Here is a 53,183-nt window from a genome sequence, read left to right as displayed (position 1 = left end):
TGCCTTCGGCAGAGTGCCCGGAGGTTGGTGCCGTTGGTCGGACCGTCAGGTCTGGGAATCTCGTGGTCGAGGTCTGACTCCATCGACGGTCTGGAGCAGGTCGCGAATCTGCAGGTGCCGTCTCGAGCTTGGATCGATGTGCGGAGTGCATCTGAGGGGAATGGTCTGGGTTCAGTGGTGTCAAGGATCCGTCCGAGTGGGTCGGTGAGGATCCGGAACCACAGGGTCCCTGGTTGTTCGGTCATCTCGCGGACCATCTGAGCGGGGAGGGCAAACGATCTGTCGAAGGATTCGCTGGGAAGATCGTCGAGTCCGGCCAACGAGGTGACCGGGACGGTGATGCCGATGACGGCACGGGTGCTGGTGGTCTGACCGTCGGTGGTGCCGCGCATCTGCTCGACAAACAGGTCAGCCCGACGCTGATCGAGCGTCCGGTCGTCGGAGACCGCCTTGGCGCGCTCGGTGAGTATCGCGTCGATCAACAGTGCGTCTGGGGTGGGGATGTAGGCGGTGAGGAAGGACATGCCGTCGTCCTGGTGGTTGACCCACACGGAGCGCTTCGCGCGTTCTTCCTTGACGGCCGCATCGCTGGCCTCCCAAGTGGCGACGAACCGGTTGAGCTTGGCCTTCAACTGAGCGGTGGTGTGTGTGGCGGCGTAGTCGCCGATGGTCCCGTCCAGGTGGATCAGGTTCTCTTGAGTCGTCAGCTTCGCAGTCGCTGAAGCGATCAGGCTGACCCGAAAGCCGTCGATCCGGCCTTCGCGGTAGGCGGTCCAGATCAGTGGCATCAGGTTGCGGATGCGTCGGGAGTCGGCCAGACGAACCTGCACCGTCCGAGTTGGCTGATGAAGAACAACGCCGAGCTCGTCCGCCGCGAAGCTGATCTCCATGTCACGTACACGCGGGTCGTCGTGGCGCTCGGCTTCGTTCCTTCGGAGGTCGGAGAACTCGAGCATCAGCGCAGCTGTCTTGGCTTCGATCTGAGCGCGCTGCAGCTCAAGGTCGGCGATCCTGTCGAGGATCTCCTGGCCGGTGTCGAGTGCTGTGCGCATACGTCAAAACTAGTACCCTCTACCGACAACAGAAATGCTCGAAATCGGCTCTGTGGACAGCAAAAAACAGAGATCAGATTGTGGATTGCAGCAGCTCGTCGCGAGCGGTGAGCATCGAGGGTCCATACCAAGTCAGGGCGCGCCCTGACACCAGCTTGGTCGGCACCTGGGTGAATGCTTCCGGACCATCATCGGCAGTGAACACGTATGGCTCGTCGGGCAGCAGTATGAGATCGATGCCGGCCCGATCGATCTCGCTGAGTTCGACGTGCGGATAGCGATCGGGCAAGTCGCCGAAGGCGTTCACCAGACCAAGCCGCGCGAGAACATCGCCGGTGAACGTACGGGAGCCGACCACCATCCACGGATCCCGCCAGATCGGTACGGCAACGCGACGGCCAGAAGCTACGGCCGGGACATCCCACACCGCCTGAGCCTCCGCGAGCCAGCCCGGCGATTCCCACCCCAGACCCGTGAACATACGGGCCATCGAGGCGAAGGCCTCGTCGACTGTCTCGATCTTGGTCACCCACACGCTGATGCCCGCATCGCGGAGCCGCTGAACGTCGAGCTCCCGGCTCTCCTCGCGATTGGCCAGCACGATGTCGGGCTGGAGAGCTGCGATCGCTGCTCGGTCGGGGTTCTTGGTGCCGCGCACCCGCGGGACATCGAGGTCGGCGGGATGTGTGCACCAGTCGGTGGCGCCGACCAGCGCCTCCGGACGGGTGGCGGCGATCGCCTCGGTCAACGACGGTACGAGCGAGACCACGCGGCGAGCCGGAGCAGTCAGGTCGACCGGATGGCCGAGGTCATCCTTCATCGCTTGCGGAGGCCCATCGCACCGCATACGGGAGCGTCCCAACCCAGGGCATCGCCGGCGTCGATCTGGAGGTCGAGCGCTTCGCCGATCGCCAACGGCAAGTCGACCGACGATCGCGACGCTGTGCTCACGTGGACGAGCGTGGCTTCCTGGGTGCAGGCCAGCGTGCGGTTCTCCTGGTCGACGACGAACGACATGCCGTGCAGGACCCGCGACGAGCGCTCGAGCAATCGTGTGTGCACCGTGAAGTGCTGGCCGAGCCGGAGCTCACCGTAGTAGCGCATGTGCTGCTCCACGGTAAACATGCTCTTCTCGTGCTTCTCGATGTACTCCTCGCCAAGACCTGCCGTGATCGTGGCCTTCCAGAGCGCGTGGGAGCAGATCCGGAAGTAGTCGCCGATGTTCATGTGGCCGTTCTCGTCGATGAACTCATCGGGAACGGTCCGGTCAAACAGGGCCGGAAGCTGGACGATCTGCTCGTATGTGGGGAGGCTGCTCACGCTGAGACGATACTGGCCGCAGGTCAGACGTTGCGGCGGTACTGGCCGCCGACCTCGAAGAACGCCTCGGTGACCTGCTGCAGCGAGCAGACCCGAGCAGCATCCATCAGCGCAGCGAACACGTTCTCGTGGTTGATCGCTGCGTGCTTGAGCTTGTCGATCGCCGCGGCTGCCTCGACGCTGTGCGTGGCGTGGAACTCCTGCACGCGGCGCAGCTGGGACGACTTCTCGTCCTCGGTCGCGCGAGCCAGTTCGACGGGATGCGCTTCGCGCTCGGGGTGCGGGTTGAGGAACGTGTTGACGCCGACGATCGGCAGCGAACCGTCGTGCTTGCGCTGTTCGTAGAGCATCGACTCGTCCTGGATGCGCCCACGCTGGTAGCCGGTCTCCATCGCGCCGAGCACGCCACCGCGCTCGTTGATGCGGTCGAACTCAAGCAGCACGGCTTCCTCGAGCAGGTCGGTCAGCTCGTCGATGATGAACGCGCCCTGTGTCGGGTTCTCGTTCATCGCCAGGCCCCACTCGCGGTTGATGACGAGCTGGATCGCGAGTGCGCGACGTACGGATTCTTCCGACGGGGTCGTGACGGCCTCGTCGTACGCGTTGGTGTGCAGGCTGTTGGCGTTGTCATAGATCGCGATGAGCGCCTGCAGCGTCGTACGGATGTCGTTGAAGCTCATCTCCTGCGCGTGCAGGGAGCGTCCGGATGTCTGTACGTGGTACTTCAGCTTTTGCGATCGCTCATTGGCGCCGTACTTGTCGCGCATCGTGATGGCCCAGATGCGGCGGGCGACGCGGCCGAGCACGGAGTACTCGACGTCCATGCCGTTGGAGAAGAAGAACGACAGGTTGGGCGCGAAGTCGTTGATGTCCATGCCGCGCGCGAGGTAGGCCTCGACGTACGTGAACCCGTTGGCCAGCGTGAAAGCGAGCTGGCTGATGGGGTTAGCCCCAGCCTCGGCGATGTGATAGCCGGAGATGCTGACCGAGTAGAAGTTGCGGACCTGGTTCGCGATGAACCACTCCTGAATGTCGGCCATCATCCGCAGGCTGAACTCGGTGGAGAACAGACAGGTGTTCTGGCCCTGGTCCTCCTTGAGGATGTCGGCCTGAACCGTGCCTCGTACGTTCTGCATCGCATGGCGCATGAGGATGCTGTGCTCGTCCTCGGTCGGCTCGCGATCGTGCTCGGAGCGGAACAAGTCGACCTGCTGGTCGATGGCGGTGTTGAGGAAGAACGCCAGGACGGTCGGAGCCGGACCGTTGATGGTCATCGAGACGGATGTCGTCGGTGAGACCAGGTCGAATCCGTCGTACAGGGCCTTCATGTCGTCGAGTGTCGCGACCGAGACGCCGGAGGTGCCGACCTTGCCGTAGATGTCGGGGCGCAGATCGGGATCGCGGCCGTACAGAGTCACGGAGTCGAAGGCCGTGGACAGTCGCGTCGCCGAACCGTCCTCCGAGAGCAGCTTGAAGCGTCGGTTCGTACGGAACGGGTCGCCCTCGCCGGCGAACATACGCGCCGGGTCTTCGCCGTCGCGCTTGAACGGGAACACGCCAACGGTGAACGGGAAATAGCCCGGCAGGTTCTCTTTGCGCCAGTATGTGACGAGGTCACCGTGGTCGGTGTACTTCGGCAGGCTGACGCGGCGCACCTTGGTGCCGGACAGTGACTCGCGCGTCAGCGCCGTACGGTTTTCGGTGTCGCGGATGTTGACGACCATCTCGTCGCCCTCGTACGACTCGACGACCGCGGGCCAGCCCTCGATCTGAGCCGTGACGTCGGCGGGCAGCTCCTTGCGAGCATCGTCCAGCAAGCCGGCCAATTCGTCCGAGGTCAGTTCCTGCGACACGGCCTCCAGGCGCTGTACGCGTCGCGCCTGCTCGGCGAGCTTGTCGGTTGTCGCGTGATAGCTGCGGATGGCCTCGGTGATCTCCGAGAGGTAGCGGGTGCGCTCGGGCGGTACGACCTGGTCGATGCCACTGGAGTGGCGTACGTCCGCGATCGGCAGGATGCCTGGTGCCAGCTCGAGCCCAGCGGGGCCGAGCAGCGAGATCAAGTGTTGGTAGAGCGCCGTCACGCCGTCGTCGTTGAACGTCGCGGCCGAGGTCCCGAACACCGGCATGTCTTCGGGCTTCTTGCCGAAGGCCTCGCGGTTGCGTACGAGCTGGCGGCCGACGTCGCGGAGTGCGTCCTTGGCGCCGCGGCGCTCGAACTTGTTGATCGCGACGATGTCGGCGAAGTCGAGCATGTCGATCTTCTCGAGCTGTGATGCAGCGCCGAACTCCGGCGTCATGACGTACATCGAGCAGTCGACGAACGGCACGATCGCGGCGTCGCCCTGGCCGATACCGGGAGTTTCGACGATCACCAGGTCATAGCCCGAGGCCTTGAACAGGTCGATGACAACGGGCAGGCACTCGGGGACCTCGTGGTTGCCGCGGGTCGCGAGCGAGCGGAAGTAGATCTGGTCGCCGTCGAGGGAGTTCATCCGGATGCGGTCACCGAGCAGGGCGCCGCCACCGCGGCGGCGGGTCGGGTCGATCGCGATGACACCGATGCGGAGCTTGTCCTGCTGATCGAGGCGGAAGCGACGAACGATCTCGTCGGTCAGCGATGACTTGCCCGAGCCTCCCGTACCGGTGATGCCAAGCACTGGTGTACCGGAAGCGGCTGAGGCCTCGCGGATCTTGGTGAGGAACGCATCGTCGAGCTGCCCAAGCTCGGCGCCTGTCACGGCTCGCGAGAGCGCGCCGCGGTCGCCGGAGCGTACGGCGTCGGCTGAGGGCTGGGATTCCTGCCACAGATCGGTGTCGCAGGCCTCGATCATCGTGTTGATCATGCCGACGAGGCCGAGGCGCTGGCCGTCCTCGGGGGAGAAGATCGTGACGCCGGCTTTGCGAAGGCGCTCGATCTCTTCGGGCACGATGACGCCACCGCCACCGCCGTAGACCTTGATGTGGCCGGCGCCGCGTTCGCGCAGCGATTCGGTGAGGTATTCGAAGTACTCGACGTGTCCGCCCTGGTACGAGCTGACCGCCACGCCCTGGACGTCTTCGTCGACTGCCGCGTCAACGACCTCGGCAACCGAGCGGTTGTGACCGAGGTGAATGACCTCTGCGCCCTGCGACTGGAGGATGCGGCGCATGATGTTGATCGATGCGTCGTGGCCGTCGAACAGTGCGGAGGCGGTGACGAAACGTACGGGATGCTTCGGCTGGTGCAAAACCATAGGTATTAAAATAGTCGGTCGTCCTACTAAATGCGAACCTGACCTAGTATGGACATGTGAGCACGGACCCGAAGCTGCCTTTCGACCCGATCGAGCGGGCCGGTGACATCTGGACCGATCGCATCGGTGAGTCCCGGTCCATGAAGCTCGCGACCTCCATCATGCGGGTGCAGCAGCTGATCCTCGCGGAGCTCGACGGGGCCCTCAAGCCGTACGACATCACATTCGCTCGCTACGAGGTGCTGGTGCTGATCTCGTTCAGCGCCGAGGGTTCGCTCCCGCTCAGCAAGATTGGTGAGCGCCTCATGGTGCACCCGACTTCCGTGACCAACGCGATCGATCGCCTCGAGGCCCAAGGCCTGGTCAAGCGCCTGCCGGACGCGGCGGATCGTCGCCGTACGCTCGCCGAGCTGACCGCCAAGGGCAAAGACGTACTGGAGCAGTCCACCAAGGCCCTGATGGCGATCGACTTCGCGATCGACGGGCTCAGCGACAAGGACCAGGACAAGACATACGCGCTGCTGCGCACACTCCGTTCGTCCGCTGGCGACTTCTAACTCAGAGCAAAGCGAAGCCCCCGCCTCAACAGAGGCGGGGGCTTGCGCGTTCAGACCTAGATCTTCGGGAACGTTTTCTTGAACCCGACCCAGGTCGAGGTCTTGCCCGAGATAATTCGGTAGTAGTACTTCGTGCTCTTGGTGAACGTGTAGCTGCCGAAGCCGTCATCGTCGATGGTGATCGTCTTCTTGGTCTTCCATTCGCCGCCAGTCTTGTACTGCAGCTTGATGGAGCTAAGAGCCCTAAAGTTGTGAATCGTCGGAGAGTAGATCCCCATGTCCTCGACGTAGAACTCCTTGGTGTTGTCAAAAGGTTCGTAGCCAGCAGTCGCCTCGAAGTAGATATCGCGACGGACATAGAAGTAGTTGCTGTCGGTCGAGTCCCACGTGGGCAACTTGCCGGTCTCGGGCGTGTAGTAGACCTTCGTACCGTAGAACTTGGCCCTGCCCAGTCCCACGGCGTCGTTGACGACGACGAATGTGTGCTCCCCGTCGAAGAAGATCTCGTACGGGCCGGACTTCTCGCCGTCGACGCTGAGGGACAGCGTCAGATACGCGATGTTGGAAGGGTCGCTGACGGCGACGTCGACGTAGATGAAGTTCTCGTCAGGGTGGTTCAACACGGCCGAGTGGGCCTTGAGCTCGGTGACGTTGACGGTCGGAGTTACGGAGATGGCTGCCCCGCCGGACGAACGGGCCGCGCCGGCTTGGGCGAGATCGGCTCCGGTCGCGAGACGCGCATTCGGTCGATCTTCGAGGACGTTGGACTTGGAGCTGAATGGTTCAGGGGACTCGTCGGCCGAGGACGGCACGGTCCCGAGGCTCAGTGCGAGCGCTAATACAGAAATGGCCGCGCCAAGGCGCCTAACGATGGTGGAACGCATGTGGGTTTCCCCCTTGTGGAAGCTTTCTGGATCGAAAAAGTCTGTCACGGGGAAGTCTCACCTGTGGTGTGTTCGAGAAAGTTGTGGGCCAGGTAGGAAGCACGAGACCCCGCCTCCTTCCGGAGACGGGGTCATCGCGAAGCGGACGCTTAGATCTTCGAGAACGACTGCTTGAACCCGATCCACGTCGAAGTCTGCCCCGAGATGATTCGGTAGTAGTACTTCGTGGTCTTCGTGAAGGTGTAGGTGCCGTAGCCCTCGTTATTGAGGGTGATCGTCTTCTTTGTGTGCCACTCGCCGCCACTCTTGTACTGCAGCTTGATCGAGCCAAGAGTCTTGTACTGGTCAATCGTGGGCGAGTAGATGCCCATGCCCCCGACGATGAACTTCTTCGTCTTGCCCTCGTTCGAAACCTCGACCTCGGCGCCGGCTTCACTGAAGACGTCGCGGCGGATGTAGAACGAGTTGCTGTCGGTCGAGTCCCAGGTGGGCGACTTTTCCGATTCAGGCGTGTAGTAGACCTTCGAACCGTAGAACCTGGCCTTGCCCAGTCCCGTGGTGTCCGGGACGACGATGAACGTGACCTCGAGGACCTCGTCGAAGTAGACGTCGTACGGGCCAGTCTTCTTGTCGCCGACGATGAGGGAGAGCGCGATGTTGTCGATCGATGCGTAGTCGACACCTTCGTTCAGCCAGACGTCGACGTCGATGTAGTTCTCTTCAGGGTGGTTCATGACCGCTGAGAAGGCGTCAATCTCGACGACGTTGACGGTCGGAGTCGCGGTGATCGCTGCCGAGCCGGCTGCGCGGTCGGCACTTGCCTTCTTGAGGTCGGCGCCAGTAGCGAGACGTGCGTTCGGTCGATCTTCGAGGACGCTGGACTTGGAGCTGAATGGTGCTGGGGACTCGTCGGCCGAGGACGGTACGGTCCCGAGGGTCAGTGCGAGCGCTGACACGGAAATAGCCGCGCCGAGGCGCCTGACAATGGTGGAACTCATGTGGGATTCTCCCCCGATAGGTACTGGTGACCGGGGAAGTCTTTCACGGGTAGGGCTCGCCCGAAGGGCGTTCTAGAAAAGTTGCGGCCTTCAACTATTCAACATCTCAGCACCGAGGGATTCCTCGGGGACTCCGAAGCCCTCGATGAGCGTCAGAGTGTGCGGGCGGAGCTTGACCAGAAGTTCGTTGACCAGCGATGTCACGGTCTTCGCGCGGGTGTCGGCGAGGCGGTTGTGCCCCATGAACCAGGCGAGGTCTTCCTCGATCGTCGTCAGCGCATACAGCGAGCACACATCGCGAAGCAGATCCTGCGCTTCTTCGTTCTCGCAGCGAGCGATGCCGGCAGTGAACGCTTCGAGCACGATGCGATCGATGTGTACGCGACCGGCGCGGATGACGTGATCCTGCGCAGCATTGAACACCGCGAAGGCTGCCGCTGGGTCGTTCTTGTCGGCTCGACGTAGTCGACGGGCAGCAGTCTCGAGCACGTGCTGCTCGCGGTCCTCGAACAGCGACAGCTGTGCACCGCGATCGAGTAGGTCGTGGTCGTCGTCGCTCTTGCCGGGCCGCGCATCGATGAGCCGTTGGATGAGCTGGGATGCCGCCGTACGTTCCTTGACCACGTCGGCGACTGTTCCCGCAGCAAACCGTACGAGGCCAACCGGGTCGAGTCCGCCGACCTCCTGCGCATACGACGTGAGCAGCTCCTTGGCGACCAACTGGAACAGGACGTGGTTGTCGCCTTCGAATGTGGTGAAGACGTCGGTGTCGCCCTTGAGAGTGGTGAGCCGGTTCTCGGCAAGGTAGCCGGCACCGCCACAGGCCTCGCGGGCCTCCTGGATTGCCTTCGTTGCGTGCCAGGTCTGAGCCGCCTTGAGTCCGGCAGCGCGACCTTCGAGCTCGCGCGACTCCTGGGCATCGGGAGCGTCGGTTGTCTGGAGCCGATGCATACGTGCGGTCAGCTGGTTCTGGGCGAAGCGGTACGCGTACGACTTGGCGATCAATGGGAGCAACCGACGCTGGTGCATCCGGTAGTCCATCAGCAGCACTTCTTCTTCCGGCGATGCGCCGAACTGTCGGCGCTCGAGCGCGTACCGACCGGCAATGCTCAGAGCGACTTCGCAGGCGGCGCTCGCCGAGCCGCCGACACTGACGCGGCCGCGTACGAGCGTGCCCAACATCGTGAAGAAGCGCCGGTTGATGTTGTCGACCGGCGATGAGTAGGTGCCGCCCTCGTCGACCTGGCCGTACTTGTTGAGCAGGTTGTCGCGGGGGATCCGCACGTTGTCGAACATGATGCGTCCGTTGTCGACGCCGCCGAGTCCGCCCTTGTGACCGCAGTCCGAGGTGGTGACGCCGGGAAGGTCCTTGCCCTTCTTGTCACGCAGCGGCACGACAAAGCAGTGCACGCCGTGGTTCTCACCCTTGGTGATGAGCTGCGCGAAGACAGCGCCAACTTCGGCGTGCAGCGCGGCGCCACCGATGTAGTCCTTGCGAGATGACGGCGTGGGGGAGTTGATCACGAACTCCTGGGTCGCGAGGTCGTATGTCGCAGTGGTCTCGATGCTCTGTACGTCGCTGCCGTGGCCGGTCTCGGTCATCGCGAAGCAGCCGATGAGGTCGAGGTTGATCAGGTCGCGGACGTAGAGGTCGTGGTGCTTCTTGGTGCCAAGGTTCTCGATCGCACCGCCGAACAGGCCCCACTGCACGCCAGCCTTGACCATCAGCGACAGATCGAACTGCGCCAGCATGCCGATTCCGGTGACTGCCATACCTGGGTCTCCGGTCCCGCCGTTTTCGGGCCTGAAACCTGCCGCCGGAATGCCAGTCGGCACGAGCTTGCGCATCTGTTCGAGGCCCCTCATGCGAGCCTGCTCGAGCGTGAGGCTGTGGTCGTACGCGAGGTCGAGCGCCGGGAGCTCCTTGCGTGACTGCTCGCGCACGTGGCGCCACTTGCCGTCGAGGGCGATGCGTACTTCGTCGCTGAGGGTCATGACCAAACGGTACTGCGATCGGGTGATGGGGGCATGGTGATGCGCCAGTCCTACGCTGGTGCCATGACCGGACCGGTGACTGTCTCCATCACGCGTCAGGTCGACCCCGCCCAGGAAGACCAGATGTTGGCGTGGCTGCGCGCTGGAACCGAGCTCGCGACGCGATTCGACGGGTTCCTTGGTTCGGGCTGGATTCGCCCGCAGGAGGAGTCGCGCGACTGGCACATGCTCTATCGCTTCTCCACGCAGGAAGCGCTCGAAGCATGGGAGCAATCAGCGCAGCGTCGCTGGTGGCTCGACTCCGGTGAGGGCTTCATCGATGAGTCCAGTCGCGAGCGTCGGACCGGAATCGAAGGGTGGTTCGACGAGCCGTCGAGCATCGACGTGCAGGACCTGCGTACGGCCACGCCGCCTCCGCCGCGATGGAAGCAGATGTGTGCGATCTTCCTCGTCTTCTTCCCGCTGAGTGTCGCGACCAACTACCTCGCCAAGGATTTCGCCGCCGACTGGTGGCTGCCGCTGCGGGTACTGGTGACGGTGGGCGTGATGACTCCGGTCATGACGTACCTCGCGCTGCCCTGGATCACGACGTTGCTGCGGGGTTGGCTCAACGCGGAGCGCGACAAGTGACCGCCTCGTTGCTGGTCGCAGGTACGACCTCCGATGCCGGCAAGAGTGTTGTCACCACGGGACTGTGCCAGGCCTTCGCGCGTCGAGGCATCAAGGTTGCGCCGTTCAAGGCGCAGAACATGTCCAACAACTCGATGGTCTGCGCCGGCCCGGACGGTGGCTTCGCCGAGATCGGCCGAGCCCAGTGGATCCAGGCGCTCGCGGCCCGCGCCGTGCCCGAAGCCGCGATGAACCCCATCCTTCTCAAGCCTGGCGGTGACCAGCGCAGCCACGTCGTCGTCATGGGCAAGCCAGCTGGCGAGATCTCGTCGGCCGAGTTCATCGGCGGACGTACGCACCTGGCCGAGGCAGCCCACAACGCGTACGACGACTTGGCCAGTCGCTATGACCTCGTTGTGTCCGAGGGCGCGGGCAGCCCGGCCGAGATCAACCTGCGCGCCGGCGACTACGTCAACATGGGTCTGGCGCGGCACGCCGACATCCCCACGATCGTCGTCGGCGACATCGATCGAGGTGGAGTGTTCGCAGCGATGTACGGGACCGTTGCACTGTTGTCGGCTGAGGACCAGCGGCTCATTGCCGGCTTCGTGGTCAACAAGTTCCGCGGCGACGAGACGCTCCTGAAGCCCGGCTTGGATCAGCTGGAGAGGCTGACCGGTCGACGGGTGTTCGGCGTACTCCCGTGGAGCCCCGACGTATGGCTCGACTCCGAGGATGCGCTCGACCTCGCCGGTCGCAGGTCGGCTGGCGGCCAGGCTCTCAAGGTTGCCGTCGTACGACTGCCTCGCATCAGCAACTTCACCGACGTCGACGCACTCGGTCTGGAACCGGGAGTCGACGTCGTCTTCGCCTCGGATGCACGTGCGATCACCGATGCCGATCTGGTGGTGCTGCCCGGTACGCGCGCGACGATCTCTGACCTAGATTGGCTGCGATCGCGTGGACTCGATCGGGCGATTGCCGACCACGCTGCTGCCGGTCGCCCGGTGCTCGGCATCTGCGGCGGCTTCCAGATGCTTGGGCGGAGCGTTGTTGATCCTGACGGAGTCGAGGGATCGGCGGGTGCCCTGGTCGACGGGCTCGGCCTGCTCGACGTCGAGACGACGTTCGCAGCCGAAAAGGTGCTGCGACTCCCGAGCGGCTCTGCCCTCGGAGCCGTGGCCTCCGGCTACGAAATCCACCATGGACGGATCACGCGCGGAGACGCCGAGGAGTTCCTCGGCGGCGCACGCTCCGGCAACGTCTTCGGGACCATGTGGCACGGCAGCCTGGAGTCGGATGAGTTCCGCCGAGCGTTCCTGGCGGAAGCGGCAGCCCTCGCAGGGCGTAAGTACGAGCCGTCGAGCGTGAGTTTCCCTGAACGTCGTGAATCGCGTCTGGATCTGCTGGGTGACCTGGTCGAGGAACGCCTCGACGTTGATGCACTGCTGGGCATTGCGATGACTGGTGCTCCGTCGGTACCGACGCTGTCCCCGGGCGCATGACGATCCTGCTGCTCGGTGGCACGGGCGAGGCGCGTGAGCTCGCCGTATTGCTGCAAGACGCTGGCGCGAAGTTCGTCTCCTCGCTGGCTGGCCGGGTCGTGCGACCGCGGTTGCCGGTCGGGGACGTGAAGATCGGCGGGTACGGCGGAGTCGACGGGCTGCGGACCTATCTCGTCGACAACCAGATCTCAGCGGTTGTCGATGCGACGCACCCGTTCGCAACGGGTATGAGCGCCAACGCCTTGGCTGCCTGCTCGGAAGAGCATGTGCCGCTGCTGCGACTTGAACGACCGGGCTGGTCAGAGGCTCCCGGCGCTGATCGCTGGCATTGGGTCGACGACCACGACGAGGCCGCAGGGTTGGCAGCGACGCTCGGCGACCGACCCTTCCTGACCGTAGGCCGCCAGTCGCTCCACCGCTTCGTCGACGCGCTCACCGGCAAGGCCGCGCTCGTCAGGGTCGTGGATGAGCCGGACATCGCTTTGCCGGAGCTCTGGACGTTGTTGCTGAGTCGTGGACCGTACGCACTTGAGGACGAGCGAGCGCTGATGGCCGATGTCGACGTACTGGTGACGAAGGACTCCGGAGGCAGCTTCACCTGGTCCAAGATGCAGGTCGCCAATGAGCGCGACATCCAGGTCGTGATCGTCCGGCGTGCCGCTGTCCCGGCCGAGGTAGAGGTGGTCAGCGACGCTGACGCGGCCGCCGCCTGGGTCGCAGCACTACCGCAACGCTGACTGCGAGGGCTGCGAGACCGACGGCATCCGCGAGGCGTACCGACCGGTCGATGTCCTCCACCGATGCGCCAGGACCGTCACCCATGGTCGGTCGATGCTCGACACGATCGCCGTATGTATTGGTGCCGCCGAGCTGAACTCCCAACGCGCCGGCGAATGCCGCTTCGACCGGACCGGCATTGGGGCTGGGGTGGCCGCTGGCGTCGTTGGCCCACGCCGCAAACGCCAACTGCGGGTTGCCACCGACGATGGGCGCGAGGACTGCCGCGAGGAACGCTGCGACTCTGGCAGGCACCAGATTGAGGACATCGTCGAGACGAGCGGAGGCCCAGCCAAAGTCGCGATAGCGCGGACTCAAGTGCCCCACCATCGCGTCGAGGGTGTTGGCAGCGCGGTATCCGACGAGCCCGCCCACTCCGCCGACAGCACCGGCAAGCAGGGGAGCCACGACGGCGTCGGAGGTGTTCTCGGCTACGGACTCGACCGTGGCCCGCGAGATCTCGTGCGCATCGAGCGCTGACGGATCGCGCCCGACCAGATGCGTGAGCTGTTCGCGCGCGGCTGGCAGGTTGTCGGCGTCCAGCCAGGCATGAACGCGTTCGCCCTCGCGGGACAGCGATCGACCACCGAGAACAGCCCACGTCGATACGGCGGTGAGGAGCGTACGAGCGATGGGTCGCTGAGCTGTCAGACGTTCGGCCACCAGACCTGCGGCGGCGGTCCCTCCGACCAGGATCGATGTGTACGCGACGCCGGTGTTTCGGTCGTCGCGATACATCCGCTGCTCAAGTTCGCCAGCCACGTTGCCGAAGCCGGCAACCGGATGGAAGCGGCTCGGGTCGCCAAGGATTCGATCGGCGGCGAAGCCCAGAGCGAGGCCCACAGCGCGTGCGCGCATTCGGCCTCCTCAGGTCGGATTCGTCGTCGGTAAGGTGCCCTTGAGACCGAGGTGTGCCGAATGGCCCCCGCCCGGCTCGCACGGTCCCGCATCCCGCCTGACTACGTTATCGTCGGTCGACGGTCAACCCCGGACCGCCTCCCTCCTCTGCCTTGCCAGCCGGGCGCGGATTCCGCGCTCACTGATCGGGCGGGGGCCAGTCGACACACCTAGCGAGGTGCAATGAAGGTTCTGATTACGGGCGGCGTACGTTCCGGCAAGTCATTTCATGCCGAGTCGCTGCTGCTCGCCGAGCCTCACGTCACCTACGTGGCGCCCGGTCCGGAAGCCGATGTCGACTCCGACCCGGAGTGGGCCGAGCGCGTTGCCATCCACAAGAGCCGCCGTCCCGCGCACTGGTCAACGATCGAGAGCGCGGACCTGGCGGCGGCCATCCGCGCTGCTGAAGGGGCTGTGCTGATCGATTGCCTCGGCACCTGGCTCACCTCGACGATCGACGAGCTCGACGGCTGGGATGGTCTGCGCGAGGACTGGGAGCCCGTGCTGTTTGAACGCCTCGACGAAACGTTGGCCGCGATGTCAGAGCACCAAGGCAACCTGATCGCGGTGACCAACGAGGTCGGTATGAGTGTTGTCCCGGAGCACCGTTCGGGCCGGGTCTTCCGTGACCTTCTCGGGACCGTCAACCAGCGCGTTGCCCAGGAGTGCGATGACGTACTGCTGGTCGTCGCTGGGCGCGTACTGAAGCTCTAGGTCGCAGCGAGAAGCATTGCGGCGAGGGTGACCTCGATCGCTGCTCCGAACACATCACCCGTGACGCCGCCGAACCTTCGCACGCAGCGGTATGTCAGCGCAGCACCGACGGCAAGGCCGACACCGGTGACGACAAGTCCCTGCCACCACGGCCACCCGGCCCATTCGAGCACTCCAATGCACAGCACCGTGACAACGACCCACGTCAGCACCGCCGCACCACGTTCGACCGTTCCGACGTAGGTCACGGCGAGTCCATCGACTCGAGCCCCGGGAACCCCGCGTGCGCAGGTCACGGAGAGAATCGCCCGCGAGCAGCAGACAAGCAGGCCGGCAACGACAGGTCCGCGAGGCGTGCAGAGCACGGCCGCGAGCGAAGCCGCCTGGATGCCGAGCACCAGGACGAGCGCCGCAGCACCGGCAGGACCAGCAGTGCCGCCCTTCATCACCTCAAGCGAGCGTTCGCTGTCGTACGACGCTGTCAGTCCATCGGCGACGTCGGAGAGACCATCAAGGTGCAGGGCCCGGCTACCGAGTGCGAGCGCACCAACGGCCACGAAGGCGATCGCGAATGGTGCTAGCTCCAGTTCACGGCCACCCCAGCAGATCAACCCGACCAGCACGCCGAGGGGGAGTACTGCGATCGGCGCGAGCAGCATCGCCCGCCCGGCAACCTCCCGGTCGACCGCCGTCGGAGGCCGCCACCGCAGGGCGGACAGCGTGCCGACGGCGAGTCGCCAGGAGTTGATCACATCAAGTCGGCGAGGAGCGCCACGTCGGAGAGCAGCAGGGCCGCCGAGCGTACGAGCGGCACCGCGGCAACGGCGCCACTGCCCTCGCCGAGTCGCATGCCGACGTCCAGGATCGGCTCAAGGCCGAGCTTGTCGAGTGCGAACGACTGAGCAGGCTCAGTCGACCGGTGGCCGGCGGCGAACCATGCAGCCGCACCCGGAGCCAGGCGATCGGCCATGACTCCAGCCGCGACCGAGATGACGCCGTCGAGCAGTACCGGCACACCGGCACGAGCGGCGGCGGCCATGAAGCCGGCAGCGGCTGCAAGATCGGCGCTGCCCAAGGCGGTGAGCGTCTCGATCGGATCGGACGTGCGCTCGCCAGCGCGATCGAGCGCCTGCTGAACAACAGCCATCTTGTGCACGAGAGCAGCCTCATCGATGCCGGTGCCGCGCCCGGTGACTTCCATGGCGGGGAGGCCGAGCGAGGCGGCGATCAGAGCCGCGGCAGGAGTCGTGTTGCCGATGCCCATGTCGCCGCTGATCAGCAGCTGGGCTCCGGCGGCGATCTCTTCAGCGGCGATGGTCTCGCCGGCGGCGATCGCCTGAAACGTCTCTTCAGTGGTCAGCGCATCTTCGAGGTGGATCGCACCGCTACCGCGATTGACCTTGAACGCCGTGACCTCGGGAGCAACGCCCTCAAGGTCGTCGTCGACGCCGAGGTCGAGAACGCGTACGGACACTCCGTGCTGGGCTGCGAGGACCGAGACACCGGCCTTGCCGATCAGGAACGTACGAACCATCGCCGGCGTGATCGCCTTGGGGAAAGCAGAGACGCCGTGGTCCGAGACACCGTGGTCGCCCGCGAAGATCACCGCGCGGATGCGGTCGATGGGCTTCGGGGGTACGACGCCTTGAGTCGCGGCGACCCATACGGCGAGGTCGCCGAGCTGGCCGAGCGCGCCGGGAGGTGTTGCGAGACCGCCCAGACGTTCGGTTGCTTCTGCGGTGATCGCGGCAGAGGGAGGGGTGACGGGGGTGTAGGTGTTCACAGGCTGGCCGCCAGATCCTTGCGGGCCGCGGTGAGCGACTCCTGGGTGTAGAGCTTGCCGATCAGTCCGGTCAGCGCGATGCCGATGACACCCCACAGGGTGGCGAGGGTGATGAGCGAGCCGCGACGGAAGTACCAGAGCGTGTCAGCAGGGAAGTCGCCGATTTCGTTCACGGTCGGCATCAACTGGGCCGCGAGGATGACGACGGCGAGATAGGTCGCCGCACTGACGATCACGGCCGTGTAGGTACCGAGTCGTCCAACGAGCGCGCGGAACAACAGCACGACGGCGATCATCGCAATGACGGAGATCGCGAGCATCACGAAGTACTGAGTGGTGCGTGCACCGATCGTGTCGGCATCGCCGACGGCCGGTGGGGTGGCGGGGTATTTGAGGAAAGGCACGAGCGCCACGGAGACAAAGCCGAGAGCTGCGACCAGGGCCGTCGACTGGCTTGGTCGAAGTCGGCCGATGCGGCCCAGTGCGAACGCCGCGGCCAGCGCAACAATGCCGCCGAGCGCGATGCCGGTCGACACGGTTGCGGTCAGCAGACCCCAGGTCGACTGGTTCTGGCGGGACACCTCGGTGCCGCCTTCCTCCTCGTCATGCGTGTGCTCGGCGGTGGCCTCGTCGTGATGGTCACCGGAACTGGCGGATTCCACCGCGATGGCGGCGTCAACAGAAGGTTCGCCGGCGATGTACGCCACGGCGAAGGTCAAGATGCCGGCAATGAGGCCGGCGAGAAGTCCTCGTACGAGGAAATTGCGGGGAGTCATGTGAGTCCGTTCAGGTATGCCGAAAAGGCCGGACCGCGAGAGCGGATCCGGTTGGGGAGTGGTCGATCAGTGGCAGGGGAAGCCGAGCAGGTGGCGTCCATCGTGGACCCACTCGTGAATGGCTGTACCTGCAGGGATCGACACTGCACCCTGGTCGGCGCTGATGAAGAACAGAACGAAGGCTCCGATGAGACCGAAGAACAGCGCCCACGGAGCGAGCTCGCGGACGGGGATCGATGCGATCTCGATCTCGGGTGTGGCGGTGATGACCTGTGACATGGATTCTCCTGACGGGATGATTGCGTCCCATGAATGGAATTGATGTCCGAGATCTTGGGTCTGGCTTCACTCGCTGATGCGGGTGTCACAGTAGCGCTACTGCGCCGGAGTTTCACCGGCTTCCTCGACCTCGGTGAAAGTCATCCTAGGGCATGGGTGATGGATCCGTTTGCGGGCAATGTGGGAAGTTTTCCAGTGAGCAATTCGACGGCATATCCGATGACATCACCGTGGCTCACAGCGACTGTGTTGCCCGGCAATTCGAGCGCCAGAAGCTCCTGGATGCGGGCGAGAACGCTGGCTTTGTCCTCATCCAGTCCCTTCTCGAGGAGCAGCGGTTCTTCGAGAACTTCGAGGCCGAGACGTGCGGCGATGAGGTCCGCGGTCTGCCTCGCTCGTACGGCTGGCGAGCTGAGGATGCGTACGACATTGCGGTCGGCGAGCGCCTCTGCCGCAGCCGTTGCCTGCTCGCGGCCCAGGTCAGTCAGTGGAGGGCTGAGCTCGTGCCCCTGCATCCGATCCATTGCATTCCAGGTCGACTGACCGTGCCGGACCCAGAGGATCACACGCTGTACTTGTCTTTTAGGCATTCAATGTCCGCGACGTGACCGATGACCGCGACAGCGGGTGCTCCGATGTCGGCAGCTGCCTCGTCAATCGTTGAGAGCGTCGCGCGTATGACCCGTTGGCTGGGCATCGTTCCGTCGGCGATCACGGCCGCGGGAGTCTCGGGATCGAGACCGCCGTCGGCGAGAGCGGCACAGATCGCACTGAGCGTACGTACGCCCATCAGCACGACGATCGTCGTGCCTGAAGTCGCGAGAGCGGCGTAGTCGAGGGTCGAGTCTGGATGTCCCGGCGGGACGTGGCCCGAGATCACCGTGAAGCCCTGGGTCAGGCCGCGGTGTGTGACCGGTATGCCCGCTGCAGCCGGTGCCGCGATCGCTGAGCTCACGCCTGGAATGGCACGTGCGTCGATGCCCGCATGGATGCAGGCGAGGAGCTCTTCACTGCCGCGGCCGAACACGAAGTTGTCGCCGCCCTTGAACCGCACGACGTTCTTGCCTGACTTCGCGTGCTCGACCAGCAGCTGGTTGATCTCTTCTTGGCTGGTCGATCGGCCACCGGGGATCTTGGCGACATCGATGATCTCGACGTCGGGTCGGGCCCATGCGAGTGCGGCAAGTGGCGCGAGTCGGTCGGTGACAATGACGTCAGCCTGCTCGATCGCTTCGCGACCCGCGACAGTGACGAGTCCTGGGTCTCCGGGCCCGCCGCCGACCAGCGTCACGCTGCCAGTTCCGAGGATCTGATCGGACGCGGTGTGATCGGCGTTGCCGGTCAGCACAATTCCTGCCATCTGGATGTCGCTCATGGTCGCTTCGCGCGCATGCCAGGTGATCAACGCCCGGTCGGCGAGATCTTCAATTGAGGCGGTGACGGTCGGTGCGACAACGGTGACGACCGCTCCAGCTTCGAGCAATGTGGCGATCTGGCCGGCGGCTCGTCCGTCGCCGCCGATCACGAGTGCACGTGTTCCGGGGATCAGGTCCATGGCCCCTCGATTCGCAACGTCGCGAGCAGCTTGCGGGTTGTATCCGGCTTGCGTACCGCGATACGTACCCAGGTGTCGTCGAGACCGGGGAAGGTGTCGGCTCGGCGGAGTGCGTAGCCAGCCGAACGGAGCCGGTCGTGGGCTCCGATGCCGACCTTCGCGAGGACGAACGGGCCGGCGGCCGGAACGTGATGGATGCCGAGCTCAGTCAGGCCGTCGGTGAGGACGCGTCGGTGTTGGCCGATCCGAGTCGTACGCTTCGCGGCTTCGGCGAGCGCTTCGGGCGTTGCCGTCGCGATCATGGCGGCGATCGCGGCGGTCGAAACCGACCATGGGGACTGATGCGCCTTGAGCTCAGCGAGCATCTGCGGCGAACCCAGTACGTACCCGGCTCGTACGCCAGGGATCGACCAAAGCTTGGTCAGACTTCGCACGACCAGCAGGTTGGGATCGGGGATGCCAGCTAGCGAGTGCCGCTCGTCAGGCACTGAATCCATGAACGCCTCATCGACGACGACGACGCGACCTGGCCGCATGAGCCGGCGCAGGGACTGCTCGGGGTGCAGGACGCTCGTCGGGTTCGTGGGGTTGCCGATCATGACGAGGTCAGCGTCGTCGGGCACGAGGGAGGGATCGAGCACGAACCCGTTCGCCGGGTCGGTGAGTACGTGCTCGGGCTGATGGCCTGCAGCAGCGAGAGCCACGTCCGGCTCCGTGAACTGTGGGTGCACGACGACAGGACGTCGCCACGGCCGTGCGCGGGCGATCAGCGCGAATGCTTCGGCGGCGCCAGCAGTTGCGAGCACTTCGTCGGGCTGGCGGCCATGACGCTGAGCGATGGCGTGCTGCGCCGCGGTCGGATCCGGGTACGCGCCGATGGCGTCGAGGCTGATGCGGAGTGCCGTGTCGAGCCACTCTGGCCGCGAGTCATCGTGGATGTTGACCGCAAAATCGATCAACCCAGGCGACAGCTCAGCGTCCCCATGCCACCCGAGCCCCTCGCTTGAGGCCTCGACGTTCCTCCGGTCCCTAGGCGCGGAGCGCCGGGAGGGAGCGCTAGCGACCGAAGGGACGTACGCGTGAACCGCGTTGGCGAAGCGTTGGGCGATGTCGGGGTGACCGGCCCAGTGGGTGTGGAGGTACGAAGCGTGCAGAGTGGGCGAGCTGAAACCGACGGGGGTGCCGTCGACGAGCCAGGCCGCTGCGGCAGAGGCAGGCGTGACGATGGTCCGGTGGAACTCGTGGCCGGTGACTCGCGTACCGACGGTGCCGGTCAGTTGATCTGTCGGGACGATCGCCGTGCGATAGGACAGCGTGAGCTTGGGTGTCATGACCGCTTCAGCGTCGAGAGCGCCAACCATCGGCATGCCGTCGACTGAGCGGCAGAGATAGAGCAGCCCGGCGCACTCTGCGTACGTCGGCATCCCGGAGTCGACCGCTTCCCGCAACGCTTCGCGCAGCGGAGCATTGGCGGACAGTCCGGAGGCGTGGACCTCGGGGAAGCCGCCGCCCAAGTAGAGGCCGGCGGTCCCGTCCGGAAGCGCTTCGTCGTTGAGTGGGTCGAAGGTCACGACATCGCAACCAGCGGCTCGGAGCAGCTCTTCGGTCTCGGCGTAGCGGAAGGTGAACGCGCGCCCGCCCGCCATCGCGACGACTGGCCGGTGCGTTCCCGGAGAGCTGACTTCCTGCGCCGCTTCCCAAGCCTCGGCTTCGAGATCAGGTGCTGAATGGGCGAGTGCCAGGAGCTGGTCGAGGTCGATCTTCTCGGCGATCTGGTCGGCCAGTCGGTCGAGGGCGTGTGCCGCGTCGTCCCGTTCGGCAGCCGGTATGAGTCCGAGGTGGCGTGAAGGCGCGACGATGCCGTCGTCGCGCTGGAGCACGCCGAGCACCGGCAGGCCAGTCGACTCGAGTGCGCTGATGACTTCGCCAGCGTGACGAGGCGAACCAGCCTTGTTGAGGATGACGCCGACGATGCGTACGGACGGATCGAAGGCGACCATGCCCTGCACCAGTGCGGCGATCGAGCGAGAGGCGTGCGAGATGTCGACGACGAGGACCACGGGCGTACGAGTGACGGTCGCGACATGGGCGGTCGACGCGAATCCCTCGCCGCCGATCTGCCCGTCGTACAGACCCATGACGCCTTCGATGATTGCCAGATCGGCTCCGCGAGCTCCGTTCAGCAGCAGCGGGACGAGGCGGTTCTCGCCGACCAGGTGCGGGTCGAGGTTGCGACCGGGCTTGCCGGTCGCGAGCGCGTGATAGCCGGGGTCGATGTAGTCGGGGCCCACCTTGTGGCCCGAGACGTTGTGACCGGCGCGAACGAGAGCCGCCATCAGGCCGGTGGCGACCGTGGTCTTGCCGTGGCCCGAGGCAGGCGCGGCAATCACCAGTCGAGGCAGATTCACCATTCGATGCCTCGCTGGCCCTTCTGGCCATTGTCGAAGGGGTGCTTGATGTGTTGCATCTCGGTCACGAGATCGGCGATCTCCACGAGACGCGGGTCGGCGCCGCGACCGGTGATGACAACGTACTGACGGCCGGGTCGGTTAGAGAGCGTCTCGATGACATCGTCGATGTCGACCCAGCCCCACTTGATCAGGTAGGTGAACTCGTCGAGGACGTATAGGTCATGGGTCTCTTCGGCGAGACGACGCTTGACCTCGGCCCAACCTTCGGCGGCGTCGGCTGCGTGGTCTTCGTCAGAGCCTTCTTTGCGCGACCACGACCAGCCGGCGCCCATCTTGTGCCACTCGACAGGTCCGCCCTCGCCGGTCTCATCGTGCAGGGTGCCGAGGCGTTCGAGCACGGTCTGCTCGCCGATGCGCCACTTGGCGGACTTCACGAACTGGAAGACGCCGATGTTCCAACCCTGGTTCCAGGCTCGGATCGCAAGACCGAATGCGGCAGTCGACTTACCCTTGCCGTTGCCCGTATGGACCATCAGCAGTGGTCGGTTGCGGCGCTCTTTGGTGGTGAGTCCGTCATCGGGGACGGACGTTGGCTGACCCTTGACCATCAGGCGGCTCCCTTGACTGCGTCGGTGAGAGCAGCAGCGCTGACCTCAGCGAGAGGGATGTATTCGGCCATCAGGTGGTCGGCGAGCTGGTGCGCGAGTCCCATACGGAACTTGCCGGTCTCGCAGTCGATGACGAGGCTCGCGACGCCCGTGGCGCCGAGATGCTTCGCAACCTGATGTGCTCGGGCAAGCGCGTTCTCGCCGTACGTTGCCCGGCCATCGGTGATGACGACGAGCAGCGGCCGGCGACGCGGATCACGTACGCGCTCGAGTCGCAGCACGTCGGTGGTCTTGAGCAGCGCTTCGGCGAGAGGCGTGCGGCCACCGGCGGGAAGCTCGGCGAGCCGGGTCGCAGCGATGTCGATCGAGCCGGTCGGCGGCAGCGCGAGCTCAGCGTGGTCCTGGCGGAACGTGATCAGTCCGACCTTGTCGCGGCGTTGGTACGCATCCATCAGCAGCGACAGGATTGCGGTCTTGACCTGCTCCATCCGTTTGCGGGCGGCCATGGAGCCGGAGGCGTCGACGCAGAACAGGATCAGGTTGGACTCGTGACCTTCCTTGACCGCGAGTCGCAGGTCGTCGGCGCGGAACTGCAGGTTGTGGACGCGGCCGCGGGCGTACTGGTGTGGTGCAGCGGCGCGGATTGTCTCGATCAGGTGGATCGATCCGCCCTGGCCCGTACGCCGTTGGGCGCCGATGCGTCGGCCGGTCTCGGTGATCGCGCGCGATCGCTTGCCGGACTCACCTGCGCCGGTGCCGCCCACGGTGAACAACTTGGGTCGGTAGGGCTGCTGTGGTGCGGCGACAGTCACCTCGGACGATCCGGAGTGCTGAGGCTGCTCGTGCTGGGCAGTGTTGTCAGGCTGCGAGTTCTCGCCGGCTGAGTTTGTCGAGGGCTCGGCGTCGCCTGCCGCCTCGGACTTGGAACCCTGGGGCTCCTGCGTTTCTGAGTCCTCGGTGCCGTCGCCTTCGGGCTCCGGTGGCGGCTCGTCGTCATTGAGGATCTGGTCGAGCAGGTCCTCATCGATGCCAGGGGCGTCGAACGGGTTGCGCCGGCGACGGTGCGGCAGTGCGAGTCGGGCGGCGGCACGGATGTCTTCGCGGATCACGTTCGTACGGCCGTTCCAGGCGGCATGAGCGCTAGCCGCGCGAGCGGTCACGATGTCGGCGCGCATGCCGTCGACCTCGAACGCAGCACAGACTTCGGCGATCTTGAGCAACGCCCAGTCGCTGAGCTCGACCTCGTCGACGAGCTTTTGCGCAGCCTCGATGCGGCTGGTCAAAGTCGCCTCGTCTGACTCGTAGCGGGAGGCGAACTTGTCTGGGTCGGCTTCGTACGCGAGACGTCGGCGTACGACTTCTACGCGCGCTTCGGGATCCCGTGGTGCCGCGACATCGACCGTGAGGCCGAAGCGGTCGAGCAGCTGCGGGCGGAGCTCGCCTTCTTCAGGGTTCATGGTGCCGACGAGGACAAAGCGGGCGGCGTGCTCGACCGAGACGCCGTCACGCTCGACCGTCGAGCGACCCATGGCTGCGGCATCGAGCAGGAGATCGACCAGGTGGTCGTGCAGCAGGTTGACCTCGTCGACGTACAAGATGCCGCGATGCGCCCGCGCCAAGAGGCCGGGCTCGTACTCGGTGACGCCGTCCGACAGCGCCTTTTCGAGGTGCAGTGAGCCAAGGACGCGATCTTCGGTGGCGCCGACGGGCAGCTCCACTAGGCGAACGGGGCGGGTCTCGACATCAAAGTCGGCTGCGAACGGACCGTCAGGAGACAACGGGTTCGTCTCGCGGGGGTCAGTCGAGAACCGGTCGCCGGCGATGACGTCGATCTGTGGGAGCACGGAGGCGAGCGCGCGAACCATGGTCGACTTGGCTGTGCCCTTCTCGCCGCGTACGAGGACGCCGCCGATGGCGGGCGAGATCGTCGAAAGGGTCAGTGCGAGCGCCATGTCGTCGGATCCGACGACAGCGCTGAACGGATAGTGCTGTGGCATGTGGGGCTCCCGCTCGATCTGCCATCGATGACGGGCACGGTTGCGTCCGCCATTCAGCCTCGAGGCCGGTCTTCGGACTTCCTGGGTTTGACCCCAGGTCACCGCAGCGGGCCCTGTGCCGGAATCTCACCGGCTTCCCGATTCTCCCCGTGAGGGGCACCTCGAGACTGTGCTGGCAAGAGTATCCGGCGGTCTGCGGTTTGTCAGACCCGTCCGTCGGCACTGGGTCCGGCTTCGGCAGATATCGTCACCTCCATGGGTACACAGGTCACGGTCGTCGGGATCGGCGCAGACGGCTGGACCGGACTCTCGGCTGCCGCTCGCGCGCTCGTCGAGGCCGCTGACGTCGTCCTCGGTGGCAAGCGCCACCTGGCGATGCTGCCCGAGGCTGGCCAGCCCCGCGAGTCCTGGCCGTCGCCGTTGCGTGACGGACTGCCAGCGTTGCTCGAGAAGTACGACGGCCTGCAGGTCGTGGCTCTCGCCTCCGGCGATCCACTCGTTTCCGGTATCGCGACGACACTTGTCGACCTGCTCGGCAAGGACGCCGTTGAGATCGTCCCCGCACTTTCCTCGGTAGCCCTTGCTCGTGCCCGTATGCGTTGGTCGGCCGAGTCGACCGAGGTTGTGACCCTGGTGGGCCGCGATCCGAACGTGGTGGCTCGCTCTCTTGCACCGGGGCTGCGCCTCCTTGTCCTCTCGTCTGACGGATCGACGCCGGCAGAAGTCGCCAGGTTGCTCACGGCAGCGGGCTATGGAGCCAGCCCTGTGACAGTGCTCGCTGACCTCGGCTCTGAGTCCGAGTCGCGTACGGACGGGATCGCCGCGTCGTGGGGCGACCAGCGCGTATCTGATCTCAATGTGGTTGCCGTCGAGCTCATCAGTTCGGGAGCCGCGGCGCTCGGCTTTGTCGCTGGGCTGCCGGAGAGCGCGTTCGAGCACGATGGACAGATCACCAAGCGCGACGTACGCGCATCGGCCCTCGCGCGTCTCGCACCGCTTCCGGGCCAGTTGCTCTGGGACGTCGGCGCTGGCGCGGGCTCGGTCGCCATCGAGTGGCTGCGCGCTCATCCGACATGCCGGGCAATCGCAATCGAAGCCCGAGAAGACCGAGCCGAGCGCATCGCTCGCAACGCCGCAACGCTCGGCGTACCCGCTCTCAACGTCCTGACCGGGCATGCCCCTGAGGCGCTCGGCGGTCTCGACGCTCCTGACGCGATCTTCATCGGCGGCGGTGCCTCCGAGGATGGCGTCCTCGATGCGTGCTGGGCGGCACTTCGCCCAGGTGGTCGACTCGTCGTACACGGAGTCACGCTCGAGACCGACTCGGAGCTGGCGGTTCGCTACTCGCAGCTGGGCGGCGAGCTCACCCGGCTGCATGTCGAGCACGCCGCACCGATCGGCCGGTTCACCGGCTGGACCCCTGCTCGCGCCATCACTCAGTGGGCCGTCACCAAGGACGACTCGTGACGGTGCACTTTGTTGGCGCGGGTCCTGGAGCGGCCGACCTTCTGACGTTGCGCGCCGTGTCGCTGCTCAACGCCGCTGACGTGTGCGTTTACGCCGGCACCTACATCGACGAGGCCGTGCTCGGCCACTGTCCTGATGGCGTGCAACTCGTCGATACGCAGGACCTCGACCTCGACCAAATCACGGCGCGGATCGTCGACGCCCACGCCGCGGGCCTCGAGGTCGTACGGCTCTGCTCCGGCGATCCGTCGATCTACTCCGCACTCCACGAGCAGACCAAGCGGCTCGACGTTCACGGTGTGCCGTGGGACGTGACTCCAGGCGTGCCCGCGTACGCCGCGGCGGCCGCACTGCTCGGTGCTGAGCTGACCGTTCCCGAGGTCGTGCAGTCGGTGGTCCTGACTCGTACGCAGGCGCGGTCGACAGCGATGCCGTCAGGCGAAGCGCTCGCCAACTTTGCGGCAACCGGCTCGACCCTTGTCCTGCATCTCGCGATCACTCGCGCTCGCGAACTGGCCGCTGAGCTGGCCGAGGCGTACGGCGCCGACTGTCCCGTAGCGGTCGTCGCGAATGCGAGCCAACCGACCGAGGTCGTGCTGCGCGGCACCCTCGGCGACATCGCCGATCAGGTCGAAGCAGCCAGCCTACGCCAAGCCGCAGTCATCCTTGTCGGCAAGGCGCTGGCCGAAGACGTCCGCGGCGCCGAGTCGTACCTCTACGACTCGAAGCGCGACCGTTCGGCGAAGCGTGGCGTCCAGACCTGACCGGCTGAGGTCGTACGGGTGCCGCTGGCGCCGACGATCAGTAGACACTTCATGTCGATCGAATCGGGATCGAGCTTCTCCAGGGTCGTGACGGTGAGTGATTCTTCGTCACGTCCGACGTCGCGGCCCACGACAACGACGGTGTCGCCGGAGCGGTGCTCGAGCAGGATCGTCTGAGCCTCCGCAACCTGCGTCGTACGTGAGCGGGAGGCCGGGTTGTAGATCGCCAGCACGAGGTCGGCCTCGGCCACAGCGCGAAGGCGCTGCTCGATGAGCGACCACGGCTTGAGCCGGTCGGACAGGCTCATCACCGCGAAGTCGCCGCCGATCGGTGCGCCCGCGCGAGCCGCGACTGCCTGAACGGCGGAGACGCCGGGGAGTACGCGGATCGGGACATCGGCGTACGCCTCGTCCTCGGCGGCCTCGAACACGGCCGCGGCCATACCGAAGATCCCAGCGTCGCCACCCGACACGACGGCGACGCGCTCGCCCTTGAGAGCGAGGTCGAGAGCGAGTCGTGCGCGGTCGACCTCGACGGTGTTGCCGGAGGCGTGCCGGGTCAGGCCTTCGCGCTGCGGGACCCGGTTCACGTACGGCGCGTAGCCGACGACGTGATGGACGCCGGCGAGTGCTTCGGTGACCTCGGGGGTGATCCACCGGTCGGGTCCGGGGCCTAGCCCGATGACCAGGAGCTCGGCGGATCTCGATACGCCGCCCCCTTCTCGCTGCGCTCGTGGGGGTGCCCCCAGTTCCTCGGCTACTCGATCGGCTGGGTCTGGTTTTGAGTCGCCGGGGACGACGATCAGAGAGAAGTACGGAACCGAGTCTGGATCGACGTCGACGACGGGCAGCCACCGTTCCTCCGGCATCGAAGCACGCTCTACGTAGAGGGCACCGTCCAAGCGGCCAGCCTGGCGAAGTGCCGAGACCACCTTGGGGAACGTGCGGCCGAGCTTCATGATGATCGCGCCGTCGGTGTCGGCGAGGCGTCTGGCCAGCTCGGCTTCGTCGAGGGTGCCGGGCAGGATCGTGAGGACGTCGGTCTGGCGGACGAGTGGTGATGCGGTCGTTGCAGTGGCCGCGGCGAAGGCCGGTACGCCGGGTACAACCTCGGTCTCAAACCGATCGGACAGCCGGTCGTGCATGTACATGTACGACCCGTAGAACAGTGGATCGCCTTCGGCGAGTACGACGACAGTGCGGCCAGCCTCGAGGTGTACTGCGAGGCGAGCCGCAGACTCCTCGTAGAACTCGGCCATCGCACCCGCATAGCCGCCGGAGTGCGCAGTCGCGCCGGTCGTCACGGGGTAGCGGAGCTCTTCCTCGATCGCGCCGTCCGGAATGAGATCAGCAGCGATGCGGCGAGCGTTCGACTGCTTGCCGACGCCGGCGTGGAAGGCGATGACGTCAGCCGCCGCGATCAGCCGGGCAGCCTTGAGCGTGATGAGTTCGGGGTCGCCGGGACCGAGCCCTACGCCGTACAAGCGGCCGGTCACTCTCGCTCCTGAGCGATCGCGTTGAGAGCGGATGCGGCCATGGCGGAGCCGCCGCGACGGCCGTGCACCGTCAGATACGGGATGTCGAGCTCGAATGCCGCCAGCGCTTCCTTGGATTCCGCTGCACCGATGAAGCCCACCGGCGTACCGATGATCGCGGCCGGGTGCGGAGCGCCGTCGAGCAACATCTCGAGAAGGTGGAAGAGCGCGGTTGGGGCATTGCCGAACGCGACGACAGCACCCTCAAGGCGGTCCTCCCACAGCGAGACGGCGGCCGCCGAACGGGTCGTCTCCCATTCCTTCGCCAGTCCGGGCACGCGCTCATCTCGGAGGAAGCACAGCACCTCGTTGTCCTTCGGCAGTCGTGCGCGGGTCACACCAGAGGCGACCATGTTGGCGTCCGTCAGGATCGGCGCACCGGACTCCAGAGCGCCACGAGCCGCGGCGACCAGGCGGGGGTGGATGTCGAGGTCGCGGGTCAGATCGACCTGTCCGCAGGCATGCACCATGCGTACGGCGACCTTCTCGGCATCGTCCGGAATGTGCGATAGCTCGGCCTCGTCGCGAATTGTCGCGAACGAGTCGACGTAGATCGCCGGGCCGTCGGCCACGTAGTCGTAATGCCGGGTGGGACGCTTCATTCGTTCTCCAGATCGGGGATGACGACGCTCCGCCACGGCGTCACGATCACCTCGGTGCCGGCTCGATCCAGGATCGTGGCAGCGAGCTCGGGAGTGAGCAGACCGTCGGGCACCGCAACGTGATCGGCACTTCGGCCGTCGTCCTGCGCGATGATGCCGTATGGCGGGGCGAGCGCACTGACCTGGGTCCGCAGGTCGCGCGCATGGTGCTCATTGAGCAGTTCTTCGCCGCCTCGAGGCAGTTCATCGACATGCCACAGCGCGGTTTCGCCGTCACCGCGAAGCTTGAGGAACCTGCTCGCGTACGACAGCAGCGCGACGGGTGCTTCGTCGAGCGGTACGAGCGGTCCCCACAGATGCGAGCCGATCCGTAGCTGCACCGTCTCGGCATCGACTGCCATCAGGCCGAGGTCGAGGGATCGCGACTCGATGTCCCCGCGGCCGTCATCGAGCACAAACAGGAAGCGTCCGGCCAGAGCCGCGAACTCCGGATCGGCGCACAGCCGCCGGTCGAGTTCGAGCGCCATCTCGCGGAGGTCTGCCTGACCGCCGATGCGTCCCGTGAGCGGCGAGACCATGACATTGCGTACGAGCTCGTGACTGGGCGACGGCAACAGCCCCGCCTGGCCGAGGGCGTCGACCAGCGCGGCCGGTACGCAGCCGTCTGCATGGTCGATGCCGCGGAGCTGCAGGTTGGTGCGCTTGGTCAGCAGGATCGTGCCGTCGGCGTACTTGCTGGCGATGGTGACCAGATCGCGCAAGGTCGAGGTCGGCAGCACGCCGCCGATGAGTCGCAGCCGTACGAGCGCTCCGTCGTCGGCGATCCACGGACGCAGGACGCCCGGACACCGGTCGGAATAGGAGCGATTCTTCACCCCGTCATGGTGTCACGCGGGTGTTGGCGCCTCGTCCAGTACGCAGTCGCCACAGATCCCGGCACCCGGCACTCGGTAGAACAAGCAGCACGAATTGCGCTTGAACGATCCGGTGAGAACTCCGGTGTTGTGAAGGGTCCCCGCCGCGAGCAGGTCTTGGACGAGTTGTGTCGTGGCCTCCGCACGGTCGGGACGCGCGGCGGCGAGCATTCCCAGTGCACCGGCGAGGCTGGACGCGACATTGCCCCAGAGGACCTGCTCGGACAGCGCGAACGTTCGGGCGAACGCCTCAAGGACTGGAGTTACGACCGGCTGAAGGATCTGCTCATCGAGACCTAGGGCGGCCGTCGGCTCTGAGGCACTGCGAGCCAACGGCCAGGGGCCACCAACCACGGGCTTCCACCACAGGGCATCAAGCGACAGGTTGGGTATGTGGTCGGCGAGCGCTGCGCAGGCGAGCGACGGTGACACCAGTCGGGCAGCCAACCCAAGGAAGACGATCGAGGCCGTGGCCCGCTCCTCGATCTCTGTGAAAGAGACCCGCGATCGCTCGGCGAGCATCTCGCGCGCAGCCGCTACGCGTTCTCTCAGAACGTCAGGGCTGTCGACGAGCTCGCTCAGCGGACGCCACCCAGCATCAGCGGACCAGCGTTCGAGGACAAAGAACGGCCCGACCTCTGCTGCCAGGTCGAAGGCCGCGTCATCCATACGGGCCATCATCCCGCACATGGTCGAGCCGGTAGTCTGTCTGCACTTCCACGTCGCAGGAATCCGGTGCAACTCCGGAGCGGTTCCGCCACTGTGACAGCCGATGAGGCCAGCCAGACACTGAACGTGGAGCAACCGACCACACGGGGCGAGAACCCCGAGGAGGAACATGACGCGCATCGCGCTGCTGTCCACGTCCGACACTGACTTGCTGTCGGCCCGCTCGAGCGGCGCTGACTACGTGTTGGCCAACCCCTCGCGACTCGATGTCGCCACCGAGTTTCCTCCCGTGATCGAGGGAGCCGCCCTCATCGTCGTACGCATCCTCGGTACGGCGAGCTCGTGGCGCGATGGTCTCGATGCGGTGCTCGCGTCAGGTGCGCCGGTTGTCGTACTCGGTGGAGAGCAGACTCCTGATGCCGAGCTGATGAGCCACTCGACCGTGCCCGTCGGCACCGCCGCTGAGGCGCACCGCTACCTCGCTGAGGGCGGCCCCGCCAACCTCACCCAGCTGCACGCGTTCCTGTCCGACACCGTCCTGCTGACCGGCATCGGCTTTGAGCCGCCCGCAGTGTTGCCCGAATGGGGCGTCGCAGAGCGATCGATAGGCACTGATCGTCCGCGTATCGGTGTCCTCTACTACCGAGCCCACGAGGCTTCGGGCAACAGCGGTTTCGCTCACCAGCTTGCCGACGCGATCGACGCGACAGGCGAGGCGTACGGCGTACCGATCTTCAGTTCGTCCTTGCGTGCGGCCCCCGACGCGCTGTTCACCGAGCTAGCCACCCTCGACGCGCTGGTTGTCACGGTGCTCGCAGCTGGCGGTACCAAGCCCGGAACTGTCAGCGCCGGTGGCGATGACGAAGCGTGGGACGTCGAACGGATGAAGGCCCTCGACATCCCGATCCTGCAAGGCCTCTGCCTGACATCGAGTCGCGAGGACTGGGCGGCTTCTGACGACGGCGTCACTCCGCTCGACTCGGCCAGCCAAATCGCGATCCCTGAGTTCGACGGGCGCATCATCACGGCGCCGTTCTCCTTCAAGGAGATCGACGAGGATGGTCTGCCGCGCTACGTCGCCGACCCCGAGCGTTGTGCCCGCGTTGCCGGTATCGCGGTTGCTCACGCGCGCTTGCGCCACGTCGCGCCGTCCGAGCGCAAGATTGTGCTGATGCTCTCGGCGTACCCGACCAAGCACAGCCGTGTCGGCAACGCCGTTGGCCTCGATACCCCCGTCTCGACGATCCGCCTGCTGCGCGAGATGCGCGATGCGGGCTACGACCTCGGTGCGCCCGGCGAAATCCCGGGCCTGGAGCTTGAAGACCTGACCGAAGCGGGCGATGCGCTGATCCACGCGCTCATCGCAGCCGGTGGCCAGGACGAGGAGTGGCTCACCCAGGTCCACCTGACCGAGAGCCACGTACGTATCCCTGCCGCGCAGTACGAGGGCTGGTTCGAAGGCTTCCACCCCGAACTGCAGGACGCGATGCTCGAGGCGTGGGGCCCCGCGCCCGGCAAGCTCTTCGTCAACGAGCAGCAGGAGATCGTGCTGGCCACGATCCGTGCCGGCAACATCGTGCTGATGATCCAGCCGCCCCGCGGGTATGGCGAGAACCCCGTCGCGATCTATCACGATCCCGACATGGCGCCGTCGCACCACTACCTCGCTGCATACCGCTGGGTTGAACAGGCATTCGGCGCTCACGCCGTCGTCCACCTCGGCAAGCACGGCTCAATGGAGTGGCTGCCCGGCAAGAACGCCGCGCTGTCAGCGGCCTGTGGCACCGACGCCGCGATCGGCAACCTGCCGCTGATCTACCCGTTCCTCGTCAACGATCCGGGCGAGGGCGCGCAAGCCAAGCGTCGTGCGCACGCCACGATCGTTGACCACCTGATCCCGCCGATGGCGCGTGCCGAGTCGTACGGCGACATCGCCAAGCTCGAGCAGCTGCTCGACGAGTACGCCAACATCGCGGCGATGGATCCGGCCAAGCTCCCGGCGATCCGCTCGCAGATCTGGACCCACATGCGGGCCGCGGAGATGCATCGCGACCTCGGTCTCGATGACATCCCGGACGAGGACGACTTCGACGACTTCATCTTCAATGTCGACGGTTGGCTGTGCGAGATCAAGGACGCGCAGATTCGCGATGGCCTGCACGTTCTCGGTCAGGCACCGGTCGGTGAAGCACGGGTCAATCTCGTGCTCTCAATCCTGCGGGCAAGCCAGATCTGGGGCGGCGAGACCGGTGCGGTCCCCGGACTGCGCGCTGCGCTCGGCCTCAAAGATGGTGAGGCGACGGCCGCGATCGACAAGATCGAGGAACAGGCCAAGGCGCTGATTCAGGGCATGGAAGACGCCGACTGGGATGTGGCGACAGCCCGCACCCTGACGGATGCGCCCGAGGTCGTTCGCGTTCTCGAGTTCGCCGCCACCGAAGTTGTGCCGCGACTGGCCAAGACCACCGATGAGCTCGACCACGTTTTGCATGCGCTCGAGGGCGGCTTCATCCCGGCTGGCCCGTCGGGCTCGCCACTGCGTGGGCTCGTCAACGTGCTCCCCACTGGACGCAATTTCTACACCGTCGATCCCAAGGCTGTTCCCTCTCGCCTCGCCTGGGAGACCGGCCGCGCCATGGCTGACTCGTTGATCGAGCGCCACCTCGCCGACACCGGTGAGTACCCGCGCTCGGTCGGCATCTCCGTTTGGGGAACGTCAGCAATGCGTACGTCCGGCGACGACATCGCCGAGGTCCTCGCGCTGATCGGCGTCGAGCCGGAATGGGATCCCGCCTCGCGCCGGGTCAACGGCCTGCGCGTCGTTCCGCTTGAGGAACTGGGCCGTCCGCGCATCGACGTGACGGTACGCATCTCGGGCTTCTTCCGCGACGCGTTCCCGCATGTCATCGGCATCCTCGACGACGCCATCGGTCAGGTCGCGGGTCTCGACGAGCAGGACGACAAGAACTACGTACGTGCCCACGCTCAGGACGAGATGAACGACCACCGCGACTGGCGGCGTGCGACGACCCGCATCTTCGGGTCGAAGCCGGGCTCGTACGGCGCGGGCATCCTGCAGGTCATCGAGGCAGGCAACTGGCGCGATGACAAGGACCTCGCCGAGGTCTACACCGCGTGGGGCGGCTTCGCGTACGGACGCGACCTCGACGGTGCGCCGGCGGCCGATGACATGCGCGCCAATTATCGGCGTATCCAGGTCGCCGCGAAGAACATCGATACCCGCGAGCACGACATCGCCGACTCTGACGACTACTTCCAGTACCACGGCGGCATGATCGCGACCGTCCGTGCGCTGACCGGTTCGGACCCCAAGGCGTACGTCGGCGACTCGACGACACCCGATGCCGTACGTACGCGGACCCTGCAGGAAGAGACGACTCGGGTGTTCCGCGCCCGCGTCGTCAACCCGCGCTGGATCGGTGCGATGCAGCGCCATGGCTACAAGGGCGCGTTCGAGCTCGCCGCAACCGTCGACTACCTCTACGGCTTCGACGCGACGACCGGCGTCGTCCACGACTGGATGTACGAGACCCTCGCCAAGGAGTACGTGCTCGACGAGGTCAACCAGGAGTTCATGAAGAAGTCGAACCCCTGGGCGCTGCGCGGGATCATCGAGCGGCTCAACGAGGCGGCCGAGCGCGATCTCTGGGCCGATCCAGATCCTGACGTGCTCGCCGCGATGCAGCAGGTCTACCTCGACATCGAGGGCGATCTCGAGGACAAGGCCTGATGCGACGCATCCGCGTCATCGGCATCGGTCCGGGGGACCCGGACCAGGTGACGCTTGAAGCGATAGCTGCCATGCACTCGGTGGCGTACTTCGTCGTGGCCGAAAAGGCCGACGACGATCAGCTGCTCGCCGCTCGACAGGCGTTGCTGGCGCGGCACGTCCCGGACGCCAAGGTGATCGCCGTACGCGATCCCGAGCGCGACCGAGCGGATCCGGCCGACTATCAGGGCGCAGTCACTGACTGGCACGAAGCGCGTGCCGAGGCGTACGAGCGGGTGATTCTCGATCACCCCGGCGACGTCGGGTTCCTCGTATGGGGTGACCCTGCGTTCTACGACTCGACGATCCGCATCGTCGAGCGCATTCTCGCTCGCGGTCAGGTCGAGGCGGAATGGGATGTCATTCCCGGCATCTCAAGTCTTCAGTTGCTCGCCGCGCGTCACCGCATCGTGCTCCACGAGATCGGCCAGCCGATCCTCGTCACGACTGGCCGCAAGCTGCGCGAGGCCGTTGATGCGGGCGCAGACAACATCCTGGTGATGCTGAGCGCACGTCTCGATCTCGACGGGCTTGAGGACTGGCAGATCTGGTGGGGCGCCAATCTCGGTACCGAGCATGAGGCGCTGGTTGCCGGACGCATCGGCGACGTTCTGGGCGAGCTCAATGAGTCCCGCGACGCGGTGAAGCTTGCCGCCGGATGGGTCATGGACGCCTACCTGCTGCGTCGCTAGTCGCTCTCGGGTTCAGCCGGAGCTTCGACGCCGTCGCGTTCGTCGCGGTCCGCCCACTCGAGAAGTGGCGCTATGTCGAACACGGCGTCGTCGATGCCTTCGTGGAGATCGCCGAGCTTGGCGTAGCGATCAGGAACCGTGGCGATCGTGAAGTCGTGCGGGTCGACGTCATCGATCTCGTCCCAGCGGATCGGCGTCGACACTCGGCCGTCAGCGAACCCGCGTACGGAGTAGGCGGCGGCGATCGTGTGGTCTCGGGCGTTCTGGTTGTAGTCCACGAACAGCTGCGCCGGGTCTCGGTCCTTGCGCCACCACGTGGTGGTCACATCATCCGGCGCGCGCCGCTCGACCTCGCGCGCGAAGGCGAGGGCAGCGCGACGTACGTCGGCGAATCCGTGGTCTGGCGGGATCCGTACGTAGATGTGCAGTCCCGATCCGCCTGACGTCTTCGGGAACCCGATTGCGCCAAGCTCGTCGAGTACCTCATGGGAGACGTGGGCGACCCTGCGTACGGTCTCGAAATCACACTCGGGTCCTGGATCGAGATCGATGCGCCACTCGTCGGGCTTCTCGGTGTCGGCACGGCGGCTGTTCCAGGGGTGGAACTCGACGGTCGACATCTGCACCGCCCAAATCACGGTCGCCAGCTCGGTCACGCAGACCTCGTGGACGATCCGGTTGTAGCGCGGGAAGTGGATCGGCACGGTCTCGAGCCACGGAGGTGCGCCAGGCGGCACCTTCTTCTGATGCACCTTGTCGCCGGCCAGCCCCTTGGGGAACCGGTGCAGCATGCATGGTCGCTCGTACAACGCATTGACGATGCCGTCGCCGACGGCGAGGTAGTAGTCGATCAGGTCGAGCTTGGTCCACCCGTGCTCGGGGAAGTAGACGCGGTCGGGGTTGGTGACCCGTACGACCTTGTCGTCGACTTCGATCTCGATCGCGGGGGATGAGCTCGCCATGTGGCTACTCCGGAGGCTTGGAGCCGGTCGGGTTGGGGAACGCGATGGCGCCAGACTTGAGCACGCCGCGGGCCAGCGTGCGTACACCGTCTTCGACGGTGATCGCGCGACCTGTCGCTTCCTTGTCCATGCCCGCCGCGCATACGCGGTCGGTTGCGTCTTCGATCTGCTGACGAGCGGAGGCGCCTGAATCGGTGATCGTTCCGTCGGCGTTGACCCAGCCACGGCCAGCGAGCTCGGCATACCCAGCCGCCCACTCGTCCTCGGTCCAGCCGCGCATGTTGCGCTGCTCGCCAACGGCGAGCCCAGCGGCAACGGCGAGGGTGTTGGCGGAGGTGCCGTTGAGGCCGGCAGCGCCGAGGACGGCGAGGTGGCAGTCGCCGCGGTATTCGCGGATCACGGACGCGGCCCACCACAGCAGGCCGATGTCGTCTGTGGGTCGGGGGAGTGAGGCGTGAGCTGCACCCAGCGGCTTGCCGGCGAAGTCGAGTCCGTCGACGATCGCCGCAAGGTCCTTGGCGACCTTCCCCGCGTCAGCATCGGCGGCTCCGATGCCGGGAGCCAGCGCATCGCGAGCCAAGTCGAGTCGCGCCTGGAGGATCTCCTCGCGTGAGGCGAGCGACCACGCGTCGGGGAGTGCTCGGTGCACCATCTTGGGAGCGAAGCCGTGGAACGTCGCGATGACCAACTCTGGCGAGGCCGTGCCCAGCGCGGCGGAGCGAGAGGCGAAGTAGCCCATCCAGTAGCCCTTGAGCCCAAGGACCTCGTACCGCTCCTTGGTGTCAGGAGCGAAGTAGACGACGTCATGCAGCACCTCGACGGAGCGCCAGAACTTGGTATTCGACATGACGGTGAGTATGCCGCAGCGGGTAGGGTCCGAGCCGTGACCGACAACACCCGCATCCTGCTCGCTTCCCGCCCCGTCGGAGAGCCGACCCACGACAACTTCAGCATCGAGACCGCACCGGTTCCGACCCCCGGTGACGGGGAGGTGCTGCTCCGCACGATCTATCTGTCGCTCGATCCCTACATGCGCGGCCGCATGAACGACGCGAAATCGTATGCGGCGCCGCAGCCGCTGGGCGAGGTCATGCAAGGCGGCACTGTCGCCGAGGTGGTCGAGTCGAACGACCCGTCGCTGAGTCCTGGCGACTTCGTGCTCTCGTATCACGGCTGGCAGGCGTACGCGGTGCTGCCGGCGAAGTACGTACGCAAGCTCGATCCCGCTCACGCGCCCATCTCCACAGCCGTGGGCGTGCTCGGTATGCCGGGCTTCACGGCATACGCGGGGTTGCTGCAGATCGGCAAGCCGCAGCCCGGTGAGACCGTTGTGGTTGCGGCGGCAGCTGGTCCAGTCGGATCAGCCGTTGGCCAGATCGCGAAGATCAAGGGTGCCCGCGCGGTTGGTATCGCAGGTGGAGCTGAGAAAGTCGCCTGGCTCACTGAGCTCGGTTTCGATGTCGCGCTGGATCACCGCTCGCCGACGTTCAAGGCTGACCTCAAGGCGGCCGTTCCGGATGGCATCGACGTGTACTTCGAGAACGTCGGTGGTCACGTCTGGGACGCGGTGCTCCCGCGTCTCAACACGTACGCGCGGGTGCCGGTCTGCGGACTTGTCGCCAGCTACAACGCCACCGAACTTCCGGCAGGTCCTGATCGCTCGCCGTACCTGATGACCTCGATCCTCACGAAGAGCATCACGATGCGTGGGTTCATTCAGGACGAGTTCGTGAAGGCGCACTACAAGGACTTCCAGAACGATGCCGCCGGCTGGATCGCTTCAGGCGAGCTGCGGCATCGGGAGGACATCGTCGCCGGCCTGGAGAATGCTCCCGAGGCATTCTTTGGGCTGCTCACCGGTAAGAACTTCGGCAAGCTGCTCGTCCAGGTCGGCGACGACCCCAGTCGTTAGTTCAGCGACATGTTGGGCTCACCCGATGCGTTGAGCCCATTGGCGCTGCGGGTGCAGGTGCCGCCCTTGGGTGCGCCGCCGTTGTAGGCCTGGCGTACGCACGAGCGGACCGCCATCTGACCCCAGTAGTTCGGGTGCAGCGATTCCTGGATGTAGTACGGGCTGCTGCCGGCTGTCGTGACGGTACGGATCTGGTTGACCCACTCGGTCCGGTCGACTGCCGTCGACTGGGTCCACGAGCTCAGGCCGACCTCTTCGTACAGTCCCACCGTGTTCTCGCACAGGCGACGACCGTTGAACGCGGGCGACAGGTTGAGCGACTTGGTGTTTGTCAGGCCGGACTGGGTGATGGCGCCTGCCACCGTGTTGTTGATGGTCGGGAGCGCGCTGGCGTTGGCCCAGTTGGCGTCGCTGTTCCAGAACCCGCAGCCGCCGGTGTTCTGTCGGGAGTAGCCGCTCTCGCCGTAGCGGAATGCCGAACCGTTGGGCACGGGCGACGGGTAGTTCTGGACCAGCAGCGTCCACGAACTGTCGGCGTAGCCGGCGTTGCGCATGGCCGTGCGGATGTTGATGAATGCGTTGGAGATGCGGGTCTTCACGGCTGTGACATTCGAGCTGGTGAAGTTGGCCGTGACGCTGCTGTCGTCCTGGCAGTAGTCCTTCCACCAGGTCGGTGAGCCGAGGAAGTCGACCACGCAGGACTGGACGACGCTCGCGAAGTTGAAGTCGTTGCCGCCGATCGAGACCGCGACCATCTTGACGTTGTGGGTCGTGGCGAACTGCTGAAGTGCCTTGGCCTGGCCGATGTTGCCGGCGCCGTTGTCATAGAAGTCGAGACCCGGCTTGAAGTACGAACCGCCCGCGTCAGTTGCCGTCTTGGCACCGGAGCATGCGAGGTTGACGCTGCTGATTCCGCCGCCGATCTTGATCTCTGCGCTCTTGCTTCGGTGGCATCGTTCGATCGTCTCGGCATTGTTCGCCGCATTGTCGAAGTACGCGGTTCCGCCCAACGCATCGGCCGCCGCCGAGTTGCTGTTGGAGGAGCCAGCCCAACGTCCGGCCTCACCGGAGATGTAGGAATCGCCGACTGACGCCACCCACGGCGTACCGACACCGGGGCCGTCCGCATGTGCGGGCGTCGAGACGAATGTCATTCCGACTAGTGAGAGCGTGAGCGCGCCCGCGAAGGTGCGGGCTCGGGTGACCACCGACATGTATTGCCTCCTGGTTGGGTCTCCCGCCCGGACCGAACGTAGTGGCCTACGTCACATTTGGGAAGGATCGGGCATCCGCGAGTTGACCTGGAGTGCACTCCAGGGTGAATGCTGAAGTCATGACCGTGACCGAGATTCCCGCAGAGGGATTGACGATTAGCGCCGCCGCCGAGGCGAGCGGTCTGACCGTCGACACACTCCGCTATTACGAGAAGGAGGGGCTCACCCTCCAGCCGCCGGAGCGCTCGTCGTCGGGGCAGCGCCGGTATGCCGAGAGCGACGTTCGTTGGCTCGGCACGCTCGTGATGCTGCGCAAGACCGGGATGCCGATTCGCGACATCCGCCGCTTCGTCGATCTCTACCGGATCGAGGGCAGCGAGCCCGACCGGCTGGCGATTCTCGAATCGCACCGCGAACACGTACGTGAACAACTCCGCGAGGTGCAGACGCACCTCGAGGCCATTGATCGCAAGATCGATTTCTACGCCAGATCCAATTCAAAAACAGTGAAGGTGATGAACAAGTGAAGAGCACACCATGGGGAACCCAGGGTCTGGATGCAAGTGTCGAAGGACTCGGCGCGATGGGGATGTCGGCGTTCTACGGCGCCCGCGACGACGAGGAGTCGACCGCGACGCTCAATCGGGCACTGGACCTCGGCGTTTCGATGATTGACACCGCCGAGATCTACGGTCCCTTCCTCAATGAGCAGCTCATCGGACGAGCCATCGGAAGCCGCCGCGACGAGTACGCACTTGCCACGAAGTTCTCCCGCGAGGTGGACGACGACGGCACGGTTGGCCCGCCAAACGGTGGTGCTGCGTACGCCCGAAAGGCGCTCGAGCGCTCACTGCGCAACCTGAACATGGAGACGATCGACCTCTACTACCTGCACCGCGTCGACCCCAACACTCCGATCGAGGAGACCGTTGACGCGATGGCGGAGTTCGTCAAGGAAGGCAAGGTCCGCTACCTCGGCCTGTCCGAGGCGGCACCCGAAACGATTCGCAAGGCACATGCCGTGCACCCGATCACTGCTGTGCAGACCGAGTACTCGCTGTTCGAGCGCAGCCCTGAGGTCAATGGCGTTCTCGACACGACGCGTGAGCTCGGCATCGAGTTCGTTGCCTACTCACCTCTGGGCCGTGGCGTTCTCACCGGTGCAATCGCGTCGGCCGACGAGCTTGATGCGGACGATTTCAGGCGCTTCAGCCCACGGTTCGCGAGCGACAACCTGACGGCCAACCTCACGGTGGTCGACAAGGTGCGCGCATTGGCCGGCGCCAAGGGTGTGACGCCGGGACAGCTCGCATTGGCCTGGGTTCTGCATCAGGAAGGCGTGGTGACGATCCCCGGCACCAAGCGCCGTACGTACCTCGAGGAGAACGTCGCTGCGGTCGACGTCGTGCTGACCGACGACGACCTGGCTGCGCTCGAGGAGGCTGCGCCAGTCGGCGTCGCCGCCGGTGAGCGCTACCCCGAAGCCGGAATGCAACAGGTCAACCTCTAGCCCTTGGCGTGCGCGAGGACCCAGTCGATCAGCGGCTGGGTCTCGCGCCAGTCGGCGCGGACGCGGTCGAGCAGCTCTGGCGTGTGGATGAACGGCTCGAAGCCATAGTTCTTCCCGAGCGTCATCGACTTGTGCCGCAGCAGCTCGATGCGCGGGTGTTCGGCGTCGTAGCCGCGAGGCGAGGTCTTCAGCCTGTCGCCGCCCAGCTCCCAACCGGCTGACTGTGCCTTCGCGAGGATGGCCTCAAGTTCTGGCCCATGCCGGTCGTGGACGATTGCCTCGCGCACGCTCGCGAGGCGCGCTGTCGATGCCTCGTAGAAGCCCGCGCCGACCCTGACTCCGGGAGCGCCAACCTGCACGTACCAACCTGTCGACGGCCCCGCCGCGACGAACGCACCTTGGGCCGTCTTGTACGGCGTCTTGTCCTTCGCGAATCGAACGTCGCGGTACGGCCGGAACACCTTCGGCTCGCCGAACTCGTCGGTCAGCTCCGCCATCAGCGCCTTCATCGGAGCCGCGACCTCGGTGTCGTACGTCTGGCGGTGCGCCTCCCAGAACGTCTTGGTGTTGTCCATCTCGAGGTCGTCATAGAAGTCGAGTGCAGCAGCCGAGAACCCGGTGAAATCTGGCATTTCTGCAGCCTAGGCGAAGCAGCGATATTGCAGCGGGCTGTTCGCCGTCGTCAGTAGTGTCGATTCCATGGACCCGTCAGAAGACTTGATGACTCTTCAGGAGATCGCGAGAGAGCAAGCGACGATTGGGCTGGAAGAGACAAACTCGTTCGACCCTTTCGGCCTCGCGATGCTGATGGACGGAGAAGTCGCGCTAGTCGTCGATAATGACGGTCTTGATGGAAATGAGTCGATTCGCGGATTCCTCACGGGTCTGTCCGAGAAGCGGGACGAGCTGAGGGCCGTTGCCATCGTTGCCGATGTCAGCGTGCTTGACGGCGGAGACGCGATTCGCATGACTCTCGAGCATCGAGGCGACTTGGCGATGGAGATTGTCATTCCCTATTCGATTCCGTCGGACCGCGGCATTGAGTATGGAGATGTCCAGATGGGTCGCGGCCCCCGCTTCATCTGGCCAGAGCCCGAGGCGGGCTAGCCGGACGGTGGGATGAGGTCGCCGAACAGGGCGGTGAGTGAGGACTCGACCTGGGCGCGGGTGGCGATCGGGTCGTCAGAGTGGGCGATCAGCAGGGCGCCTTCGACGACGGCACTGAGTACGAGCTGGGCGAGCAGCGGCGCCGGGCGTGAATCGTCGACGGCGGGGGACGCCGAGAGTAGAGCGATGAGGAGTCCAAGACCGTACTGCGCCTCGAGCTCGCGCCAGGTCTGCCAGCCGAGCACCGCAGGGGCATCGGTCAGCGCGATTCGCCGGACCTCGTCCCGCTCGCAGATATCGAGGAACGCGGACAGGGCCCGGGGGAGCAGGTCGTCATCGCCGCCATCAGCGACGAGGTCAGCAAGCTCCTGAGTGAGGCCCAGCTCGACCTGCTCGAACACTGCGCGAAACAGCCCGCGCTTGTCGCCGTAGTGGTGATGCAGCGCTCCGCGGGTGACGCCGGCAGCTCGTACGATCTCGTCGGCGGAGACCGCCGCGAACCCGCGCTCGGCGAACAGGGGTCGCGCTGCTTCGAGCAGCGCGGTCTGAGTTGCGAGCCGCCGGTCCTCCTGACTAGGCGCCAACGCGGGTCACGAACTCGACGACGTGCGCGGCAAGCTCAGCCGGCTGGTCTTCGGGGATGAAGGTGTACGAGTCGGCGATCTCCACGATCTTCGCGTTGGGTAGTTTCTCGGCCAGCCGCGTGGCAAGGGACAACGGGAACAACTTCTCCTCGGTGGCCCAGGCCAGCAACACAGGCTTGTCGAACGCGGGCAGCTTCTCTGCGGCCGCGAGCGTGTGCCGCTTGTTCACCGTCTTGAGGAACCGGGCGAGGTCCTTCCGGATGGCTCTGTTGTGACGACTGGGGCCGAGGTAGGACGCAACAGTCTCTGGAGGGACCGGTCGCTTCGACACCCAGCCAAATGTGATCGGCAGGCGCTGCATCAGCTTGGGACGGACGATCTGAGTCAACGCAGCCATTGACCCGGGCGCCTTCGCCAGCACAGGCAGGAAGGCGAAGGCTGGTGGGAAGAACCGCTCGAACGCGTCGCAGGAGGCGAGCACGACTCTGCCGATGCGCTCGGGGTGACGGGTCATCAGGATCTGGGTGATCGCACCGCCGGTGTCGTTCGCGACCACGGTGACGTCCTTCAGGTCGAGCTTCTCGAGGAAAGTCGCGATCAGGTCGGCAACACCGGGCGGCGTCAACTCGACGCCCGGAACCGGGATCGAGTGCGAGCCGAGAGGCCAGTCGACGGTGTACGTGTGCAGTCCGTCTGCAACCGCGGTCGGGACAACTTTGCGCCAGAGGTCGGCGTTGACGAGAAGTCCGTGGACGAACACCACGACGGGTCCGTCCGCTGGTCCGTCTTCGAAGTAGCGCACCGTGCCCGAGCCGAGATCGATCTCGTGGACGGCGCCCAAGGTCTGGGGTCGGGGAGTGGAGGTCATTGCTGCAACATACATACGGTATGTATGTATGTCAATCGCGAACCTTACGAATAGGGCTTGTAGAACGGGGTCGCGTTGGTCCAGGGTCCGCAGGTCCAGGCAATGTGGCAAGCGCGAACGCGTATGAGGTAGCTCTCGCCTTCGTTCGCGGCGAATAGCCGCGAGGTGTTGGAGGTGACCAGGTCCTGCGACGTCCCTAGCCCGTTTGGCCGTATCTCCAGCTCGTACCTGTCGATCGGAGCGCCTCCGTCTGACGCGGGCGCTACCCAGGCGGCGCCCCCGCCGGACATGGTCGGAACGGCGGTGAGTGAGAGCGGCACCGACGGCGTGCCTGGCGGTGGAACAAACGGTCCGCCGATCGCCCAAGCGCTCCAGCCGATCTCGTTTATGGCACGTACGCGAACCCAGTACTGCGTTCCGATCTCCAGGTCGCTGAGCTTGACCTCGGTCGTCTCCGTGGAGGGTCCGTACCAGAGGTAGTCGGAGTCGAAGTCCTCTTCGGTGGAGTATTGAACCTGGAACCGGTCAAGTGGGGCGCCAGGACCTGCCGACCATCCCCAGTTCAGGAACAGTGAGCCCTGTTCAGGCTCTTCGCTGGTGTTGATGCCAACCAGTCCTGGGTCGCCAGGGACTGTCAGTGCGTCCAGGTGGCCGACCCCAGTTGAAGTCCCGTAGCCGGCTGCGTTGTGCGCACGAACTCGGAACCAGTACCTCGTGCCCGGGGTGAGTCCGGTGACGACAGCCTCCAGCTCTGTCACCGAGATGCCTACGCCGAACGTAGCGCCATCCGTCGACCATTCGACGAAGTAGTTGTCGATCGAAGCGCCTCCGCTCGAACTTGGAGCCTGCCACTTCAACGTCGCCGAGGAGTCGCCTACGGCGAGGCTGACGAATCGAGGCGCGGTCGGAGTGGTTCGCGGGGTCGCCAGGACCGTCGTGCTCGCAGGGCTCCATCCGATGCGGTTGTGAGCTTTGATCCGATACGTGTATTGCAAGCCGTTGGTCAGACCGGTGTGTACCCACGAGCGAGCGGTGGACCCTGTGGTCTTCACCGTGTGCCACGCGCTGCTGTAGTACTGCTGGACCGCGTAGTGGTCGATTGCCTTGCCGCCGCTGGTCGACGGTTTGGTCCAACGGAGGGTGACGTTGGTGTCACCTGCCGTGGCGCTGGGTGACCGCGGAGCAGAGGGTTTGCTGGCGGCGAGAGCTGGTGCCGACGTGACCAAGACAATGGCCGTCACGATGGCGGTGAGGCGGAAGGCAACCGGCGAAATCTTCATGTGCGAGCCCTAACTGGCCGTGATTTTCGCCCAGATTACGCAGGTTTCTGACCGGTCGTACGGAAATCGTCAGGGAACGATGAGGACCTTGCCGATAGCCCGGCGCTCGTCGAGCGTAAGTAGCGCCTGCGAGGCGTCCTCGAGCGAGAACGTCGGGCCGACGACCGGTTGGATGGCACCGCTTTCGAGGTGGGGCAGCATCGCGGCCCACTCCTTGGCGATGTGACCGGGACGGCTGAACACGTACGCGCCCCAACCCACGCCGACCACCGACACGTTGTTGAGCAGCAGTCGATTGACCTTCACCGTCGGGATCTCTCCAGCGGTGAAGCCGATGACCAGCAGACGGCCGTCGTCCTTGAGGCTGCGCAGGGAATCGGTGAACCGGTCGCCGCCAACGGGGTCGACGACGATGTCGACTCCACCCTGAGCCTTGACCGCGTCCTTGAATCCGTCGGCCAGAACGAACTCGTCAGCACCGGCCTCAAGTGCGACCGCACCCTTCTCGGGGGTCGACGTCACGGCGATCACTCGACCCGCGCCGAATGCCTTGGCGATCTGAATCGCCGCCGTGCCGACGCCGCCAGCCGCGCCCTGAACCAGCACAGACTCGCCAGCCTGCAACTGCCCGCGCTCGACAAGTGCGAAGTACGCCGTCCCGTAGTTGAAGATGATTGACGCGCCCTGTTCGTACGACAGGCCGTCAGGAAGCTTGAACGTCGTCTCGAGTGGCGCCACGGCCTCTTCGGCGAAGCCACCAAGGATGCACAGAGAGGCCACTCGGTCGCCGGGGGAGAAGCCCGAGCCTTCGGGCGCGCTGATGATCTCGCCGGAGATCTCCGCTCCCGGAGTGAACGGGAGATCGGGCTTCATTTGGTAGAGGCCTCGGCTCTGGAGCACCTCGGGGAAGGCGACACCGGCCGCGCGTACGCGAATCAGGACCTGGTCATCGCCGGCCTCAGGACTGGGGAGGTTGTTGACCTCAAGTGCGGACGGGCCGTCGAGCGTGGTGATCTGCACAGCTTTCATGGCCGCGACACTACCTCAGCACTAAGCGCACGCTTAGGTGTCTCGCATACGGTTGTGGCATGCGCAGCGACTCCTTCGACGAACGGCTCCTGCGCTGGATCGATGGTCATCAGGTGGATGCCCTGACCTCGTTCTCGAAGGCGTTGATGGATGTGAGTGAGGCTTCCGGGTTCTGGATGGCGGTCGGTCTCATCGGTCTCGTCGTAGTCGTCTACCGACGCGCGTGGCGCGTTGGTCTGGCTGTCGGACTCGCAAGTTACCTCGGCGGGCTCGTCTCCGGCCAGCTGAAGGAGATCATCGAGCGCCCTCGGCCGACCTACCCTGACGCTCTGGTCCAGGTGGGTGGCTATGCGATGCCGTCCAGCCACGCCTGCTTCTTGATGGCGGTGTCGATCGCAGTTCTGATCGTGGTCGAGTGGAGGCCTCGCCGCGCTCTCGTCCTGGCAGCGACAGGGTTCGTGGTGGTTCAACTATTGATCGCCGTATCGATGGTCTACCTCGGTGCGCACTGGGCGACCGACGTGTTTGCCGGATGGGCTCTTGGCGTACCAATCGGTTTGCTGTGCGGACTCGTGTTCAGGAAACGCGCGCGGTCAGCTTGACGGGTGCCTTGTCGCCCGGGACGTTCGTGATGTTGCGCAGCTTGTTGGGCGCGACCTTGGGTGCCTCGACCGAGTAGCGCTGGAGCACCTCGCGGAGTACGACAGTGCCCTCCATCAGCGAGAACGCGGCGCCGATGCAACGGCGTACGCCTCCGCCGAACGGAATCCAGGTGTTGGCGGGGACCTTGCCGACCATGAATCGCTCGGGGTCGTACAGGTGTGCGTCGGCGAAGTTCTCCTCGCGACTGTGCGACAGCATGATCGACGGCGTGACTGTGGTGCCGCGAGGTAACGCCCATCCGCCCACGACCTGATCGCTCTGCAACGTACGAGCGACGAAATCGATGATCGGATGAAGGCGCATACCTTCCTTGAGGCAGGCCTCAAGGTACGCGTCGTCTCCGTTGTCGGCGGCGGCGAGCGCCTTGGCCTGAATTTCGGGATTGCGGCCCAGCTCGTGCAGCGTCCACGAGAGTGCTGATGCTGTCGTCTCGTGACCGGCGAGCAGCAGGGTGACCAGCTGGTCACGCATCTCGATGTCGCTGAGCGGTTCTTCGCCTTCGGTGTCTCCGACCCGAAGCAGTCGTGAAAGGACGTCGTCGCGCCCGTCCAGGTCGCTGGCAGCCCTGCGCTCGGCGATCTCGGCAAACAGGAGCTTGTCGACCTCTTGCTGGTTCTTGAAGTAGCCGCGCCACGGCGGGAGGGCGAAGAGCTTCGGGTACGACCAGGCCAGCAGCATCTTGGCCTCGATGTTGACCATCTTATTGACCTTGGGGCGCAGCACGGAAAGGCGTTCCTCGTCGGTCACGCCGAAGACAACCTGCAGGATGACGTCCAGGGTGATGGCGTTCATGCGGTCGAGGGTGATCAGCTTGTCGCCGTCGTTCCACGAGTCGATCTCAACCTTGGCGATTGCCTCGACCAGTGGTTGGTAGGCACGCATGGACGGGCCGGTGAAGGCCGGCATCAGCAGCCTGCGTCCGCGCGTGTGCTCCATGTCATCGGTCAGCAGAAGCGAGTGCTCGCCCATGACCGGCTTGAGGATCGCGTTGCCCTCGCCGGCGTGGAACTGCGACGGGTCGGCCGCAAAGATCTCCTTGATGTCAGCGGGATCGCTGAACACCACGAGATTGCGCGGGCCGGGCAGCAGCTGGATGAGAAACGTGTCGCCGTACTTCTCGTGGATCGGCGGGATGTGCTTGTAGCGATCGCGCAGAAAGCGCCAGGTCATGAATGCTGCCGAGCCGCCGGGACCAGGCGGCATCCCTTCGTGGCGTACGGCAGCGTCAGACATCAGGCAGCCTTCTCCCACTCAAAGTCCTTGGCTTCGACCTTGCGAGTCTCCCACCAGTACTGGAACGTGAACTTGGGCCAGATCGTGCGGTTCTTGCCGTGGCTGTCGAGGTACCAGCTGGTGCAACCGCCCTGAGTCCAGATGCCCTTTTCGACGAGCTTCTGGATCTCCTTGTTGAACTCGGTCTGCGCCGGCAGCGTCGCATTGGCAGAGACCGCGCCGCGCTTGTCCATCTCGTCGAGCATCTTGACGATGTACTTCGTCTGCTGCTCGATCATGAATACGACTGAGTTGTGTCCGAGCGCCGTGTTGGGACCGAGCATGAAGTAGAGGTTCGGGAAGCCATGGATCGTCATGCCCATGTACGTCTCGGTGCCGTGCTCGCGGAACTGGTCAGCGAGGTTGACGCCGTCCTTGCCCTTGACGTCGAGGTAGTCGAACGCGTCGATCACGTGGAAGCCGGTGCCGTAGATGATGATGTCGGCCTCGTGCTTGACCCCGTTGGCATCGATCACGCCGTCGTTGACGATCTCGGCGACACCGTCGGTGTTGAGCGTGACGTCGTCACGCAGGAACGTCGGGTAGTACGTGTTGGACTGCAGGACGCGCTTGCAGCCGAGGCGGTAGTCAGGCGTCAGCTTCGCGCGCAGCTCCGGGTCGGGGATCTTCTTGGCGAGGTAGCGCTTCACGATCTTCTCGGCGACCGGAAGGATCTTGACGTGGCCGTTGAAGCCAATCGCGCGCGCCTCAAGTGCCCAGTAGAGAGCATTGCGGTAGGCCCGTGTTGCGCCAGGAACCTTCGCGAAGACCTTCTTGCGCCATTCGGGGGTCGGCTTGTCCTTCTTGGGCAGCACCCAGGCGGGTGTGCGCTGGAAGACCGTGAGGTGGCCGGTCTCCTGGGCGATGATCGGGATGAACTGGATCGCGCTGGCGCCCGTACCGATGACCACGACCTTCTTGTCCTTGAGGTCGACGGTGTGGTCCCAGCCAGCTGAGTGGAACTTGGGGCCCTCGAAGGAGTCTGCGCCCTTGATTTCGGGAACGTTCGGGATGTGAAGACCGCCGACGCCGGCGATCACGACGCGTGCTTCGTAGTCCTCGCCGTTGGTCTTGACGGTCCAGACCTTGCGCTGGTCGTCCCACGAAGCGCCGGTGACCTCGACGCCAAACGTGATGTAGGGGCGGATGCCCTTCTCGTCGGCGACCTTGCGCATGTAAGCCCAGATCTCTGCCTGGCCCGAGAAGCTCTTGCTCCAGTCGTTGTTGAGCTCGTAGGAGAAGGAGTACATGTGGCTGGGGATGTCGCACTCGCACCCGGGGTACGTGTTGTCGCGCCAGGTGCCTCCGACATCATGTGCCTTCTCGAGGACGACGAAGTCCTCGCGGCCTGAGTCGCGGAGCTTCATGGCGGCGCCCATGCCCGAAAAGCCGGTGCCGATGATGACGATGTCCTTTTTGATCACGTTTCGGATACTATCGGTATCTGGAATACTTGCCAATGAATGTGACGCAGACCGCGTCGGGAGCGGAGGGGGCGACGATGACTGTGAACGAGGCTCGCACTGTCAGCAGGGCCGAGCGCCAGGCGCAGACTCGCGAGAGCCTGATTGCCGTCGCCCGTGAGATGTTCCTGACGGACGGCTACGCCGCGACCTCGCTCGACAAGGTCGCGCTGCAGGCAGGCTTCTCCAAGGGAGCGGTCTACTCCAACTTCGCTGGCAAGGAAGAGCTCTGCATGGCAGTGCTCGACAGCATCCACGAAGAGCAGATCAACGGAGTTGTCACGGCCTTCACGCAGGGCACCGACCTCGAGGGCCGCATCGACGCGTTCGCCGCGTGGGCGCAGGAGGGTGTCGGCAAGCCGAGCTGGACAGCACTCGAAGTCGAGTTCGCCGCGGTCGCGCGCCAGAGCCCGTACGTTGCCTCCGAGCTCAAGAAGCGTCATCGCGAGATCGTCGCGGCAGCAGCTGACCTGGTCCGTCACGTGACCAAGGAAGCCGGAATCGAGCTCAAGATGCCCCCGGAGCAGGCCGCCACGGTGTTGCTGAGCCTTGGCATCGGCCTCGCCGCACTCCGCTCGCTCGACAGCTCCGTCGACATCGGCGTCCTCGCCGACACGATGCGCACCCTGCTCAGCGGTGGAGCCACAACCGCCTAACTGCTCGGCGTGACTCTCAAGATCTTGTCGACGCCAGCACCATTCGAGGTCGTGAGATAGAGCGCGCCGTCAGGACCCTGGACCGCACCGCGCAAACGACCGAAATCACCATCAAGCTCGGGTGGCATCGTGACCGTTCCGATCCCGTACGTCGATGACACGGACATGAACCGCAGCGACTGATCCTTCAGAGCAGTGACCGCGAGACGGCCTGAGTACGAGCCCCACATGCTTCCGTAGAGGAACGTCGCACCACTGGTCGCGACGGTCGGATCTCCGGAACGCCACGCAGCTCCCCGCTGATCGCCCGAGATGTTGTAGTCGGTCATCGGTGAGTTGGAGCCCTCGTTGTAGCTCGGATCTCCCGACTTGCGTGGCACCGGATTCCAACCGTAGTTGCCGCCCTTCTTCAACGAGTTGACCTCGTCGTCGCGGTAGCTTCCGTGCTCGACCGACCAGATGCGTGAGCTGCTGTGGCGGGCGAGACCCTGCACGTTGCGGTGACCGTACGTCCATACGCGTCGCTTCATCGCGACGCTCGACGAGATGAAGGGATTGCCCGCGTAGCCGGCGCCAGTCCGCGTATCGACGCGCAACACCTTGCCGCCACCCGACGTCCTGCTCTGCGGGTTCTTGCCCGTCGCGGCGTCGCCTGTACCGACGTAGAGCGCGTAGCTCCCGCCTTTGACCAGCGAACACCCGCCGTGTCGGCCGCTCGTCGATGGAAGTCCGCCGAACAACGTGCGATCCAACGTCGCGCTGGTCCGCTCGGCATTGAGGCGCCACCGTACGACGCGTACGTCCTGGGTCGATCCGGACTTGTAGCCGTGGCAGGTGAAGAACGTCAGCCCGGACGAGTCAGAGGTGTCGGCCTCGATCCCCATAAGGCCTGTCTCGCCGCTGTTCCACATGCCTGCCGGCGAGTTGAGGACGACAGTCTTGGTGCCGTTGGACTGGCGAAGTGTCACGGTCTTGAGGTCGCGCTGGGTGTAGAGCATCGAGCCGTCAGGCAGGAACGTGATGTCCCACGGAATGCTCAGACCAACCTCGAGCTCCTCGACATCGAGGGGAGGCGGTGCAGCCTGGCTGGGGCTCGACACGGCCGTCAGCGTCAGCACCGTCAGTGCCGAGGCGACGATGAATGCGATCGAGCGTGCCTTCATCTCTCCAGTGTGCGCGCGAAGGGGGTCACGCGCGACTCGAGATCAGTAGCCGCCGTTGACCTTGAAGCGCTCGAAGCTGGCAGCGACTTCGGCTTCAGCCTCGACGCGGCCAACCCAGTTGGCGCCTTCGACTGACTTGCCCGGTTCGAGGTCTTTGTAGACCTCGAAGAAGTGCTGGATCTCGAGACGGTCGAACTCGGGTACGTGGTGGATGTCGCGCAAGTGCTCCTGGCGAGGATCCGACGCGGGCACACAGAGAACCTTGTCGTCTCCACCGGCTTCATCGGTCATACGGAACATGCCGATCGCGCGACAGGCGATGACGCAGCCGGGGAACGTCGGCTCCGACAGCAGCACGAGCGCGTCGAGCGGATCGGTGTCGAGACCGAGCGTGTTGTCGATGAAGCCGTAGTCGGCGGGGTATTGGGTCGAGGTGAAGAGCGTCCGGTCGAGGCGGATGCGGTGGGTCTCGTGGTCGACCTCGTACTTGTTGCGATTGCCCTTGGGGATCTCAACGGTGACGTCGAAAATCACGGGTGCCTCCGGCTGTCGAATGGTGGCGGCGAGCGCGGGGCGCACGGCGCGACGGTGTCTCTATAGTCTGGCCCATGTGGCAGACCGGGGCGTACGCAGGGTCGAGAGGCCGCGCGGTGCAATCGGCATTCCCGTCGTCGCTTTGGTGCTGGCCCTCGTCCTCTCCTTCGTGCTCTGGTCGCGTGGCAATCTCAACTCCCTGATCTGCGACGGGGATTGTGGCCCCGCGAATGTGACTGCTCCGGAGGGACTCACAGACGATTCGTCGGCGAGCACCGCTCGTACGGATCCCGCGCCGAGCGGTTCGCTCGACGCTTCGAAGGTCGAGGCGGCCGTCAGTGGAGCGATGAAGTCCGCTGCTCTGGGTGATCACGTCGGGCTCGTAGTGATGGGGTCGACCGGCGAGGTGCTCGTATCCCGCGGCACCGGAACGTTCATCCCGGCATCGACGGCGAAGTTGCTGACTGGATTTGCCGCGCTTTCGGAAGTCGGGCCACAGACCCGCTTCACCACCAGCGTTGTCTCGGACGGCGACAAGATCGTGCTCGTCGGAGGCGGTGACCCGTACCTCCGCGTGAGGAAGGCCAAGGGGTCCGAGCGCGAAGCCAACGCCAACCTGACGACGCTCGCGGCGCGGACAGCGAAGGCTCTCAAGCGCCAGGGCGTCGACCGGGTCTCACTCGGGTTCGACAGTTCCCTGTTCAGTGGCCCGGCGGCCAGCCCGGGATGGAAGTCGTCGTACGTCAGCGGCAACATCGTCACCCCGGTCAGCGCCCTCTGGGCCGACCAGGGTGTGGTGGGCGGCATACGTTCGCGCAACCCGGCCGCCAGTGCCGCCACGATCTTCGCCAAGCTCCTCGAGAGCCGTGGGATCGCGGTCGCGGGTACTCCAGACTCGGTGTCCTCTTCGAGCGCTTCGACTCCGCTTGCGTCGGTGCGCAGCGCAACCGTTGCCCAGATCGTGGAGGCCTTGGTGCGTACGAGCGACAACCAGGCCGCCGAGGTGATGCTGCGGCACGTCGCCATCGCAGCCGACGAGCCGGCGACCTTCGAGGGGGGAGCGGACGCGGTCACCGGGGTGCTCGCGAAGGCAGGCATCGACACCACCGGGCTGCGGCTGTTCGACGGCAGCGGGTTGTCTCGCAACGACCGGGTGTCACCGACAACGCTGGCCCAGACCGTGTTGGCCGCGAACGCCAACCTTTCAACGTCGACGTTGCTCAGTTCGCTGCCGGTCAGCGGATTCGACGGCACGTTGACTGACCGGTTCTCGAAGTCCAAGCGCGCGTATGGGCTCGTTCGCGCCAAGACCGGGACGCTCACCGGCGTGCACTCGCTTGCGGGGTACGCCGTCGAGGCCACCGGGCTGCCCGTGATCTTCGCCCTGATGTCGGACGGCACTCCGAAGATCGATCTGGCGTCAGCGGAGGCCGCACTTGACCGAGTGGCCGCCGCAATCGCCGCCTGTTCGTGTGGGAGCACGCCGTAGATTGTTTGCATGATCGATTGGAAGCTCGCGCTGTCGATGGCGACCAGGCTGACGAAGCCCGGGCCAGAGATGGATGCGGCCCAGGTGGCTGAGGCTGTCGCAGAGCTCCGCGAAGGTGCAGCGCGATCCGAAGGTCCCGTACGCGAGTTCAGCCAGTTGCACGCAACGTCAGCGACTGCTCCGGTTCTCGTGGTTGATCGTCCGCGGTGGATCGAAGCCAACCTCGAAACGTTCCGGGTGCTCATGGATCCCGTCATGGACAAGCTTGTCGAAGCCGACAAGATGCCGACCGGTCTGAGCCGAACCTTCGGTAGCAAGATTGGCGGCGCCGAGGTCGGTGCACTGATGTCGTTCATGTCGAGCAAGGTGCTCGGTCAGTTCGACCCGTTCTGGAACGGCCCCAACGGTGAGGGCGGACGACTCCTGCTGGTGGCACCGAACATCGTCCACGCCGAACAACAACTGAGTGTCGATCCGCACGACTTCCGCCTCTGGGTATGTCTCCACGAGGAGACCCATCGTGTGCAGTTCACGGCAGTCCCGTGGATGCGCGATCACATGCGGTCGCTCCTGGACGAGTTCATCGACGCGACCGATCTCGATTCGGGTGCGCTGGCGTCGATGGTCGGTGATTCCTTCAGCGAGGTCGTCAAGATCGTGCGTGGCGAGTCAGACGCGTCGATCAACGAGCTCTTCCAGAACCCGCGGCAGCGCGAGATCGTCGACCAGCTCACCGGCATCATGTCCCTACTCGAGGGCCACGCCGATGTCGTGATGGACGGTGTCGGGCCTGACGTGATCCCGAGCGTCGCTGAGATCCGGCGCAAGTTCAACCAGCGCCGCAAGGGTGCCGGCAGCCTCGACAAGCTGTTGCGTCGTCTGCTCGGCATGGACGCCAAGATGCGCCAGTACAAAGATGGCGCCGCCTTCGTCAATGCCGTGATCGACCGGGTGGGCATCGAAGGCTTCAACGCGGTCTGGGAGAAGCCCGCCAACCTGCCGTCCAAGTCAGAGATCCTCGATCCGCAGTCCTGGGTCGCTCGCGTACACGGCTAATGCCTCCACTCGATCCAGCGGTTGCAGCAGGGCGCAAT

General features: G+C 65.2%; 51 protein-coding genes, 1 pseudogene and 2 riboswitches (1 of these 54 only partly in view). Of the genes and pseudogenes, 18 read left to right on the top strand and 34 right to left on the bottom strand.

The window, feature by feature from the left end:
• The 4 genes from J2X11_RS14420 to icmF form a co-directional block, all read right to left on the bottom strand.
• Positions 1–1,052 (bottom strand): HNH endonuclease signature motif containing protein (locus J2X11_RS14420; protein ID WP_309972257.1); only part of this gene is annotated, 1,052 nt, incomplete at its 3' end.
• A gap of 73 nt (positions 1,053–1,125) precedes the next feature.
• Positions 1,126–1,872, bottom strand: coding sequence for a helical backbone metal receptor (locus J2X11_RS14415; RefSeq protein WP_309972254.1), 747 nt, complete (start codon positions 1,870–1,872; stop codon positions 1,126–1,128).
• Positions 1,869–2,372, bottom strand: a complete 504-nt coding sequence (locus J2X11_RS14410) for a thioesterase family protein (protein WP_309972252.1) — start codon at positions 2,370–2,372, stop codon at positions 1,869–1,871. Before J2X11_RS14410 ends, J2X11_RS14415 begins: the two co-directional genes overlap by 4 nt.
• A 23-nt stretch (positions 2,373–2,395) precedes the next feature.
• Positions 2,396–5,605: a fused isobutyryl-CoA mutase/GTPase IcmF gene (gene icmF, locus J2X11_RS14405; RefSeq protein ID WP_309972249.1), complete on the bottom strand. Its 3,210-nt coding sequence runs from the start codon at positions 5,603–5,605 to the stop codon at positions 2,396–2,398.
• 56 nt (positions 5,606–5,661) lie between these two features.
• On the opposite strand from icmF, the gene J2X11_RS14400 reads away from it, so the two are divergent.
• A complete protein-coding gene (locus tag J2X11_RS14400) occupies positions 5,662–6,162 on the top strand; it encodes a MarR family winged helix-turn-helix transcriptional regulator (protein WP_309972248.1) in 501 nt (166 codons plus the stop codon).
• A gap of 56 nt (positions 6,163–6,218) precedes the next feature.
• Here J2X11_RS14400 and J2X11_RS14395 read toward each other — a convergent pair whose 3' ends face one another.
• From J2X11_RS14395 to J2X11_RS14385, 3 genes are all read right to left on the bottom strand, one after another.
• Positions 6,219–7,046, bottom strand: a complete 828-nt coding sequence (locus J2X11_RS14395; protein WP_309972246.1) for a hypothetical protein — start codon at positions 7,044–7,046, stop codon at positions 6,219–6,221.
• 149 nt (positions 7,047–7,195) lie between these two features.
• Positions 7,196–8,044, bottom strand: coding sequence for a hypothetical protein (locus tag J2X11_RS14390; protein ID WP_309972245.1), 849 nt, complete (start codon positions 8,042–8,044; stop codon positions 7,196–7,198).
• A 90-nt stretch (positions 8,045–8,134) separates the two neighbouring features.
• On the bottom strand, positions 8,135–10,039 hold the full coding sequence (locus J2X11_RS14385; protein WP_309972243.1) for an acyl-CoA dehydrogenase family protein: 1,905 nt from the start codon (positions 10,037–10,039) through the stop codon (positions 8,135–8,137).
• Positions 10,040–10,102: 63 nt separating this feature from the next.
• On the opposite strand from J2X11_RS14385, the gene J2X11_RS14380 reads away from it, so the two are divergent.
• From J2X11_RS14380 to J2X11_RS14370, 3 genes are read left to right on the top strand one after another with little or no spacing between them, the layout of a single operon-like run.
• Positions 10,103–10,669, top strand: a complete 567-nt coding sequence (locus J2X11_RS14380; protein ID WP_309972240.1) for an antibiotic biosynthesis monooxygenase — start codon at positions 10,103–10,105, stop codon at positions 10,667–10,669.
• Positions 10,666–12,153: a cobyric acid synthase gene (locus J2X11_RS14375; RefSeq protein WP_309972237.1), complete on the top strand. Its 1,488-nt coding sequence runs from the start codon at positions 10,666–10,668 to the stop codon at positions 12,151–12,153. The genes J2X11_RS14380 and J2X11_RS14375 overlap by 4 nt, the downstream gene beginning before the upstream one ends.
• Positions 12,150–12,890, top strand: coding sequence for a cobalt-precorrin-6A reductase (locus J2X11_RS14370; protein ID WP_309972236.1), 741 nt, complete (start codon positions 12,150–12,152; stop codon positions 12,888–12,890). The genes J2X11_RS14375 and J2X11_RS14370 overlap by 4 nt, the downstream gene beginning before the upstream one ends.
• Here J2X11_RS14370 and J2X11_RS14365 read toward each other — a convergent pair.
• Positions 12,838–13,788: a cobalamin biosynthesis protein gene (locus J2X11_RS14365; protein WP_309972235.1), complete on the bottom strand. Its 951-nt coding sequence runs from the start codon at positions 13,786–13,788 to the stop codon at positions 12,838–12,840. The two genes, J2X11_RS14370 and J2X11_RS14365, sit on opposite strands and share 53 nt — an antisense overlap.
• Positions 13,789–14,010: 222 nt before the next feature.
• Here J2X11_RS14365 and cobU point away from each other — a divergent pair, with 222 nt between their 5' ends.
• Entirely contained in the window at positions 14,011–14,541 is a 531-nt protein-coding gene (cobU, locus tag J2X11_RS14360; protein WP_309972232.1) for a bifunctional adenosylcobinamide kinase/adenosylcobinamide-phosphate guanylyltransferase, read from the top strand.
• On the opposite strand, the gene J2X11_RS14355 is transcribed toward cobU, so the two are convergent.
• From J2X11_RS14355 to J2X11_RS14315, 10 genes and pseudogenes are all read right to left on the bottom strand, one after another.
• Positions 14,538–15,293: an adenosylcobinamide-GDP ribazoletransferase gene (locus J2X11_RS14355; protein ID WP_309972231.1), complete on the bottom strand. Its 756-nt coding sequence runs from the start codon at positions 15,291–15,293 to the stop codon at positions 14,538–14,540. The genes cobU and J2X11_RS14355 overlap by 4 nt on opposite strands.
• Entirely contained in the window at positions 15,290–16,324 is a 1,035-nt protein-coding gene (cobT, locus tag J2X11_RS14350; protein ID WP_309972230.1) for a nicotinate-nucleotide--dimethylbenzimidazole phosphoribosyltransferase, read from the bottom strand. Before cobT ends, J2X11_RS14355 begins: the two co-directional genes overlap by 4 nt.
• On the bottom strand, positions 16,321–17,100 hold the full coding sequence (locus J2X11_RS14345; protein WP_309972227.1) for a CbtA family protein: 780 nt from the start codon (positions 17,098–17,100) through the stop codon (positions 16,321–16,323). Before J2X11_RS14345 ends, cobT begins: the two co-directional genes overlap by 4 nt.
• A 66-nt stretch (positions 17,101–17,166) precedes the next feature.
• Complete coding sequence (locus J2X11_RS14340; protein ID WP_309972225.1) at positions 17,167–17,379, bottom strand: CbtB domain-containing protein; 213 nt, start codon at positions 17,377–17,379, stop codon at positions 17,167–17,169.
• Between the two features lie 140 nt (positions 17,380–17,519).
• The gene (locus J2X11_RS14335) at positions 17,520–17,945 is read right to left on the bottom strand and encodes a phosphoglycerate mutase family protein (protein WP_309972224.1); all 426 of its coding nucleotides are present in this window, start codon (positions 17,943–17,945) and stop codon (positions 17,520–17,522) included.
• Positions 17,942–18,688, bottom strand: a complete 747-nt coding sequence (gene cobA / locus J2X11_RS14330) for a uroporphyrinogen-III C-methyltransferase (RefSeq protein ID WP_396127883.1) — start codon at positions 18,686–18,688, stop codon at positions 17,942–17,944. The genes J2X11_RS14335 and cobA overlap by 4 nt, the downstream gene beginning before the upstream one ends.
• 6 nt (positions 18,689–18,694) lie before the next feature.
• Positions 18,695–18,934, bottom strand: a pseudogene (locus J2X11_RS14475) (NAD(P)-dependent oxidoreductase); the annotation flags it as partial.
• Positions 18,925–21,345 carry a cobyrinate a,c-diamide synthase gene (locus tag J2X11_RS14325; RefSeq protein ID WP_309972221.1) on the bottom strand — a complete coding sequence of 807 codons (2,421 nt, stop codon included), beginning with the start codon at positions 21,343–21,345 and terminating at the stop codon, positions 18,925–18,927. The gene J2X11_RS14325 and the pseudogene J2X11_RS14475, both read right to left, overlap by 10 nt.
• On the bottom strand, positions 21,339–21,953 hold the full coding sequence (gene cobO / locus J2X11_RS14320; protein ID WP_309972219.1) for a cob(I)yrinic acid a,c-diamide adenosyltransferase: 615 nt from the start codon (positions 21,951–21,953) through the stop codon (positions 21,339–21,341). The genes J2X11_RS14325 and cobO overlap by 7 nt, the downstream gene beginning before the upstream one ends.
• A complete protein-coding gene (locus J2X11_RS14315) occupies positions 21,953–23,950 on the bottom strand; it encodes a putative cobaltochelatase (RefSeq protein WP_309972216.1) in 1,998 nt (665 codons plus the stop codon). The genes cobO and J2X11_RS14315 overlap by 1 nt, the downstream gene beginning before the upstream one ends.
• Positions 23,951–23,996: 46 nt before the next feature.
• A riboswitch (cobalamin riboswitch) is annotated at positions 23,997–24,129 on the bottom strand.
• Positions 24,130–24,205: 76 nt separating this feature from the next.
• Between J2X11_RS14315 and cbiE the strand changes: the two genes are divergently transcribed.
• Positions 24,206–25,417: a precorrin-6y C5,15-methyltransferase (decarboxylating) subunit CbiE gene (gene cbiE / locus J2X11_RS14310; protein ID WP_309972214.1), complete on the top strand. Its 1,212-nt coding sequence runs from the start codon at positions 24,206–24,208 to the stop codon at positions 25,415–25,417.
• Entirely contained in the window at positions 25,414–26,181 is a 768-nt protein-coding gene (gene cobM / locus J2X11_RS14305) for a precorrin-4 C(11)-methyltransferase (RefSeq protein WP_309972212.1), read from the top strand. Before cbiE ends, cobM begins: the two co-directional genes overlap by 4 nt.
• Here the strand turns inward: cobM and J2X11_RS14300 are convergent.
• The 4 genes from J2X11_RS14300 to J2X11_RS14285 are packed head-to-tail and all read right to left on the bottom strand — an operon-like array spanning position 26,133 to position 29,901.
• On the bottom strand, positions 26,133–27,677 hold the full coding sequence (locus tag J2X11_RS14300) for a precorrin-2 C(20)-methyltransferase (protein ID WP_309972210.1): 1,545 nt from the start codon (positions 27,675–27,677) through the stop codon (positions 26,133–26,135). The two genes, cobM and J2X11_RS14300, sit on opposite strands and share 49 nt — an antisense overlap.
• A complete protein-coding gene (locus J2X11_RS14295; RefSeq protein ID WP_309972208.1) occupies positions 27,674–28,318 on the bottom strand; it encodes a precorrin-8X methylmutase in 645 nt (214 codons plus the stop codon). Before J2X11_RS14295 ends, J2X11_RS14300 begins: the two co-directional genes overlap by 4 nt.
• Positions 28,315–29,193: a nitrite reductase gene (locus J2X11_RS14290; RefSeq protein ID WP_309972206.1), complete on the bottom strand. Its 879-nt coding sequence runs from the start codon at positions 29,191–29,193 to the stop codon at positions 28,315–28,317. Before J2X11_RS14290 ends, J2X11_RS14295 begins: the two co-directional genes overlap by 4 nt.
• 12 nt (positions 29,194–29,205) lie before the next feature.
• A complete protein-coding gene (locus J2X11_RS14285; protein WP_309972204.1) occupies positions 29,206–29,901 on the bottom strand; it encodes a (2Fe-2S)-binding protein in 696 nt (231 codons plus the stop codon).
• Between the two features lie 56 nt (positions 29,902–29,957).
• Positions 29,958–30,024, top strand: a riboswitch (cobalamin riboswitch).
• 46 nt (positions 30,025–30,070) lie between these two features.
• Here J2X11_RS14285 and cobN point away from each other — a divergent pair.
• Together cobN and cobF are read left to right on the top strand one after the other, a co-directional pair.
• A complete protein-coding gene (gene cobN, locus J2X11_RS14280; protein WP_309972202.1) occupies positions 30,071–33,652 on the top strand; it encodes a cobaltochelatase subunit CobN in 3,582 nt (1,193 codons plus the stop codon).
• A complete protein-coding gene (cobF, locus tag J2X11_RS14275) occupies positions 33,652–34,383 on the top strand; it encodes a precorrin-6A synthase (deacetylating) (protein ID WP_309972200.1) in 732 nt (243 codons plus the stop codon). Before cobN ends, cobF begins: the two co-directional genes overlap by 1 nt.
• On the opposite strand, the gene ligD is transcribed toward cobF, so the two are convergent.
• Both ligD and J2X11_RS14265 read right to left on the bottom strand, forming a co-directional pair.
• Positions 34,380–35,345 (bottom strand): non-homologous end-joining DNA ligase, encoded by a 966-nt coding sequence (ligD, locus tag J2X11_RS14270; RefSeq protein ID WP_309972198.1) that lies wholly within the window; start codon positions 35,343–35,345, stop codon positions 34,380–34,382. The two genes, cobF and ligD, sit on opposite strands and share 4 nt — an antisense overlap.
• A gap of 4 nt (positions 35,346–35,349) precedes the next feature.
• A complete protein-coding gene (locus J2X11_RS14265) occupies positions 35,350–36,192 on the bottom strand; it encodes an SCO6745 family protein (protein WP_309972196.1) in 843 nt (280 codons plus the stop codon).
• A 36-nt stretch (positions 36,193–36,228) separates the two neighbouring features.
• Here J2X11_RS14265 and J2X11_RS14260 point away from each other — a divergent pair, with 36 nt between their 5' ends.
• Positions 36,229–37,257: an NADP-dependent oxidoreductase gene (locus J2X11_RS14260; protein ID WP_309972195.1), complete on the top strand. Its 1,029-nt coding sequence runs from the start codon at positions 36,229–36,231 to the stop codon at positions 37,255–37,257.
• Here J2X11_RS14260 and J2X11_RS14255 read toward each other — a convergent pair.
• Positions 37,254–38,471, bottom strand: coding sequence for an SGNH/GDSL hydrolase family protein (locus J2X11_RS14255; RefSeq protein ID WP_309972193.1), 1,218 nt, complete (start codon positions 38,469–38,471; stop codon positions 37,254–37,256). The two genes, J2X11_RS14260 and J2X11_RS14255, sit on opposite strands and share 4 nt — an antisense overlap.
• 119 nt (positions 38,472–38,590) lie before the next feature.
• Between J2X11_RS14255 and J2X11_RS14250 the strand changes: the two genes are divergently transcribed.
• Both J2X11_RS14250 and J2X11_RS14245 read left to right on the top strand, forming a co-directional pair.
• Complete coding sequence (locus tag J2X11_RS14250) at positions 38,591–38,998, top strand: MerR family transcriptional regulator (protein ID WP_309972191.1); 408 nt, start codon at positions 38,591–38,593, stop codon at positions 38,996–38,998.
• Complete coding sequence (locus J2X11_RS14245; RefSeq protein ID WP_309972189.1) at positions 38,995–39,981, top strand: aldo/keto reductase; 987 nt, start codon at positions 38,995–38,997, stop codon at positions 39,979–39,981. The genes J2X11_RS14250 and J2X11_RS14245 overlap by 4 nt, the downstream gene beginning before the upstream one ends.
• Here J2X11_RS14245 and J2X11_RS14240 read toward each other — a convergent pair.
• Positions 39,978–40,613, bottom strand: coding sequence for a DUF2461 domain-containing protein (locus J2X11_RS14240; protein WP_309972187.1), 636 nt, complete (start codon positions 40,611–40,613; stop codon positions 39,978–39,980). The two genes, J2X11_RS14245 and J2X11_RS14240, sit on opposite strands and share 4 nt — an antisense overlap.
• Before the next feature lie 67 nt (positions 40,614–40,680).
• On the opposite strand from J2X11_RS14240, the gene J2X11_RS14235 reads away from it, so the two are divergent.
• Positions 40,681–41,088, top strand: coding sequence for a hypothetical protein (locus J2X11_RS14235; protein WP_309972185.1), 408 nt, complete (start codon positions 40,681–40,683; stop codon positions 41,086–41,088).
• On the opposite strand, the gene J2X11_RS14230 is transcribed toward J2X11_RS14235, so the two are convergent.
• The 4 genes from J2X11_RS14230 to J2X11_RS14215 all read right to left on the bottom strand — a co-directional run bounded on the left by J2X11_RS14230 (position 41,085) and on the right by J2X11_RS14215 (position 44,849).
• On the bottom strand, positions 41,085–41,672 hold the full coding sequence (locus J2X11_RS14230; RefSeq protein WP_309972183.1) for a TetR/AcrR family transcriptional regulator: 588 nt from the start codon (positions 41,670–41,672) through the stop codon (positions 41,085–41,087). The two genes, J2X11_RS14235 and J2X11_RS14230, sit on opposite strands and share 4 nt — an antisense overlap.
• The gene (locus J2X11_RS14225; protein ID WP_309972181.1) at positions 41,662–42,540 is read right to left on the bottom strand and encodes an alpha/beta fold hydrolase; all 879 of its coding nucleotides are present in this window, start codon (positions 42,538–42,540) and stop codon (positions 41,662–41,664) included. Before J2X11_RS14225 ends, J2X11_RS14230 begins: the two co-directional genes overlap by 11 nt.
• Positions 42,541–42,584: 44 nt before the next feature.
• Positions 42,585–43,820, bottom strand: a complete 1,236-nt coding sequence (locus J2X11_RS14220) for a fibronectin type III domain-containing protein (RefSeq protein ID WP_309972179.1) — start codon at positions 43,818–43,820, stop codon at positions 42,585–42,587.
• A gap of 69 nt (positions 43,821–43,889) precedes the next feature.
• Positions 43,890–44,849 carry an NADPH:quinone oxidoreductase family protein gene (locus tag J2X11_RS14215; protein WP_309972177.1) on the bottom strand — a complete coding sequence of 320 codons (960 nt, stop codon included), beginning with the start codon at positions 44,847–44,849 and terminating at the stop codon, positions 43,890–43,892.
• A 59-nt stretch (positions 44,850–44,908) separates the two neighbouring features.
• Between J2X11_RS14215 and J2X11_RS14210 the strand changes: the two genes are divergently transcribed.
• Entirely contained in the window at positions 44,909–45,451 is a 543-nt protein-coding gene (locus J2X11_RS14210; protein WP_309972176.1) for a phosphatase PAP2 family protein, read from the top strand.
• Here J2X11_RS14210 and J2X11_RS14205 read toward each other — a convergent pair.
• The gene (locus tag J2X11_RS14205; RefSeq protein WP_309972173.1) at positions 45,426–46,745 is read right to left on the bottom strand and encodes a cytochrome P450; all 1,320 of its coding nucleotides are present in this window, start codon (positions 46,743–46,745) and stop codon (positions 45,426–45,428) included. The two genes, J2X11_RS14210 and J2X11_RS14205, sit on opposite strands and share 26 nt — an antisense overlap.
• A complete protein-coding gene (locus J2X11_RS14200) occupies positions 46,745–48,208 on the bottom strand; it encodes a flavin-containing monooxygenase (RefSeq protein WP_309972171.1) in 1,464 nt (487 codons plus the stop codon). Before J2X11_RS14200 ends, J2X11_RS14205 begins: the two co-directional genes overlap by 1 nt.
• A 77-nt stretch (positions 48,209–48,285) precedes the next feature.
• On the opposite strand from J2X11_RS14200, the gene J2X11_RS14195 reads away from it, so the two are divergent.
• A complete protein-coding gene (locus tag J2X11_RS14195; RefSeq protein ID WP_309972169.1) occupies positions 48,286–48,903 on the top strand; it encodes a TetR/AcrR family transcriptional regulator in 618 nt (205 codons plus the stop codon).
• On the opposite strand, the gene J2X11_RS14190 is transcribed toward J2X11_RS14195, so the two are convergent.
• Both J2X11_RS14190 and J2X11_RS14185 read right to left on the bottom strand, forming a co-directional pair.
• The gene (locus tag J2X11_RS14190; protein ID WP_309972167.1) at positions 48,900–50,066 is read right to left on the bottom strand and encodes a PQQ-dependent sugar dehydrogenase; all 1,167 of its coding nucleotides are present in this window, start codon (positions 50,064–50,066) and stop codon (positions 48,900–48,902) included. The two genes, J2X11_RS14195 and J2X11_RS14190, sit on opposite strands and share 4 nt — an antisense overlap.
• 42 nt (positions 50,067–50,108) lie before the next feature.
• Positions 50,109–50,645: an inorganic diphosphatase gene (locus J2X11_RS14185; RefSeq protein ID WP_463675079.1), complete on the bottom strand. Its 537-nt coding sequence runs from the start codon at positions 50,643–50,645 to the stop codon at positions 50,109–50,111.
• A gap of 31 nt (positions 50,646–50,676) precedes the next feature.
• On the opposite strand from J2X11_RS14185, the gene dacB reads away from it, so the two are divergent.
• The 3 genes in view from dacB to tilS are tightly spaced (at most 9 nt apart) and all read left to right on the top strand, a layout consistent with a single transcriptional unit that may run on beyond the window.
• Positions 50,677–52,089: a D-alanyl-D-alanine carboxypeptidase/D-alanyl-D-alanine endopeptidase gene (gene dacB, locus J2X11_RS14180; RefSeq protein ID WP_309972165.1), complete on the top strand. Its 1,413-nt coding sequence runs from the start codon at positions 50,677–50,679 to the stop codon at positions 52,087–52,089.
• A gap of 9 nt (positions 52,090–52,098) precedes the next feature.
• Entirely contained in the window at positions 52,099–53,145 is a 1,047-nt protein-coding gene (locus tag J2X11_RS14175; RefSeq protein ID WP_309972163.1) for a zinc-dependent metalloprotease, read from the top strand.
• Positions 53,145–53,183, top strand: partial view of a tRNA lysidine(34) synthetase TilS gene (gene tilS, locus J2X11_RS14170; protein ID WP_309972161.1) — the beginning only. 912 nt of this gene lie beyond the right edge of the window; 39 of the gene's 951 nt are visible here — the first part of the coding sequence; its start codon is at positions 53,145–53,147; the stop codon falls past the right edge of the window. Before J2X11_RS14175 ends, tilS begins: the two co-directional genes overlap by 1 nt.

Origin of the sequence: Aeromicrobium panaciterrae (assembly GCF_031457275.1) — a bacterium.
GTDB classification, from domain to species: Bacteria; Actinomycetota; Actinomycetes; order Propionibacteriales; family Nocardioidaceae; genus Aeromicrobium; species Aeromicrobium panaciterrae_A.
This window is presented reverse-complemented; position numbering and strand designations above follow the sequence as displayed.

Bases quoted from the DNA above. Each gene is read 5' to 3' on its own strand.
- J2X11_RS14415 (WP_309972254.1), bottom strand. From the start codon at position 1,872: ATGAAGGATGACCTCGGCCATCCGGTCGACCTGACTGCTCCGGCTCGC.
- icmF (WP_309972249.1), bottom strand. From the start codon at position 5,605: ATGGTTTTGCACCAGCCGAAGCATCCCGTACGTTTCGTCACCGCCTCC.
- J2X11_RS14395 (WP_309972246.1), bottom strand. From the start codon at position 7,046: ATGCGTTCCACCATCGTTAGGCGCCTTGGCGCGGCCATTTCTGTATTA.
- J2X11_RS14390 (WP_309972245.1), bottom strand. From the start codon at position 8,044: ATGAGTTCCACCATTGTCAGGCGCCTCGGCGCGGCTATTTCCGTGTCA.
- J2X11_RS14385 (WP_309972243.1), bottom strand. From the start codon at position 10,039: ATGACCCTCAGCGACGAAGTACGCATCGCCCTCGACGGCAAGTGGCGC.
- J2X11_RS14380 (WP_309972240.1), top strand. From the start codon at position 10,103: ATGACCGGACCGGTGACTGTCTCCATCACGCGTCAGGTCGACCCCGCC.
- J2X11_RS14370 (WP_309972236.1), top strand. From the start codon at position 12,150: ATGACGATCCTGCTGCTCGGTGGCACGGGCGAGGCGCGTGAGCTCGCC.
- J2X11_RS14365 (WP_309972235.1), bottom strand. From the start codon at position 13,788: ATGCGCGCACGCGCTGTGGGCCTCGCTCTGGGCTTCGCCGCCGATCGA.
- cobU (WP_309972232.1), top strand. From the start codon at position 14,011: ATGAAGGTTCTGATTACGGGCGGCGTACGTTCCGGCAAGTCATTTCAT.
- J2X11_RS14345 (WP_309972227.1), bottom strand. From the start codon at position 17,100: ATGACTCCCCGCAATTTCCTCGTACGAGGACTTCTCGCCGGCCTCATT.
- J2X11_RS14340 (WP_309972225.1), bottom strand. From the start codon at position 17,379: ATGTCACAGGTCATCACCGCCACACCCGAGATCGAGATCGCATCGATC.
- J2X11_RS14325 (WP_309972221.1), bottom strand. From the start codon at position 21,345: ATGGTGAATCTGCCTCGACTGGTGATTGCCGCGCCTGCCTCGGGCCAC.
- cobO (WP_309972219.1), bottom strand. From the start codon at position 21,953: ATGGTCAAGGGTCAGCCAACGTCCGTCCCCGATGACGGACTCACCACC.
- J2X11_RS14315 (WP_309972216.1), bottom strand. From the start codon at position 23,950: ATGCCACAGCACTATCCGTTCAGCGCTGTCGTCGGATCCGACGACATG.
- cbiE (WP_309972214.1), top strand. From the start codon at position 24,206: ATGGGTACACAGGTCACGGTCGTCGGGATCGGCGCAGACGGCTGGACC.
- J2X11_RS14295 (WP_309972208.1), bottom strand. From the start codon at position 28,318: ATGAAGCGTCCCACCCGGCATTACGACTACGTGGCCGACGGCCCGGCG.
- J2X11_RS14285 (WP_309972204.1), bottom strand. From the start codon at position 29,901: ATGGATGACGCGGCCTTCGACCTGGCAGCAGAGGTCGGGCCGTTCTTT.
- cobN (WP_309972202.1), top strand. From the start codon at position 30,071: ATGACGCGCATCGCGCTGCTGTCCACGTCCGACACTGACTTGCTGTCG.
- cobF (WP_309972200.1), top strand. From the start codon at position 33,652: ATGCGACGCATCCGCGTCATCGGCATCGGTCCGGGGGACCCGGACCAG.
- ligD (WP_309972198.1), bottom strand. From the start codon at position 35,345: ATGGCGAGCTCATCCCCCGCGATCGAGATCGAAGTCGACGACAAGGTC.
- J2X11_RS14265 (WP_309972196.1), bottom strand. From the start codon at position 36,192: ATGTCGAATACCAAGTTCTGGCGCTCCGTCGAGGTGCTGCATGACGTC.
- J2X11_RS14255 (WP_309972193.1), bottom strand. From the start codon at position 38,471: ATGTCGGTGGTCACCCGAGCCCGCACCTTCGCGGGCGCGCTCACGCTC.
- J2X11_RS14250 (WP_309972191.1), top strand. From the start codon at position 38,591: ATGACCGTGACCGAGATTCCCGCAGAGGGATTGACGATTAGCGCCGCC.
- J2X11_RS14240 (WP_309972187.1), bottom strand. From the start codon at position 40,613: ATGCCAGATTTCACCGGGTTCTCGGCTGCTGCACTCGACTTCTATGAC.
- J2X11_RS14235 (WP_309972185.1), top strand. From the start codon at position 40,681: ATGGACCCGTCAGAAGACTTGATGACTCTTCAGGAGATCGCGAGAGAG.
- J2X11_RS14225 (WP_309972181.1), bottom strand. From the start codon at position 42,540: ATGACCTCCACTCCCCGACCCCAGACCTTGGGCGCCGTCCACGAGATC.
- J2X11_RS14220 (WP_309972179.1), bottom strand. From the start codon at position 43,820: ATGAAGATTTCGCCGGTTGCCTTCCGCCTCACCGCCATCGTGACGGCC.
- J2X11_RS14215 (WP_309972177.1), bottom strand. From the start codon at position 44,849: ATGAAAGCTGTGCAGATCACCACGCTCGACGGCCCGTCCGCACTTGAG.
- J2X11_RS14210 (WP_309972176.1), top strand. From the start codon at position 44,909: ATGCGCAGCGACTCCTTCGACGAACGGCTCCTGCGCTGGATCGATGGT.
- J2X11_RS14205 (WP_309972173.1), bottom strand. From the start codon at position 46,745: ATGTCTGACGCTGCCGTACGCCACGAAGGGATGCCGCCTGGTCCCGGC.
- J2X11_RS14195 (WP_309972169.1), top strand. From the start codon at position 48,286: ATGACTGTGAACGAGGCTCGCACTGTCAGCAGGGCCGAGCGCCAGGCG.
- J2X11_RS14190 (WP_309972167.1), bottom strand. From the start codon at position 50,066: ATGAAGGCACGCTCGATCGCATTCATCGTCGCCTCGGCACTGACGGTG.
- J2X11_RS14175 (WP_309972163.1), top strand. From the start codon at position 52,099: ATGATCGATTGGAAGCTCGCGCTGTCGATGGCGACCAGGCTGACGAAG.